Below are 57,671 nucleotides of genomic sequence, written 5' to 3' on the forward strand. Positions count from 1 at the left end.
CCGCGCTGTGGTGCTGAAGAACGTCGGCATTTTAAGGACCAACCCCTAATAATTAGGAAGCAGAAGAAATAGGGAGGCCCCTTAAGGGCCTCCCTATCGCTTGTCATGATTCGCTGCGCACTCCATTTGTATCCGAAAAGAAGGAGAAACTCTGCCACTAACAAAGCTACCGTTTTATTGTTGGTCAGGCAGACGTAATGCGTTTGCTGAAGTTTGCGCTTGATCTAGAAATTCCTCTGCTTGGGTCAATTGCTGCCGGGCTGTCTCCAAAGCTTGTGAATTTGTTGCTGCATGAGATTCACTTATCGAGCTTATCGCCTGATGTAAAGCCGTTTGCGCCTCAGAAACCGCTTTAGATGCATGCTGCTCCAGCTTATTACCGCTCGAATTAAGTGCACCTTCTGCCGGTTTTCTTGCATTTTCGGTGACTAGATCAATTTTGTTTTCATTAGGCAAGGCGAGTCCTCCTCCCTTGAGCAAAGATCATTAATTTAAACAGAATAAGTATGTGGTTGTGATTTTGTTTATATACCTGCGACTGCATGGAATTATCCGGACCCAACATGTCAGGCAAGAAATTTTTAGTATAAGATTCGATGAGTCGGAAAATCTAACGTTATGAAAAAAGGAGGGGATAATGTCTCAATGAATATGCCAACGCTAGCACCGCACGAATCGATGGAACTGCATGAAGCGTTAAACTTTAAAACGCTCTGCCTCGCTAAGTCCAAACTTATGCAAGGCTTGGTCTTTGACCAAGAGCTAAAAGCGTTAATGCAGAAAGACGTCATTCAATCCACACAACAAATCACCGAGCTGCAAGCAATCTACGCAAGAGCTCCTTTCCAAGCGCCTGTTCCGAATAGCCCCACACCTATAACACATTAAAGGGGAACGTAAATGAATACTGATTATTTAGACCCGATTAATGCATTAAATATGCCGGAAATGGCAGATATGACTTTTGCAATGGACTTCCTTCTTCGTGCCAAAGAGGGTGTGCGCAATTTGTCCATCGCCCTGACGGAAACGGCTTCTCCCGATGTAAGAGCACTGCTGCACAATCATCTTAAGCAGGGGATTGCCATGCACCAAGAAATCACGGAGCTCATGATTCGCAAAAAATGGTTCCATCCTTACGAGCTGAATGAACAGTACCAACTCGACCAGCTTTCGGCGAAAAATACGGTGATGATTGGGCAGATGAATTTGTTCCCAGGTGATACGTCGCGTAAAGGGATGTTTGATCGGACCCCAGATGAACATATTGGAGGACATAAAGCATGAAGGCGGTAACGTATCAAGGGATTAAAAATGTCGTGGTCAAAGAGGTGCCAGATCCGAAGATTGAGAAGCCGGACGATATGATTGTAAGAGTCACCAGTTCCGCCATTTGCGGTTCGGACCTTCACCTGATTCACGGGATGATCCCTAACCTTCAGGAAAACTATGTCATCGGGCATGAACCGATGGGGATTGTAGAAGAAGTAGGCCCTGGCGTGACCAAGGTAAAGAAAGGCGACCGGGTGATCATTCCTTTCAACATTGCATGCGGAGACTGCTTTTATTGTAAGAATCAGTTGGAAAGCCAATGCGACAACTCAAACGAACACGGGGATATGGGCGCATATTTCGGATACTCCGGAACGACCGGTGGTTATCCTGGGGGGCAAGCCGAGTATTTACGAGTTCCGTTTGCTAATTTCACCCATTTCAAGATTCCTGAAAACTGCGAACAACCGGATGAAAAGCTAAGCTTGATCGCCGACACCATGACGACGGCGTTCTGGAGCGTAGATAATGCCGGTGTCAAGAATGGAGATACAGTCATCGTGCTCGGCTGCGGTCCGATCGGACTTCTGGCCCAGAAGTTCTGCTGGCTGAAGGGAGCAAAGCGGGTCATCGCCGTTGACTATGTGGATTACCGCTTACAGCATGCGAAGCGAACGAACCATGTCGAAATCGTAAACTTCGAGCAGGATCAGAATATCGGCAACAATCTCAAGGAAATGACCAAAGGCGGCGCCGATGTCGTGATTGATGCGGTAGGCATGGACGGCAAGATGAGCGATCTCGAATTTCTAGCCAGCGGTATGAAACTGCAAGGCGGCACCATGAGCGCATTTATCATTGCGTCTCAGGCTGTCCGCAAAGGCGGGACCATCCAAGTCACTGGGGTATACGGCGGACGCTATAACGGATTCCCGTTCGGAGACATCATGCAGCGAAACGTGAATATCCGTTCCGGACAAGCTCCGGTCATTCATTATATGCCGTATATGTACGAGTTGGTAACGTCGGGCAAAGTGGACCCTGGTGACGTTGTTACGCACGTCATTCCGCTCAGCGAGGCCAAGCGCGGCTATGAAGTGTTCGATACGAAAACGGACGATTGCATCAAAGTCGTCTTAAAACCTTGAATATGGATGAATAAATGGGAGGACAATCCAAATGAATTCCAATTACGCCTTACATGAGATGCTGGAGGTTCATGAAATGGCTGCGTTCAAGACCATTTGCATGACCAAATCCAAAACCATGCAAGCTCTGGTAACCGATCCGGAGCTCATACTAATTTTGCAACAAGACGTGCAATTATCACAGCAGCAGCTTCAGGAGCTCGGTGGAGTGCTGTCTAAAGTAACCCTATAGGAGATAAAATATGAACACAATATTAGAACACATGACTGGGCTTCATACGCTGACCGACGATGTGATCGCAATGGATTTTTTGATGAACGCCAAGAGTGGAGTCAGAAACTGCGCCATGGCCGTAACCGAATGTGTCACCCCCGAAATCAAGCAAATTTTGATGAAACAGCTCGACGAAGCTATAGACTCCCATGAAAAGATAACAAACTACATGATGCAGCGGGGCCTATACCATCCCTACCATGTACCAGAGCAAATTCAGCTCGATTTGAACAATATTCAGACCGCTATGAACATTCCGTCCTGACACCTTATTCGTCCTGCCAAAACGCGCAAAACCACCATGGTTTTGGCGCGTTTTTGATTGTAGCAGATGACTTTAGAGAAAAAAATGGCACAAAATCCCCGCTAAGGTGAAACGAATTTAGTATTTCTTCTGATAGCCCCATTTGTTAACCTCAGTTAGATTAATCTCCCTGGCCTGGATCAGTCAGAAAGTTTCATTTCTTTCATCCTGACGGTATTTACTTTTTAAGAGAACTTAACTACCTTGTTCTTTCCAGTCGTTTTGGCGCGATACATCGCTTCATCAGCTTGTTTGATGAGTTCTTCGGCACTGAGTCCGTTCTTGTACTTGCTATATCCGATACTAGCGGTAACGATCGTTTCCTTTTCAATGCGACTGCGAATGCGTTCAGCAAAGGCTTCCATTTTCACACTGGGATCAGAGACAAGCACAACCATTTCTTCACCGCCGTAGCGACCGGCGATCCCGCATTCTTCCGCTTCATCTTTCATAATTTGCGCAACCTGTTTGAGTACATTGTCGCCCATTTGATGACCTTGTGTATCATTCAGCTTTTTGAAGTTATCAATATCACTGAACAACACATAGACGGGCAAATGACGTTGTACATGTTGGGTAACACGATTGTAGAAAAATTTGCGATTATAGAGTCGAGTTAACCCATCCGTAATGGAAGAATTGTAAATGGCTTGCATGAGCTCAACGACACGTTCAAAGAGAATCATGAATAAGAGAAAGTAATAGATGACCGGGAGGATATTGACAGCCAAAGTAAGAACGTGATGTGCATTATTATACACATACGTATTTAGAAGCTGTGCCGTCTGAAAGAAAAAGTAAATAGTCAAAGCTAATTGATATTTCAATTGCTGACCGATGTAAGGTGGAATCATATAGAAGCAAAGAAAAATAAGCACGAACACGTATAACTCTAGTCCAATATTCTGCAGAAGAAGAACCTGATGCTCTGTCCCGCTATACATATTGGGAACAATGAAATGAAGCGTAGAGACGACAAATCCCATAATAATTAAACCGTAGAAAAATGTATATTGTTTGCGGTTCGTACGATTATATAATTGATAAATCCCCATATTTATAAGTACAAATGAAATGATTTTGAGCATGATCTGCGAGTAATCCGCGATGCTCGTATGAATACTGCTAAACATGAAATACATTTGAAGTAAGCTATGTATACCGACGATGACGAGCGATATGGTCATGGACATATACCCTTTTTTGCGTCGATCTAGAAACAAACGCAGAGAGATCATGAACATGATCGCAACGATGACAACAATCACGGCATGAGATAGAAAATTAGCTAATTCACCGAATAGTAAATCCTTGATGTCCATGAGTTCCTCCAAGTTGGTCTATTTTTCCACAGAAGTAGATTCTATTATAAAGGAAAAAACGGAGTAGGGATAGAACATTTGTGCTGATGAGGTTGTGTTCTCTTTTATATTCGTCCGACACAAGTTACAATAGGTAGTGGTAAGCTCAAGGATTTGGGAAAGGGGCTCATGCAATGAACATATTGCAAGCATTGTTTTTCCCCCCGGAACAGCCGGGTGGGGTATCATCCATGGTTCCCTATATTTTGGAACGATTTAATAAAAAAGGTTGGGAAATGGAGTTATTCTCGCTTCCTAAACGTATTCGCGGCAAGGGGAATGAGGATGTAACTTTCGCAACATTCGATTGGCGGAAGTTTGCCGGAAACCCTATTATCGATAAATACATTCAAACCTATAAAGATTATGTGTGGTGGACAAAGCTCAGAATTTCGAAGAAATTTGATATTATACATGCCCATCATCCGATTGCTGCACTGGTTATGAAACAAATTTATCCGGATACACCTGTTATTTTGACCATTCACTCTAGTTTTGAGCGGGAACTGATTTTAAATGGCCGTATTGCTGAAAATGGGATTGAACATCAATTCCTAACCCAGATTTACGGGGAATTGGAAGCTAGGGTCGATCAGATTATTACGGTTTCTAATTCCTTTAAGCAGTACATTGGAGAATATGTTCAAGATAGCGAACGTATTGGGGTAATACCGAACGGCTTTGATGAGAAGCGTTTCCGTCCGATTTCACACGAGAATGCAGTCACACAATTCATTACCGTCTGTCGTTTAGTTCCCGCCAAGGGCTTGGATACCTTGCTGATTGCTTGCGGCGAGCTGAAGAAACGCGGACATCCATTTGTCCTGCATATTATTGGTGATGGTCCTAGCCGGGAGGAACTGGAGAAATTAGCCATCGAACATAATATTTATGAAGATACGATTTTCTATGGGTATATGCTTCATCCGGAAGAGTTCATGCCCTTCTTCGATGTGTTTGTACTGCCATCTCGCGCAGAGGCCTTCGGGTCGGTATTCGCAGAAGCAGCATTATGCTGGTTAGCTTTGATCGGTACGAATGTTGGTGGGATCGCCGAGCAGATCGAGCATGGTCACAATGGATTGCTTGTACCTGTCGGGGATGCGATGGCTCTGAGCCATGCCTTGGAGAAAGTCGTCATAGACCCTAGTTTCCGCTACAATTTGGCGCGAGCTGCATGGGAGAAGGCGAAGAAAACCTATTCATTGAATCGTGTACTCCGGCAATTGAAAAGCGTGTATGAGCGCTATCAAGTAACGGAGCCAACGAAACAGGAAGAAACGGGTCAACAGGAATAAAGTTGGTAAAGGAAGGCGTTAGAGCCATGAAACGACTGCGGTTTATACATGCTGCCGATTTGCACTTAGATAGCCCATTTAAAGGCATGTCGGCGCTTCCTGAACGGGTTCGAGAGCGAGTTCGAGAATCGACGTTCGAAGCGTTAAAGGAACTTGTGGCGTTTGCGATGCAAGAACATGTGGATTTTGTATTGATTAGCGGGGATGTCTACGACGTATCCGATCGTTCGCTGCGCGCACAAATTCGTTTCCAAAAAGCAGTGGAACAATTGGCGACGGAAGGCATTCCTGTTTATATCATACATGGTAATCATGACCCCGAGGATGGACGTGCCGCCAAGTTGGTTTGGCCAGCAGACGTTCATTTTTTTGCGTCTGATCATGTAGAGACGGTACAAGTTGTGAAACAAGATCGCGGCCTTATTGCCGAAATTCATGGGATTTCCTATGGGAGCCCCGTGGTAACGGATAATCTTGCCCTGAAGTTTAAAAGAGGACAAGCGCAAGTGTGTCAGATTGGACTCTTGCATACGAATGTGGACGGGGACCCACATCATGATAATTATGCCCCATGCAGCAAGCATGATTTAATCGATGCCGGCATGCATTACTGGGCACTTGGACATGTACATACAAGACAGATTATGAACGTAAAGCCAGCGATCGTGTATCCAGGCAATATACAAGGCCGAAGTATCCGGGAAACAGGGCCTCGCGGCTGTTATCTAGTAGATATGGATGATCAGGGACGTGCAGAGCTTATCTTCCATGCTCTAGACACAGTTCGATGGTATCAAGAAACGTTATCAGTAATTTCAATTCCATCGGAGCAAGTGTTGAAAGATCGCTTAGGGGAGTTATTAGATCGGCTTCGACAAGACGCTAATGGCCGAGATGGCATTGTGCGCATCGTATTGGAAGGTCGCAGCAGCATTCATGAACGTCTGCGCAAAGGCCGTACTCTACAGGAATTAATAGATGAATTAAGAGAAGACGAAGTGGAACGAGGCAACTTCGTATGGATCGAATCCATCGAAGATCGAACGGCCAGTGAACTTGATCTGGCAGCTATTATGGAAGAGAAGAGCTTCCTAGGTGATCTGTTAAGATATGCGGCGGTGCTGCAAAGTGACGAATCCGCTTTGGAGAGCTTCGCTGAAGAAGCATTGGCAGCAGCCTTGCAAGGGTTGCCTCAATCTGCTGGAAATCCAGCTGCAGCGACGCACGAACAACTACGTGAATGGCTGCGTTCCGCAGAAGTACTTGTAGCGGATCTCTTAACCACGGATGGAGGGGGAACTGGATGAGAATTATTGCCATCCAAGTCGATGGATTTGGTTCCTTGCGCGATCGTCAGCTGCAGACCGACAATGCGTTGACCGTATTCTACGGCGCCAACGAAGCGGGCAAGAGCACGCTCATGGGCTTCGTCCGTGCGATGCTGTTCGGCTTTCCGACGCGAACGAACCGGTCGGAGCGCTACGAGCCGCTGGGCGGCGGCGCCCACGGGGGCGCACTAACCCTGCTCGATGAGCAGGGTCAGCGCATCCGCGTCGAACGCTACGACGCGCCCGCCACAGGCGGCAAACGAGCCTCTGCGGGGCTCGTTAAGGTCACATTCGCCGATGGTACCATCGGCGGCGAAGAGGAGCTGAACACGCTGCTAGGCGGCCTCTCGGCCGACCTCTATCGCAGCTTGTTCGCTTTTGGTCTAACCGAACTGCAGGAGCTGCGCTCCCTGCAGACGGACGAGCTCAGCGGCTATCTGTATAGCGCTGGGCTCGGTGTAAGCGGCTCGGCCATCATGGAGGCCGAGCGCAAGCTGACGGCGCAGGCCGACGGCCTGTACAGACCCCGCGGACGCAATCAGGAGATGAACCGTCTCCTGAAGGAGCTCGAGGGTCTGGAGCAGTCGCTGCGCCGCAGCCGTGACGGGGCAGCCGATTACGATCGGCTGCAGGAAGAGCACAGCGCCGCGGAGGCGCGCGCAGCTGCCCTGGAGGGGCAGCAGGAGGCGCTGCGCGCGGAGCTGCACAAGCTCGGCCTGGCCGGCAAGGCGCGCAGCGGCTGGCTCCGCTTGCGGCAGATCGGCCGCGAGCTGGAGGGCCTGCCGCCGCGGCCGGGCTTCCCGGCGCAGGCCACGGCAAGGCTGGAGGCGCTCGAGGCCGAGCAGGAGCGCCTTCAAGCGGAGCGCGACAAGCTGGAGCTCCGTGTGCAGAGTATGCACAGGGATAGGGCTGCGCTCCTCTTGGAGCCCCAAATACTCGCGAATGGAATCGAGTTGAACCATTTATTGGAGCAATCCGCTACCTATGAGGAGCACAAGCGACAGTTGGAACAGCTTGAGGTAGAGATTGCACACCAACGGGCTCAAGTGGATAGAGGGCTAGCTAACTTGGATGTGCAATGGGATGAGACCGATGTCACTTCATTCGCTGTAACGATTTCACTTCGTGAACAAGTGCGGTCGTATAAAGAGCAATTCCGCAATCGCTCCGAACTTGAACTGCGCATCAGCGCAGAATTGGACAGTTTACATACACAAGTTAATCGCGGGCAAGAGCAGGTAAGTTATCTTGAGGCGGCGTGCAAAGGCATATCAGCAAGTTCAGAGATAATGGACGCTGATCCTTATCACTTATTACAGAATTTGGCTTCGGATTATGCGCGTTGGCAGCTAGTCACAAGTCAAAAGATGCATCAGCAAGAACGTCAGGCTGAACAACATTTATATTTGCAGAGTCTTGAAGATGCAACGAAAGCGGGTAGAGAGGCAACGCGTGCATTCCGTCAGCGTTTGATGATAGGGGCAGGCCTCCTAACGCTGGTCAGTCCTTTCGTGATCGGATGGCTGGGGAATTGGCCTACAGCGCTATGCGTTTCCCTTATTTTCGCGGTGGTGACGGGCTATATATGGTTGATGGGCCGCCAAGCGGAAGGAAGCAGAGCATCTCGTGCCATGCCTTCTACCATTGCATCTACCAATGAGCAAGATCAACGTTTGGAGCAGGAGCTAGGACAACTAGAACACCGCATTCAGGAGCAGCTGCGTCATTATGAGCAAGCACAGGATCAACAATTTCGAGAAGCAGCTGCTGCTTCCGAATATTCAAAGTCTGGATCCTATAGATATACGAATATATCGATTCAAGACCTTCAGCCGCAGCTGGATGCTTGGTTCCGAGAGGTTGACAAAGGGAAGCATGCACATAGTGAACAGCTCCGCAAGCTGGAGAAATTAAGGGATGCACGGGAAAATTTGCTCCTGCTTCAGGGGCAAGTTGAACAGCGGCTGCGCCATGCGGAAGATGTGAGAAAAGACACGCTCTTGCTGCATACAGCCTGGGAAGAATGGCTGAACCAACTTGGCGTAGGCTCCCACCTATCAACAGATGCGCTGCTAGAGACGATTGGGGTCATCGAGATGGCCCAAGATGGACTGCGTCAACTTCATAAACTGATTGCCAAGAGAGACATGTTAGCCGAGAACGTGCGTATTTTTGAAGAAACCATTCGCAATCTGCTAGATTTGCCTCCAACTAGACAAGACTATTTGTTTGCATTAAAACGTTGGAAAGAAGATGAGCAGCGTCAGCATGTGCTTATTGCGGAGCATAGGCAATTAGAACAGGAGTTGGGTGAGTCAGAGCAAGCGCTTCTGTTAGCTCAGCAGCATATGGACCGGACACAGGCGCGACTTCATCAACTTTTACAGGAAGCCACAGCACAAGATGGTGAGCACCTGCGAATCATGGAACGGGAACAACTCGAACGCAAGAAACTGGAGGATGAAAGTCGCGTACTCCAAGCCTCCATGGAATCTTTAGTAAGCCGTTCATTTATGGAAAGCTTTGCCGAGTTAATGGAATCTCAAGGCGAAGAAGATTTGGCTCTGCAAGCTGTTTCATTGCAACAGAAGCTATCGCAGACGATTGCGCAAACGAATGAGCTCAGAGAGATTATTGGCAAGCTTTCGGGCCATATTGAGAAGCTGGAGCAGGGGGCGGAAGGAGCGAATCTGCGTATGCAAGCAGAAGGGATTCGAACGACGTTATCTCAGGGAGTGAATCAATATGCGGTGGCATCATTTGCAGCGCTTCTATTGAAAAAAGCACGTGATATCTACGAAAAGGATCGTCAACCAGGCGTGCTTCTGCGGGCATCTTCGTATTTTGCTATGATGACGAACGGGGCATTCGAAGCTGTTAAAGCCCCATTTGGCGAACAACGCTTATTAGCGGTCAGGGCAAATGGACAGCAAGTAGAGACGAATGGGCTCAGTCGTGGGACCGCTGAGCAATTATATTTATCCATGCGATTTGCGCTTGTAGAAGAATATGGCGGCAAAGCTGTTTTACCGCTGGTATTGGACGATATTCTTGTCAATTTTGATGAGGAACGGATGGAAAGTTGTTTGCGTGTTCTCGCTGATGTAAGTCAGCGTCATCAGGTGCTGCTCTTTACCTGTCATGGCCATGTACGTGATGCGGCAGCACGTGTAATTCCTAATCATCTCTATATTCAATTATAGAAAGCATGGGATTGGAGGCCTCGAACATGGAAGATAACGATAAGCGGAAAGATCATCGAGAAATTTCCTATCAAGTTGGATGGAAAAAAGGTAAGATTCAGTGGAATGAGGGAGCATCCGACGCTCTCCGAGCTGATAAAGACAAGCAAGAAGATGGAGAGCTGGATAAGAAATACATGCAACTGCTGTGGTTTCCAGCGATGAAGCTTCCACATGTGATGATTCTTCCACTGCTGTATGCGCTCCCTGTCATTAGCTTTGTTTGCACGTTACTGCTTATCTACGGCTTGCGTCGGCACTAGTTCAAGGTTAGATGGAAGGAGGGGGAGGAATGAATTTATTTTTAGCTATGTTAGGTGCTGTGGTCGGTTTATTTGTGACGGGGGCCGGCATCTATACAGCTTGGAGTGTACATCAGTTATGGAGGCAGCAAGCTGCCTCGCCAAGAGCCATCGGCCAAGCCCAGATCGCGGCTACCTATTTCTCCAGATGGACAGTTATGGATTACTCCGTTGTTGGTTTATTTATCATTGGACTTCTACTCATGATTGCTATGCTAATAGCTGTTGGTCGAGATCATGCAGAAATCGCGAATTTTCATTGGGGTTATTTGCTGACAGGCATTATCCTTGCTGGGATGGGGATGCTGCTATTGACCGTTCGGTTGATTCTCGTACTTAGCTTCCCACTGGGCAATTCCCTAAAACGTACTGCGACGGTTACGCCAGATCATCAACACGAGCCAAACGACACTCACCACACCGAATAGCGGGTATAAAGCGGTTAAAAGCGTTTTAAAACCGATGTGGCTGATGGCATAGCTGAGAAGTAAAATCGCGATGAGCAACACTTTGGGAGGTATCTTAATCCGTTGTTGGAGCTGCATGGATAAGCCATAGGCATCCCCAATAAAGGTCGTGAATATTTCGCCATAAATAACGAGCAAATAAGCGACTTGTGGGAAATAACCGAGTTTCGTCATAATATTTCCCATCGGGATTTCGAATTGTGCGATGCCCGGCATTTGTGCGGAAAGGGCGTAATGCGCGGCAAGTAGAAGCAATCCAATGCCAGCACCTCCAAGCAAACCGCCCCAGTAGAGTACGGAGCGATCGCGAATCGCGCCTCCCATTGGAACAAGGACAGCTTGTGCCATGGCTAGATTAAAGGCTGTGTAGAGGAATGGTGCAAACCAAACGCGGATAAGTGAATCATCGCTTGATATACGCAGCCAGTTGCCAGACGTTGGCGAATGCCAGGTGTACACAACAATGACGAAACTGAAGAGCAGCATAATGGGGACTACAATGGAGTTGACGGTCATGATCGCTTTAATCCCGCGTGTTAGAATGACATAAGAAAGTACAAGTGTAATCAGTAGCCCGGTCGTGTAGGAAAGATGGAGTTGTTCTTCAAAAACCGTACCGGCTCCTGCTAGCATGACCGTTGTAATGCCAAAAAGAACGACCATCATAAACAAGGAAATCCATTTCCCGATTTTTTCGCCAAAAAGAACTTTATTCAAATCCTCATAGGATTCTGCTTTCATTTCATGTGCCATAAGCATCAGTTGTATGCCTATCCATACGAACAGGACGGTAGATAAAGCGATTGTTAATGTGGCCAGCGAGCCATAGCGAGTGAAAAATTGAAGGATTTCTTGTCCGGAAGCAAAGCCAGCCCCAACGACAGTTCCGATATAGGTGAAGGCAACACGGACAATCTGTGCATAATTTCGCATATATTGCCTCGCTTTCTTTCGTTTGATATAGTACAAGGTATGTTTGTACATAAGCTTGCATGACTGTAAGATAGGACGAGATTTGCTTAAGCCCTATTCCGCAGCTACGAGGCATGTGAAATTAAACTCAGGAGAGTGTAAGTCGTGAAGGAATTCCTGTTTGATTTTATTAGCCAATATGGCTATGTTGCCTTATATCTCTTGTTGTCCGCTGGGATGCTTGGCGTTCCGATTCCGGATGAGACTTTGATGGTCTTTATTGGATCTTTGACCGCTTGGGGAGGTCCTTTCGACTTCGGCCCCACATTAGCCGTTATTTATGCAGGAACAATGACAGGTATGACGGTTAGTTATTTCATTGGTCATCGTGTAGGGAAACCGTTTCTTAATCGCTATGGCAAATGGGTGAAGCTGACTCCAAGCCGAATCGAGAGAGCGGAAGGTTGGTTTAAGAAATATGGTCTGTGGACGGTCTTCTTCGGTTATTTCGTTCCTGGTGTACGTCACTTTACTTGCTATCTATCAGGTGTAAGCGGTGTGAAGTTTTATAAGTACATTTTGTATGCGGGAACCGGAGCGCTGCTCTGGTGTACAACCTTCGTAACGTTGGGCCGATTTATCGGCAATAACTTTGAAAGTTTTTTACAATTGTTTCATACTTATATGGGAATTTCCTTATTCATTTTGGTCATACTAGCTGCTATTGGCACCTTGATCTACCTCCGGTTTCGCAAACATCACGTTGTTATCTTGAAAAGAAAACCAAAAAAAAGACCATGAATTTCAACCTCTAAGGCTGAATTCATGGTCTTCTGTTTTGATGACGGTAATGGGGATTATGAATTGGCAAAAAGCTTAATGGACTGGATCGTGTTGTCATGCGGATCGAGATCGATTTTGAGCAAAGTACCTTGCGCTTTGTACGACAGCACATAGGTGGATTTGGTATCAGGCTTACCTAGAATGGCAATCGCATCCTGCCCACTTTGTCCTAATCTCAAGCCATGCAAACCGGGGTCAATGTCAATCGAGTGTACATCTACGAATTCAAGTACCCCTTTACTATTGAACCCTACCGAAAAGTCGTTGAAATCGTAAACCTCGATGTTGTCTTCTTCCATGACGAATTGCTTCTTCACTTTACCAAAACGCTCCAACACCGAAGCTTTCGGAGTGCCAAGTTTGAGCCCCATTAAGGTCGGCTTTTCTTGTTGATAAGCATCTTCGGCTTTGACTTTTGGCTTAGAAGTGGGCTTCGGACTTGTGTACACTTGTGATGGCGAAATATCGTCTTGATCTACTTTGGTGATGCCTGCCACTTGAGCCTCATGTTTGATGCTATCGTCTACAGCAGGTGTAGACGTCGGGGTTGCGACGATAATCGGAGCTGTAGTTTCCTGATTTACCTCTGAAGGCACATACGTTGATGTTGCGTTTATGGTAGGCTTTGGAGCAGGGGCAGATGATTCTTGGCATCCAGTTACCAAGAATGATGCAATTGCAACAGGCACACAGCCTACAAGAATGGGTTTTATTAGGTTGTTCATTGCCATCTTTCCTTTCCTCCGAAGAGTAGTTGAAGTAATAATTATTAGTAGTACTAATGATACTGTTTTATCGAAGGTTTTCAATGCATCTTGGTGCCTAAATGTGAGCAATTCTAGAACGTATTACAATTGTGTAAGGCTTATATATATATAGACACCATGGGAGCCCAAAAAGTTTCAGTGTTTTTTGTTATTTTCTAAATGGACTTGAAAGAGGCAGGAGCAATATGGTAACTTACTCATAATAGAAAGCAATAGGGGGCCGATTTCATGGAATTATTAAAAAAGCGGATCTTAGAGGTCGGCGTCGTTGCTTCAGATCAAGTTCTTAAGCTTGATGCCATTTTGAATCACCAGGTAGATCCTGTTCTCATCATGGAGATGGGGAAAGAATTTGCAAGACTGTTCAGAGAAACGAAGCCAGACAAAGTATTGACTGTGGAATCTTCCGGAATTCCTATTGCGTATACGACGGCACTGCAACTTGAAGTTCCTATGGTATTTGCTCGTCGCAAGAAGACGTTGACGATGGATCAAGATACCTATAGCGAGCGAGTTCCTTCTTTTACCAAAGGCATTGTTACGGATATTATGGTGTCTTCGCATTTGCTGGGCAAAGGGGAGCGTATCCTGCTAATTGATGATTTCATCGCCAATGGGGATGCTGCACGCGGCTTAATTCGTATTGTGGAAAAAGCAGAAGCAGAGCTAGTCGGAGTTGGGATTGTTGTTGAGAAATCCTTTCAAAATGGCGGCAAATCGATTCGTGAACGGGGTATCCGCGTAGAGTCACTTGCTCGAATTGCATCACTTGCGAACGGGAAGATTACTTTTGACTGATTTTACATGGCGAGAATGACTTCCCTGAATCCGATTTATCCTTTATAATGGTTACAAGGTAAGAGAGGAGGCTGACATCTATGGGTATCGAAAATGGTTCCATTGACTATTTCATGACAAAGCTAGGGGAAGCAAAGACTCACTTTGAACGTGCGCTTGATTGTAAACATACAGAGTTTGATGATCTGTATCCGTATATGATTGAACACCCGCAATTTTTCTGGTATAAGCGTTATGTAGCCTGGTCCGAGTTGTTAACGATCGTGAAGCTTTGTACGGAGCTAACCATCGAGTGGGAACAGCAGTTCTCTGTTGCGCAAGCGGATTATATTAAGAAACGTGTGATGTCAAGCAAAGTCCTTGATTTCTGGTTTGAAACGAATGATTCGAAAGAGCATGTAAGTTAATAAACCATATATCACAAAAGGCCAATGAATTCCTCAAGGAATCTTGGCCTTTTTATTTTGTGTTCATGGCCCACTCCACTAGATGCCGTTATCCAAAACATTCATAGTTTCGATATGACGTTTGGTTTGTTCAGAACCAAGTCGGTGCAGCGTACGATATACTTCGGTTAGATAGTAATCATATTCCTGATTGGTTTCATTGGAATAATATACTTTCCACGGGAGCCAGGAAGTCGCGTAACTGCCTTGAGACGAATTGTCAGTTTCCTCAAAAAGCTCTTGAAGTTTGGCGATATCATCTTCGGTTGCAGATATTTCAAATTCATAATCAAGTGCTGTGCTATCTTCGAGTATTTCTCCCGTGGCTACATTGATGTAGTACGTTCTCTTCTCCATTGGAATGTCCCCTTTACGGTAAGCATGAGTTAGCCTGTGCCTTATCGCGCGCCTCATCCTCGTTAAGTTAACCGAAGATGTATGGATTTATGTAAAGTTTCAACGAATGGTAAATTGGTGTATGCTAAGGAAGAACGATTGATTAGAAACATGCCTATATGGGAGGTGCTACATAGATGATTACTGAAGAAGAATTGGATCAATTTCGGGTAGATAGCACATTGCTGCGTGTGATTCGAGATGTTAGCCCTACGAACGATGTTCGGGGAATTGTTGTGGCTTGGGATGATGAGACGGTTCTTATTCGCAAAAAAAACCGTAGAGTCGTCAAGCTTGCCCGCGGATACGTGTATCAGCCCTATGAGAATGAAAGGCCGCCAGCGTTCATGTTGCCTCAGGAAACGATAACGCCGGATGATCTGTCCGATGAGACAGAATGATGGCGAGGGGGAGCGCGAGGCTGCTTCCGCTAAAAGTTTAATCGCAGGTGTTGGGATGAAGCAAGTGGTATCGCCATATGGACAGTATATGGCGATTACCAGTAACACTCCGCTGCGGACATTGAATTCCTCACCATGGGGGGGAGGTTTGGGTTACCATCGGGTGTTGATGAATCGGCAAGTGGACAAGACGTATAACGAGACTGATCCGTTATTGGAGATGGAGGCTTTCATAGTTCGAGAAGGATTGGATCCACGGGATACGGCTGGAATGCTCACCGCGGCGTGGGTGAACGATGTCGGATTCAACGAGATGGCTTGGCCGATCGAGAACGAGCGTGCGCTTTCGGGAGATGATGCGGCACATGTAGGTGAAACACTTCGTGTTGGCGCATGGGTGACAGTCGGGTTGGGAAATAAAGCACGAGCAGGTGCCGTGCTGCCTGCAGTCTCACTCTACCCTGGCACGATCAATACGATCGTCGTGATTGAGGGGCAACTGACAGACGCTGCGATGGTGAACGCAGTGATTACCGCCACCGAAGCGAAGGCGGCTGCGCTGCAGTCTATGAACATCACGATCAACGGACAAATCGCAACTGGTACATCGACAGACGCTGTGCTGATCGCAGCAACAGATAGAGGAACGACATACCGCTACGCAGGCACAGCGACGACGCTGGGGTACCTGATTGGCAGGACGGTCCATGAAGCTATTCTAGCTTCGGGTCAGATGTACGAGCTTGCGATGAGCAGGCGTGCTAAGGCGCAGTCGCAGGAGGAAGGTGCGTAGGCACGCTGTGGATAAGAGCGGGCCGATTGGGGGCCGCTGTAACGGTGAAAAACACGCTTACAGCGTGTAAGAAAGAGCACCGCGCGCGTCCCCACACTCTACCAGCGGACCCCAAACGCTCAAAGTTGCAAATGTACACTTATTTCCGACCAAATCAGCTTGGAATGAGTAAATGCGTGCAAAAAGGCAACCTTTTGGAACAAAGTAGCACGAAACGGATGGTTACAGGCAGAAATAGTTGCCTATCTGCACGCATTTTAGATGGATAGGCAAATAGGATGCCAAAAGGTTGCACTTTTGCACTTTTGCGAGCGGGCGCCAGCAGCAAAAAGAGGGCCCCCGCCACCTTACTGGCGTAGGGACCCTCATCTCTAGTTGGCTTAGCTATGTTCTGCGGAACACTCCGAAGCCAAGACCTGCCGCTAGCGCGTCGATATCAGAGAGGTCGTCATCTTCATTTTCGTTTTTGAAATTAGGATCGTGCACGATTCCCTCTGCTTCACCCTCGGTCAAATGACGCTGATTGCCTGTATATTTCGGCTCTAATGCTTTGATTTCTTCTTCATCCATAGGTCATACCTCCTTTGGGATTAGGGTGAGGAAGTAGCCATGGAATTATACCTTTGAGGCAAAAGTTTCATTGACGAGCTTTTGCGTCACATGGTATATTAATTTTGTAAACGCGATCATGGCGGAATTGGCAGACGCGCACGGTTCAGGTCCGTGTGGGCTTACCCCCGTGGAGGTTCGAGTCCTCTTGATCGCATACATGGACACCCTTTTCTGGCCCATCAGAAAAGGGTGTTTCTATGTCCAGCCCCCACACCCAGTAGCGATTTTCATGAATTTCAATTATAATACATAGGATAGATTGTACATTTTTTTATATCTAAAGGAGCTGAATGGCATGGATAGAACAGTTACGATCACCCAATCCGGCAGTTTTGCACATGTGCTTCAAACGTTTGCCATTTCCCTGTTGGTATCATTTCTGGGCACATTAATAGGTGCAATGGTAGTACCGCCATCCATGGTGATGCTCTTCATCATTGCGGAGGTCGCGATGCTGGTAGCCGCTATCGTGATTCGAATTCGCGGCAAAAATATTGGCTATGGCTTTCTCTACGCATTTACAGCCATTTCAGGTGTGACGCTATATCCGGTCATTATGGCGTACGGCGGTCAACTTGGGGCAAGCGTGGTATCGGGTGCTTTTTTTGCAACGGCAGCGATTTTTGGCTCTTTGGCCTTCTACGCGCATCGTTCCCAGCGTGATTTCAGCTTCTTAGGCGGTTTCTTGTTTGCAGGAACGATTGGACTTGTGCTCATGAGTGTGCTGGGTATGTTCTTGCATTTTGGATCCATGATGAATTTGGTATGGTCCATGGTGGGGATTCTGATCTTCAGCGGTTGGGTACTCTATGACGTAGCTCAGTATCGCAATGGTGTGGCGGCAGAAGCTGTACCACTTGCTGCATTGAATATTTATCTCGATTTTATCAACTTGTTCTTGTATATCTTGCGTTTCATTGCGTCAATCGCAGGAATCAACAGAAACTAAACATCGAATCTAAGATGCGATGATAACAAAAGCACGATGGCTCCAAACACCGGGAAGGTGGGGGGCGCATCGTGCTTTTTTAGCGCTGTTTGGCTAGGCTTTGCCGGACAGCTTTTGCGTATGAAAAAAAGGAATATCTCCTCGAAAGCTGCGATTGATTTCCAGCAGGGTATAGATCAACTGGGTCAAATCTGTATGATTCATACGAATTATTAGAGGTGCTGCTACATCCCTTTCTGACTTGATTCGGATCTCCAGTTTGAGATTGACTTCGTCCATATAAATGTCAAGCTGCTCGGTTGCAAGCATTAGTTCCCACATTCCAACCAACACCTCTTTCTCTCTCTAGTTACTCTAGCTTATGTGCGTTGGACGAGATTAGAAGCATATGCAACGATCTGGCCATAGGCTTTTTGGGGAAATAAGCACGATTTCAGCTCTTGCCTCATACAATTTAATGATCCTAATTGAAAGAGGTGAGAAAACCTATGGCAACTTGTAGCACATGGATGTATAAAGGGATTTCGCCTTCCGTATTCCGAGCACTGCAGCAGGTAGGCAGGAGGCAGGGGTTTGCCATTCCGAACACAGCATCAGGCAAATTTACGATTTCCGTCGTCAGCATGAATGTTGGCTTCCAATACGCCTGGGATACGAATGCTCAAACGTTGCTCTTGCAATGCGATAATAAGCCCATGCTGTTAGGCTGCGGTACGATTAAATCTTTTGCTGATAAAATTATTGCGGAGAGCGGCGGAAAACCAGGGTGAATACCAATGTGTAAGCGGCCGGCCACCTGTCTCCGTACAGTTTAAAGCCCTGTTGAGCTGGTTACAATAAGGGTAAAGGCAGGTGGGCGTATGGCAAAAAGCGATGATCTTGTGAAGTACATAACCCAACAAGTCGTTACCTATATCGACACGCCGAAGGAAGTGCGTCAACAAGCCAGAGCGTCGATGAAGGAACAACGTGAGGGTTGGCAAACGCGTTGGTTTGGGATGCTGCCATTAGCAACGCGGATGCTGTTCGATAGGTCAAAGTCGAGAAAATAAACTGGGTTCATGTACGCAAAGTGGCTGGTCACTTGTAGAATCTTCTACTTGTGGCCAGCCACTTTGTATTTAGGGATAAATCTTCCCAAGCGCCAGCGAAGCATCCAATAACACATATCGCGGGCCATCGTGCTCGAGGATTAGATAATTATCCCCAAGTATCCATTGTTGATAACCTGTCACGGTCAATGGCATCGTTACCTGATCCCCATATAGCTTGGTGACGTAAGTTAGATCTCCTTGCTGCTCGAGGGCAACCTGGAGCTCAGGCATTGAAGTCACTTGCAGCGGAGTGCCTGTAATCCAAGGCAATCGGTCATACGGATCAAAAGCGGGACGTATCAGAGTTTGAGAAGTGCCATGCGATAAATCGGAAGGGGAGCTGGCATCCATCGCCATGCGTGGCGTAGGATCCGCGGTGAGCGGAAGCAACTCGCCGGATTTGGCGTCGAGATAATAGGTCTCGCCACTAAGTACTATTTTCCAAACAGAAGTAAGGGTATCCATATATAAGCGGTCTTTCGTAATCGTATCATTTAACACAAAATCGTCGTATAAAGTATCAGAAGGAATGAGTTCCTGTTGTATCAAAGAGCGATACAACGTAGCCAGGCTAAATAGCGGAGCGGGGCCTGTCCCATATTCGGTTAACCGGAAACCGCCAGAGTCGGTAGCATGTACGATCATGTAACCTACCTCATGACCTTGATCGGTGAGTATGACAACCCAGCCATGGGTGCCAGGTCCGAGTGAATAACTGTTCCAGCGGGCATGCAGCCAGCCTGCAAAGCCATCTTCTTGTGCAAGTGTGGCTTGCCAGGAACTTATTGTGGAATCGAAAGATGATGTACTTGTCAAGTTAGGTGTTGGTGTTGGAGCTGCTCTATTAGGTTCCTTCACTTGCGCCTGCGTAAGGCTTGTCCCGCCAATGTTGTCAACCGCTGAAGTGTGTAAGGGCATGAAGCCAATACTGCATAAAATCAGACAAGTGGCTGTCCAAGTGGTCCACGACTTCATCTTCGTTCACCCCCCTCTCGCTAACCTCTTAGTGTATGTGACTATTGTAATGCGTATGCTTTAAAAAGAATGTTAGAACCTGTTACGGATTATTTGCGAGGTTTTAGCGACTTGCGTCAGTTTCTGGTTGGAATTCGACTCGCATTTAAGTGGAAAAGTCCGCCATTAATGATGGATACAGCGATCCGTGGCTTATGCTGCCAATCGATCTCTTCCAAGCGATTCCGACATTGGATTTCGATTTCGTCTCTTTTGTCAGGTTCTGCTGCCAATAGAAGGCCGTTATAGTAACTCTCCACACGATCAATTTCACTGCGATGCCGGGCATTCGCTTCATCGGCCCACCGGTGGTCGTAGGCGCTGACTTTGCGCTCGAGCGTCATCTCCAGAGCATTAATCGCCTTCGGGATCGAAATCGTATCCGGCAAAATGTGACTATTTGCAGGAAGCTTCGGTGATAAGCTTTTCGTAAGCATCCCCTTATGAAAATGTTCGCGAATTTCACCAGTGCCCAGTTGAATGGCAAGGGAGTGAATTTCGGTCCGCTTCCGATCACAGAGAAGCTCAACCTTGTAGTTCACACAGAGCCACGTATTATAGACGAGAGATGCATGAAACGTCGCTCCTGTCGGGAATGGCTCTTCGAATAAGTGAATGAATCGACCGCGCTCGCGCACGATACCGAAGATCTGATCAAGTCGCCGGCTGCCGAAGGTGACATCGTCTTGGGGAACTCGGGCCGTGATGGTCGTCGGAACGAAACCGAAGTAACGGCCGAGAATGCTGTCCGGCGCACTGCCTGCTGGAGCACCGGTACCTGGAGCTCCAGTACCGCCAGTGCCTGTTCCTGGGGGGCCGTAGCCCGTGGATGGAGGACTTTGGACAGCAGTCAAGGTACCCGATTTGGGTTTCGATTCGAGTTTCATTTGCTCGGGATCGATCACAAATTTATAGGTCATCGTTTCTGCTGCAGCACCAGTTCGTTCAACAAAACTCCAGTAGTAAGGACGGCCCGTCATTTCCCGATCTGCCTCGGGAGAGAGCTTAACCGTCACAGAAGCAGGTGTTTTCTCAAGAATCTGGCAGTCATAGGCTTCGAGAAATCGCATCACGAACGAATGGATGTTACGCTTGTTCATGGACCCACCTCCACACCTTGGGATCCGCCAACAGCATCAAGGATGTCCTGAAACTTGGCGCCGTATTGGGGATTTTGTTCAATCTCTTCTCGAACTTCGGAGATGGAATGCCCGAGTTCATCAATTTTACGACGGATTTCCTCCCCAGACCCGGCTTCCATGACCATGCGGAACAGGGATGTTTCCAGCGAGCCGCGTTTTTCGATTTTTTCCAAAATCGTATCCAATTGACCGATAACTAATTCGAACATGTTAATCTTCTCGTGCAAGAGGGAGAGGATATGTTCTTCAATGGTATTCCTTGTGGATAAGTTGTATATGTTCACATCATGCGTTTGTCCAAGGCGATGCACACGACCAATCCGTTGTTCCACGCGCATAGGGTTCCACGGGAGATCGAAGTTGATCATGTTGTGGCAAAATTGGAGATTGATGCCCTCGCCACCCGCCTCGGTCGCTATAAGTACTTGTACCCGATTTCGGAACAAATCCATCATCCAATCTTTTTTGCCGCGATTCATGCCACCGCGATAGGGAACAGCCGTAATCTTATGTTCCTTGAGATAGTTCAATAAATACTCTTGCGATGCCCGATACTCGGTGAAAATAATGACTTTATCATTGATGTCTTGGATGAGTCGCATCGTGGTTTCCGCTTTGCTGTTGGACTTTATGCTGCGAATAAGCTCGACAAGCTCCCAGATTTTGGGGCGAATCGGCGAGTCCTCAGCTGTTTTTTTAAATAAATTCACCAACGTAATGAATACAGCGTCTCGCGAACTGCACACCTCACGCTGAAGTGTAATCATCGAAAGCATAGAGCTGAGATCGCCGCCACTTTCGGAATAACGCGATCGAACGAAATTCGTAACCCCATCATAGAGGGCTTGCTCATCATCCGAGAGCGTCAGCGGGATGTTACGCACAATCCGCTTCGTGTAGTGAACACCCCCGTCTCCACGACGGTTGCGGATCATCACCTTGGAAAGCTCCTGCTGCAGCTGAATCTCATTCTTCGGCGTACGCTTGCCAACAACGAAGTTGCTCTTGAAGTTGTTATGCCCGCCAAGCTGACCTGGCTTCAGCAGCGTAATCAGGTTGTAGAGCTCTTTGAGATCGTTCTGCACAGGCGTTGCTGTGAGGAGCAGGCAGTACTTTTTGCGCAGCTCGTTGACGAACGTGTAGTTGGTCGTTTTCTTATTCTTCAGCTTGTGCGCTTCATCGACGATGAGCATATCGTATTCAAGGCCCATCACAATCTCGCGATGCGGGTCCCTTTTGGCCGTATCCATCGAGGCGACTATGATGTCCGCTTGCTGCCACATATAGGCTTTCTTATGCGCAACCGCAGGAATGCCGAATTTGGTGTTCAATTCCCGAACCCATTGCAGCACAAGGGAAGCGGGTACAAGGATGAGGGTTTTGCGGACGAGTCCACGGATCATGTATTCTTTTAAAATTAAACCAGCTTCAATGGTCTTCCCAAGTCCTACCTCATCGGCCAAAATCGCCCGTCCACGCATCTCGTTGAGCACTCGTTTCGCTGTATCAATCTGATGCGCCATAGGTTCTAGCGTCCCTAGATGCGCAAGGCATTGCATATCATCAAATGTAGAAATAAGCCCCGATTCTTCCGATTCGTAGGCAAGCTGATATAAGGTCCAGTCATCCCAGGGACCTCCTCCACGAACACGATTGTCCAGCTCGGTAAACCAGTCCCTCTCAAAATGCATATCCAGCTGTTTATGAATGGGGCGAATGTTCTCTTGCTGATCATGTTGACGCATGGCAGTGCCCTCCTAAACGTTGTGATTCTACGCGTATCCTCGTAAATGTCGAATACTTGCTAGTATGTCCAGAGAAGAATCTTTCATAACTTTCCCATGTAAGAGTTTTACTGGGGTTGTGCCCAAGGTCGAACGTGGAACATGAATATGATATGATAGAGGTTAGTTTTGGTAAAAGGTGACGTTGTACAAGAAAGGAAGAGGAGTTTAGATGACAGCTTGGCGATTTATACATACAGGAGATCGATCTCCTGCTGAAAATATGGCTTTAGACGAAGCAATACTTACCGCACACAGTGAGGGCAAAGTTCCGCCAACGGTGCGTTTCTATGGATGGAATCCCGCTACGCTATCTATTGGTTATTTTCAAAAGGCGGCAGAAGTGGACCAGGAAGCAGTAGCGAATGAGGGAATTGGCTTTGTGAGACGGCCTACTGGCGGAAGAGCTGTGCTGCACGATAAAGAGCTAACGTATAGCATCATCGTAGCCGAAGATTATCCAGGCATTCCACGCAATGTGACGGAAGCTTATCGGGTGTTGAGCGAGGGGTTATTGCAAGGTTTTCGCGCACTAGGACTTGCAGCAGAAATGGTACAGCTCGCAAGCGATGAGGAAAAAGAGAAATACGCCTCCGCTGGCTCTGCGGCATGTTTCGATTCACCTTCGTGGTACGAGCTCGTTGTAGAAGGCCGCAAAGTCGCAGGCAGCGCACAGGTGCGGCAGAAAAACGTGGTCTTGCAGCACGGCTCCATCTTACTGGATATGGATACGGATCAACTATTTCGGATGCTGCGCTTCTCGAACGAGAAGGTGGCCGATCGCATGAAACAAAGCTTCCTGAAGAAAGCGGTGGCGATCAATGAATTGCTGCGCGCACAGGGGAAGAGGGAAGTGACGATTGGCGAAGTGGAAGAAGCGTTTCGGCGTGAAATCGCGCTAGGGCTCGGCGTTGAACTCGTCGAGTCATCGTTGACGGAATATGAGGTAGAATTGACGGAGCAGCTTGTTGCTGAGAAATATGGTACGGATGAGTGGAATTTACGGCGGTAAAATTTCGTGAAGGGTTGGCGAATTGAATAGATGGATTTTATGCAGGTAATTGACTGGAAAATGATGTTTTAATAAGAATAACTGGATTTTATGTAGGTAAAATTGCGGATTTCCAGCTTAATGATCAGAATTCGTAATTATAGATGTACATTTTCCATTTATTTGAGTCTTAGCTTGAAAATCATTCAAAATAGATGGAGTTTTTCCAGTTAGATGCTTCCATCTACATAAAAGGACAGCCCTCAAGTAGATGAAACTACGCAAAGGGCTGTCCTTTTTCAATTAACCAAGTACAACGCGGTCATCCGCTAACTTATTGCCACTGATGTGTTCAAACTCACCAAGCAGCTGCGCTACGGTGAGGTCTTTCTTCCGTTCCTCGTTCACATCCAGAATGATGCGGCCTTTATCCATCATGATCAGGCGATTGCCGAGGCGTATCGCTTGCTCCATATTGTGCGTGACCATGAGCGTGGTCAGCTTCATCTCCCGCACGATTTCCTCGGTCAATCGTGTGATGAGTTCAGCCCGCGCGGGATCGAGCGCGGCGGTGTGCTCATCCAGCAGCAGAATCTGCGGCTGGGTGAACGTCGCCATGAGCAAGCTGAGGGCTTGGCGCTCGCCGCCGGAGAGCAGCCCCACCTTCGCGCGCAGGCGGTTTTCCAGGCCGATGCCGAGGCGCTGCAGCTGCTCCAGGAACAGCGCGCGTTTCCGCGCGTTGGTGCCGAAGCTCAGCCCGCGCTTCTTGCCGCGGGCGAACGCCATGGCGAGATTCTCCTCGATGGTCATTCGAGGAGCCGTCCCCGCCATGGGGTCTTGAAAGACGCGGCCGACCCAGCGGCTGCGCTGGTATTCCGGCAGATGGTGAATGACTTCACCATCGATCCGCACTTCGCCGGCGTCCGGCGTCATTACGCCGGAGATGATGTTCATCAGCGTCGATTTACCGGCGCCGTTACTGCCGATGACCGTGACGAAGTCACCGGGCTTCAGGGTTAAGTTAATGCCGATGAGCGCGATTTTCTCATCGGCGGAACCAGGATTGAAGAGCTTGGAGACATGCGAGAGTTGCAGCATTATCGCTTACCTCCTTTGTTCATTTGCAACGCGAGCTCGAGGAGCTCTGCGGAGCGTTTCTTGGCATTCGCTTTTTGCTTCAATGCACGCTGCACAGACGGAAGAACGAGCGCGATAATAACGATAATCGCGGTGATTAACTTCAAGTCGGACGCTTTCAGCCACTCGACGCGAAGTGCCAATGCGACTACAATCCGGTACACGATAGAACCGAGTACCGCAGCTAGTGTCGCTTGGAAAACCGAACGAGCGCCAAATATCGCTTCCCCAATAATGACGGAAGCTAGTCCAACTACGATCATCCCGATACCCATCGAGATGTCGGCAAAGCCTGATTGCTGCGCGATGAGCGCACCGGATAGTGCGACTAATCCGTTCGATAAGCTTAAGCCGAGAATCGTTGTACGGTCCGTGTTGGCACCGAAGCTGCGAATCATCCGAGCATTGTCGCCTGTGGCGCGAAGCGCTAGGCCAAGATCGGTGTGGAGGAAAGCATCGAGCAATAATTTGAACACGATGACAATGATCAGTACAACCACGATTGGCGACATGGAGGTAAACAAGGTATCTACCCCAAGAAGCGAAATGTTCGGCTTGCCCATGATGCGCATGTTAATGGAATACAAGGCAATCATCATGAGGATGCCGGAGAGAAGCCCGTTTATTTTACCCTTCGTATGAAGCAGTCCTGTGCAAGCCCCAGCAATAAGTCCACCTGCAAAAGCGGCTAAACAAGCAAGAATCGGCGAATAACCATTAGCGATCAGAATGGCAGCAATGGCACCGCCTGTTGTAAAACTCCCGTCTACCGTGAGATCGGGGAAATCAAGAATACGAAACGTAATATATACGCCAAGCGCCATCAACGCATAGAGTAGTCCTAACTCGACAGCCCCCGTCATGGAATCCAACATAAATGTCCCTCCCTACTTTGAAAAAAAGGGATGAACGAAAGTGACGTTCACCCCTTTAGTGTCTGACTATTACTGAATAATGTTTTTCTCTTTATCTTTTACAGCAGCTTTCATTGCATCCGTTACTTCGATGCCTTGTGCTTTCGCTGCTTTTAGGTTTAGGATTAGATCCATTTTGTCTGGGACGGTTACTTTCATGTCAGCAGGTTTTTTACCGTTTTTCAAAATATCAACAGCCATTTGACCTACTTGGTAGCCATGATCGTAGTATTTGAAACCAACAGTAGCGAAGGCTCCTTTTTCAACGGTGTCACGGTCACTGGAGAAGAAAGGGATTTTCTTGTCGTTGGCAATTTGAATGATACCATCCACACCGCTAACAACTGTGTTATCCAGTGTAATCAAGAAAGCGTCGACGCGACCAACTAGGGATTGCGCAGCTTGTTTGACTTCTGACGTATTCGTTACAGGCGCTTTCACAAGCTTAATTCCGTGTTTGGATAAAGAATCTTCAGCATTTTTAGCCATAATCACCGCGTTAGGTTCTCCTTCATTGAGGACAAGTCCAACCGTTTTAATCTTAGGCATGTTAGCTGCAACGAAATCCATCAATTGGGCAATCGCCATGGGATTCGTATCGGATGCACCGGATACATTGCCGCCTGGCTTATCAACATTGGTCACGATCTTAGCTGCAAGCGGATCTGTAACAGCTGCAAAAAGAACCGGAGCTTTCTTCACTTGCTGAACTACTGCTTGTGCCGATGGCGTTGCAATCCCAAGCACGAGATCGTTGTCAGCGGAAGCTATTTTTTGAGCGATAGATAAGTTATTCGGTTGATCACCTTGTGCGTTGTTGAAGTCAACTTTCAAGTTCGTGCCTTCTACGATGCCCGCATCCTTAAGTGCTGCAAGGAAGCCTTGGCGTGTAGCATCCAAAGATGGATGTTCAACAATTTGCGAGATCGCGATCTTGTACGTTTTGGATGCGGCTGCTGTAGCTGCCGGCGTTGATGATGCTGCGCCGCCTGCAGCAGGTGTTGGCTCAGCCTTTTGACCGCAACCTGCTACGACCATTAATGCTGCTGATAATACGAATGATACGAGTGCTTTCTTTTTCAATTTGATTACCCCTCTCGTAAGTCACACTTGTTGCTTGGACGCATTGCTCGCCCACCACTTTAACGCTTTTGTTAAGCAAAGTATGTAGGGGCGAGTTGTCCAAGTTCTTTTATAATTAACCATAGTTTAATTGGGGTATAGGGCTTCCGTCAATTGTTTTATCCGTATTTGTGATTTTTCTGTAAACATTTGGATTGGGCTGTCTAGATAAAGAAGAGAGCAACCTTGAAGTCCATGGAGATGACTAGGGTTGCTCTTGTATGTGGTGTGGAGGCGTCTGCGCCTGCTAGTAGAGAAAAGTTCTTTCAAATTCGGCTTGAAGCCGCTGAGTCGTTGGACCAGGTGTTCCCGTGCCGATGAATTGTCCGTCTACTTGGAGGATTGGCGTGATTTCTACCGTTGTCCCTGTGATGAAGGCTTCATCCGCTTGCAGAAGCTGTTCGGTCGTGAAAGGTTCTTCTTTCACTGGTATTTGTAAAGCATGAGCTAATCTAAGTACAACTGCCCGCGTAATTCCATGCAAAATCAAATGATTCGCAGGATGCGTATAGAGCACCTGATCCTTCACCATCATCAAATTCGAAGCGCTGCATTCGGTGACTGTGCCTTCTCGATGCAGGACGACTTCTTGCACGCCATGATCAAGCGCAGCTTGTTTGGCAAGTACATTAGGGAGCAGATTTAGGGTCTTGAGGTCACATCTGAGCCAGCGAATATCAGGCTGCGTGATAGCCTTTATGCCATTTTGAATCGAAGCTAGTGGGCGTTTCACTTCAGAGCAGTAAGCCAGCATAATCGGCTCAGCCTTTGTCGGAAAAGGATGTGCGCGAGGCGCTTCCCCACGCGTGATTTGCAAATAAACGGTGCCTTCGGTGAGGGTGTTTTGTTGAATGAGTTTATTCAGTATAGTCAATATTTCATCACTTGAATGTGGAAAAGAGAGGCGAACTTCACTAGCAGTTCGTTCAAGCCGCTGCATATGTGCAGCACCCTCATAAATCTGTCCATTGTATACCCGAAACACTTCGTAAATCCCGTCTCCGAAATAATAACCGCGATCATCAGGTGAGATTTGGATATCTTGTTTATGTATGAATTGGTCTTTATAAAAATACATGAGCATGCACTCCTTAGGAATAAAATGTTATTGGAACATATGTTCTAAATGTTGGCCTTATGTGGTATCCTACTTATAGGTTAACAAAGGATGAGAGACGCGTCAAAGCTAGCAAATCTGCAACTAGAGTGAATTTGGTTCTTTTGCCAATGGTACATCCATATGTTGTGTAGTATAATAATTTGGCACTACCATATATTGAGAATTATTGGCTAATGACTCTTGTAGTGATTATCTTAATTGCAGCAGAATTTGCACTTTAATTGGGAGGCTTATGTTCATGGGGAATGTGTATGAGAGTAAGAAGCTAACAGGATTGAGTGAGAAAATCTTTTTGGATCGCTATGCACTTAAGAATGCGGACACAAGTCATGCGAAAGTGGGAGACACCGTTCTTGTACTGACGAAGGATGATCCGAAATTCCCAGCCAAAGAAGTTGGCGAAATTATTAGTCGTGAAGGAAATACCGTGAAGGTTCGTACACGCAGTGGGGAAACCGTTGAATCTGCAGTTGAGAAACTAACGTTAAATATGGAAAAAACACCAGAAGAAATGTGGGACCGTTTGGCAGGAGCGATGGCTTCTGTGGAGAAAACACCGGAAAAACGTCAGGAATGGACGGATAAATTTCGGTATATTTTAAATGATTGGAAACTTGTCCCTGGTGGTCGTATTGCGGCGGGCGCGGATGCGAGTGACGAGTTGACGTTATTTAACTGCTACGTGATTCCTTCTCCGAAGGATAGCCGTGGCGGCATTATGAATACATTGACTGAAATGACGGAAATCATGTCGCGTGGAGGCGGCGTCGGTATCAATCTATCCTCGCTTCGTCCAAGACGTTCGGTCGTGAAAGGCGTGAATGGATCGTCCAGCGGGGCTGTCTCGTGGGGCGGATTATTTAGCTATACGACGGGATTAATTGAGCAAGGCGGAAGCCGGCGCGGTGCGTTAATGCTAATGATTAACGATTGGCATCCGGATCTGGAGGATTTCATTACGGTGAAGTCCACGATGGGACAAATTACGAATGCGAACTTATCCGTATGTGTCAGCAATGGTTTCATGAAAGCAGTGAAGGAAGATTTGGAGTGGGAATTGGTGTTCCCGGATACAACCGATCCAGAATACAATGAACTGTGGGACGGAAATTTGGATGCGTGGAAGAAATTAGGCAAAGCTGTTAAGCCTTATCGTACCGTTCGCGCGCGTGATGTGTGGCATTCGATCATTGAGTCTGCTTGGAAATCAGCAGAACCAGGCGTCGTGTTCCTGGAGTATTACAACCAAATGTCGAACAGTTGGTATTTTAATCCGATTATTTGTACGAATCCGTGTGGAGAGCAGGGACTTCCTGCATGGGGTGTTTGTAATTTATCAGCGATTAATCTGTCGAAGTTCTATGATGCGGAGAAGCATGATGTAGATTGGGAAGAGCTTGCTACCGTCGTGCGTTACTCAACGCGTTTTCTTGATAATGTGATCGACAAAACACCGTATCATTTCGAAGAAAATCGAGCAAATCAACAAAATGAGCGTCGTGTAGGACTCGGTACGATGGGTCTGGCGGAGCTTATGATTCTTTTGAAAATACGGTATGGCAGCCCTGAATCCCTCGTGTTCTTAGACAAGATTTATGGATTTATGGCCAGAGAAGCGTATCTGGCTTCATCTGAGATTGCAGGCGAGAAGGGATCGTTCCAAGCCTTTATCGAAGATAAATTTATGGAAAGCGGCTTTATGCGCAAAATGACTGAAGTATATCCTGAGGTCAGGGAGGCCATTCATCGGAATGGCATGCGTAACGTTACCGTTATTACACAGGCACCAACCGGAAGCACAGGAACGATGGTTGGCACATCGACAGGGATCGAGCCCTACTTCGCATTTGAGTACTATCGTCAAAGTCGCCTAGGCTTCGATAAACAGTATGTGCCGATTGCTCAGAATTGGAAGGACGCGAATCCAGATCAAGATCTGCCGGACTACTTCGTTACTTCGATGAGCTTGTCTGCTGAAGATCATATTCGTGCACAAGCTGCCATTCAGACTTGGGTAGATAGCTCCATTTCCAAAACGGCGAACTGCCCTGCTGATTTCACGGTTGAAGAGACGAAGCGACTTTATGAATTGGCTTACGATTTGGGTTGTAAAGGCGTGACCATTTATCGCGATGGCAGTCGTGATGTACAGGTGTTGAGTACAAGTTCGGATTCAGATAAAAAAGAAGAAGTGAAGGCTGAGGTACAGCCGGAGGTTGCTCCAGTCGCAGTGGCAGCAGAAGCTGTGGTGGAGAAAGAAAGTTTGGCTTCCATTTCTGGTAAGTTAGCAGTAAACGTGGATGCGAAGACGGAGCAAGTCTTCGATAAGCAATACAAGCGCCGTCCGCAAATTTTGCGTGGCGCTACGTATAAAGTGAATACCCCATTCGGTATGGCGTATATTACCATTAATGATATGAACGGAACGCCAAGCGAGATTTTCCTCAACGTAGGAAAAGCAGGCTCTGACGTGTTCGCGATGTCCGAAGCACTCGGACGCGTGTGCTCCTTGTTCTTGCGTTATGGCGATCACGGCGACAAAGTGAAGCTGCTCGTGAAGCACTTGAAAGGCATTGGCGGCTCCGGCGCCATCGGTTTCGGCAACAACCGTGTCGAGTCGATCGCAGATGCGGTTGCCAAAGCGCTCGAGCAGCACGACGAAGTGATGAGCGAGCCTGACGACGCGCGGAACTACGTGACCGCGACGAGCGAGGTCGTGGAGGCAGCTCCTGTGGCAGCTGCACATAGCGGGCACGCTGCTCCAAGCGCGACGAGTGTCGCGGCGATGGACTTGTGCACGTCGTGTGGTTCCGCTTCGCTAGTGAATAGCGAAGGGTGTAAGAATTGTATCAACTGCGGGTATAGCAGATGTAATTGATGAGAATCCAGGGCGGGAGCCCTGGATTTTTTGTGAAATTCCATAATTCTTTAGAATTGTTCCATAATCCCTTAGACGATTTGTTTCAGAATTCATTGGAATTAGTTTTTTATGCATATAATTGAATAAAAATACACCAAGGTATAAAAAAGGTGTGATTTTAAGATATGAATAGGTGGAGGTTGTCTCGAAGAACAAATATAATAAACGACGAATCGATTGAAGGTTTTTTACTAAGATTATCTCAGATAAATGGATACAATGAGATCGATAGTCATAGAAAGTTGTGTTATCACTATTCCTCAATTTTAAAACAAATTAGTAAAGTTAATGAAAACTTCAAAAACACTAATGATTTATTTTACCGACTAGCAGAGGCATTAACAGGCACTGAAATATCAAATCGAAATAACTATAGAAGAAATTTGTCTAGTAAAGGATTACTTCTAGGTGAAGACTTAATTAATTATCCATTGGTAACTAAATACTGTCCAGATTGTCTCAATGAACGAAAATATCACAGAATCCATTGGTCAATGATCCCAGTAATAATATGTGATACACACAAGTGCTTCCTGAAGCACAAATGCCCTTTATGTCATCACTCTATTGATATACTATTTACAATTACAGGAATTTGTAAGAATTGTGGTAGTAATATATCAAACTTTAAAAATAAATTAGCCAATAATATAGAAAAATTATCGGGAGAGTTCTTAGGAGAGCACCCTTTTCTAGTCATCAGAATTCGTGATGTTGATTTAGATATCATCAATGAGTACTTAGTGCTAGCAGATGGATTATTAAGTAATTGGCCAGATAGCTTGGTTAAATATATTGAAGTAAACATGATACCTGATGAAGGGGAAAAATTTATAAACAAGGTTTTCTACACCAAACACGAGGGGAGAGTGATGTGTAAAATAAACTTTTTGAATGAGATTAAGATCTGAATTATTACTTTGTAAATGAGCTCAACAGACAAAGTTCATGAAGTAACAAATAAAGATTTTGAAGCGATATGAAACGAGATATAGCTGACGAATAATGGTGGCCACTATCAAGGATATGGAAAAGAATACAAGACGTTTATCCAAGTGAGTAATAATAAAACACCATTAGAGGGTTATTGATAAGAGAAAAAAATTAATAACCGAGGGGAATACACGATGTACGCTCTTAAGCAGAATGAAAATATTAAAAGGTGCTACTTGGTCAGATAATATTCATCGTCGTTTTCGATGAGAGTTTCGTTTATATAAGGGTGATATAAAATTATACATCCACATATCCTTGTCCCGCGGCATTTCTGATGTTAAAAACAAAATGTAGGAAAATCGAATCCCAGTAAGTTCCATGAACATAAGTGTAGTAACGGTAAATTATTTGGTATGGACTTCTTTGCTCAGCATCCTTAAAAGGATGGCATGTTAAAAATATAAACTATTAGAATGAAAATTAAATTATTAGACTAGGGAAAGATAGAATGAGGCGAGCCGAACTTATAATGGGAAGCACATTATCTATACGTGACATAAATGATTTGAAAATCAGAAATAATCGGCGCATCGAAACGCGCCGATTTGTATTTGCTTTCCATTTTAAGGTAAGGATACTTGCAACTCATTAATATTACCGCCAGACAGCTTAAACGTATGTTTTAAAAACAATGGACTGGGTAGATTAGTTTTATCAAAATCGCCGTCAAGCGACGCGATAACGGCGTAAACGCCATCATGTTCCGTGGCATCTGTTATTTCAAAGCGAACATGAGCACCAAAGATATCGGTTTTACTCCTTATTTGTGTTGCTCAAGCAGAACGGGTTTGTTTACAGAACCTTAACTTGCTGACAAGACTAAGCACTTATGAGATTGAGATTTTGGAGTTACCGTTGATTTACCATGGAATGTCGAGAAACAGTGAGAGCTGTTTGTCCGCCTATAATGGCTTTGGATTCAAAGACTGGCACGGGGATCATGGATATATTCAGGAGGTTGAATGAGCAGGGGCGGACGATTATTGTGATTACGCATGATCGGCAGGTAGCGGAGCATGCGAAGCGAGTTGTAAGGTTTCGGGATGGGCGATTAGTAGATGACATGGTTTAATAAATTGTGATAAAACATATAAGCAATAGATTAGGGCCTTACGAGAAATCGTAGGGCTATTTAATTTATCTATGTAAATGGTTCTAGATAAAGATGTCTATTAGTCCGATACTGCTGCTAACACCCGAATAAGTAATACAGTTGAAATTAGCCAGTAAATTAGTAGGATATTGCCTATTCAATGTAAGGGAACACTTTTATAGTTAAAAATATATTTTAAGATAAGGGGATACATGTTATGTCCATAGTGCAGAATCCGATTTTACCAGGCTTTCATCCTGATCCGTCTGCGGTTCGAGTAGGCGATACTTTCTATATTGCGAATTCAACATTTGAATACTATCCGGGAGTTAAAATCAGTTCTTCAAAAGATTTAATTCAATGGCAAACCGAGGCATATCCACTAAATGAAGATCGACTGCTTAATATGATGAATCAAGATGCTTCATCGGGTGTTTGGGCGCCATGCTTGTCTTACTCCAATGGCATGTTTTATTTGGTGTACTCTAACATTCGTACTTTTAAATTGGAAGGTAAAGAAGGGATTCCATTCCATGATGATTACAATTTTTTAATTACAAGTACTAGCTTGGATGGTCCATGGAGTAATCCCATCTATTTGACGGGATCTGGTTTTGATGCTTCTATGTTTCATGACGATGACGGAAGAAAGTGGCTGTTATATGCCAAATGGTCTTGGAGGAAAGAACCTGGAAGCGAAGGGCAACATGCCGCTGGATTTTATGGGATTGCCATGCAGGAATATGATCCAAATCAACAAAGACTTATTGGCGAAGAAAATATTATTTTCAAAGGGACAGAAAAGGGGTTAACGGAGGGGCCACATCTATATAAGAAAGATGGCTATTACTACCTGTTAACTGCAGAAGGTGGAACAGAATATGAACATGCCTGTACGATTGCGCGTTCAGAGGATATTTGTGGTCCTTATGAGATCCGACCCGGCAATCCTTACTTATTGACGGCAGCAGGGAATCAGGAAGTAGGACTGCAAAAATCAGGCCATGGTGCACTTTTTACCGGTATTTACGATGAATGGTATCTCGTGCATTTGTGTGCAAGACCGATAAAAAAAGACGATGATTTAGTTTATTCTAGAGAAAATTCTTTTAGTGTACTGGGGCGTGAAACAGGTATTCAACCTATTGAGTGGAGAGATAGTTGGCCATATATTTTAGGTGGAAGCAATGCTCCATTAGAATCGTTTGAAGTACCTTATGAAAGCAATAGTAAGGAAAATCCTTCGAAAGAATTCATATATAATTTTCAAGATGCGCATATATCGAGTGATTTCTTAAATCTAAGAATATCAATGGGGAATGATTACTTTACTACCATTGAGCGTGAGGGGTACTTACGCATATATGGTAGAGATTCTATTGTCTCAAGACATCAGCAAGCGGCCTTGTTTAGAAGACAGCAAAGTTTTTACTGTGAGGTTGAAACTTGTATGGAATTCGAGCCGGATAGCTATCAGCAACTAGCCGGCATTTTATATCGTTATAATGAAGCAAATCAATATTATGCGTATGTGTCGTTTGATGAAAAAAGTCAGAGGAAATACTTAAGTCTGATGTGCTTTGATCAAGGATTTTTCATAAATTCGACTTCCGCGCCATTATTTTTTGATCATCAACAGATTTATTTAAAAGTTAAGGTGGAAAAGTCTATTGCATCGTTTCTATATTCTTTTGATGGAATTCATTGGTCAGGGTTAGGGGAGTCATTAGATGCGCTTAAAATCTCGGATGAGTACTGTTGGCCGGGCTTTACTGGCGCCATGTTTGGTATATCTGCACAAGATTTTACGGGTAGAAGAAAGTCTGCAGATTTTAAATATTTCACTTACCGGAATGCAAGAACTGAATAACAGAGGTCTCTCTCATTAGGAAAGTAGGTTTGGAACTATCTGAATGAAATAGTTCCAAACCTACTTTTGGTTTTCTTGTCTTATGGGTTAAGTATAATCTCAGCAAACTGCATGCGATATTGAGTATTTGCCTGTAGGTAAGGCATATTTGAATGCGTTTTCATAAACTTGCTTTACAGTTGAGCTAAGAGAAAAAGCTGAATTCACAGAGAAGTACGTTGTAAGAGCAAGTGAACAGGGGGAATTAATCATACAGATCAATCTTGCACCTTGGGAATTGGTTTCTTTAACGCAATTTTTAAAATAGTGGTGTGTGATTTATGTGTATGGAAATATTGTAGGGAAGGAAAGCCTCACGAGGATTCGTGGGGCTTTTCAGTCGAATTTCCCTTGGTTTAAATTGGTTTTTGCCTCTACAGCTAATAGGCTTCATGACATAATGAAGGGATAGAAGTAATATTTTAGGTATAGAATGGAGCGACACACGTGATTAAAGTAGAGAAATACTGGGAAAACCTTAAGGTTATGCATGTTAATCGAGAGGAGCCAAGGGCGTACTATATTCCGTATAACAGCAGTGAAAATGCGAACTCCGGAAAACGGGGACAGTCTCCCAACTATCAAACTTTAAATGGAAGTTGGAAATTTAACTATCTTCCCTCGGTGAAAGAGGTAGAAGATGACTTTTATAAAGAAGATAAAGATGTAAAAAGCTGGGATGATTTGATCGTCCCATCGTGCTGGCAAACGAATGGCTATGATCAACTTCAATATGTGAATTACAATTATCCTTTTCCTTGCGATCCGCCTTTTATGCCTATTGAGAATCCAACTGGCTTATACGTGCGAGAATTTATGGTCTCTAATCAATGGGAGAATAAGGAGAAGTACGTAGTTTTCGAGGGAGTAAACTCCTGTTTTTATGTATGGATCAACGGCACATTCGTAGGATATAGCCAGGGCAGTCGGATGCCGGCTGAGTTCCTTGTTTCACCATATCTGAAGAGCGGCAAGAATCGGATGTCCGTTATGGTGTTAAAATGGTGTGACGGCTCGTATTTAGAAGGGCAGGATATGTGGCGATTCTCGGGTATTTTCCGTGATGTGTATATGCTTGCGCGAGACAAGGCTCATGTACGTGATGTATTTAATAAACAACAGCTCTCTGATGATTTTCAAAAAGCAACCCTGTCCTGCGAGATTGAAACTACAGGTCCCATAGAGGTAACAGTTGAGCTGAAGGATGCATCTGGGCGAATTGTTAGTTTGGGTGAGGCCTCGATAGACGGCAAAGGAAGCATTCCGTTGGTAATAAATAATCCTGAGCTGTGGAACGCCGAAAATCCTTATCTGTATAGCTTATATGTATATGCCAGCAACGAGGTACTGACGTTCACTGTCGGGTTTAGGTTCATTGCTGTTCAAGATGGTGTGTTCACAATCAACGGACAGGCTGTTAAGCTCAAAGGGGTCAATCGCCACGATTCTCATCCTGAGCTAGGAGGGACGATTCCGGTCAATCATATGATCAAAGATTTAGTGGTCATGAAGCAGCACAATATTAATACGATTCGTACTTCTCATTATCCGAATGATCCTAGGTTCTTAGAACTTTGTAATAAGTACGGGTTCTATGTCATAGATGAAGCTGATTTGGAGTGTCATGGCGTGTATAGTGCCGGTCCCTTCAATATACTCAGCATCAACCCGGATTGGAAGAAAAGTTTCATGGATCGCATGACTCGAATGGTGGAGCGAGATAAGAATCAGGCTTCTGTAATCATGTGGTCGCTTGGTAATGAGTCTTGGTATGAAGTAAATCATATAGCGATGGCGGAGTGGGCGAGAAATCGGGATACATCTAGGCTGATCCACTATGAAGGTGCGCAGTATCCGCGGGTTGAAACCAATCCTAACGAAGAGAGTCTTGATTTGGTTAGCCGTATGTATGCATCACCAGCAGAGATTGAGAAATATGCGCTAGATGATACGAACTCAAAACCGTTGCTTCTCTGTGAATACAGTCACGCGATGGGCAATGGTCCTGGCGATCTGAAGGATTACTGGGATGTCATTGATGCGTATCCAAAACTGATGGGTGGCTGTGTCTGGGAATGGGTCGATCATGGTATGAAGACACAGACAGCTGAAGGAATACATTACTTCGCTTACGGTGGAGATTTCGGAGAAAAACTACATGACGGAAACTTCTGTATTGACGGTTTAGTCACACCAGATCGTAAACCGCATACAGGATTGTTGGAATATAAAAAAGTGATAGCTCCTATAAAGATTGAAGCGGTACAGTTAGCCGAGGGTAGGATTCGGATCACGAATCGGTATGATTTTACAGATTTAACTCATGTATCTGTGCACTGGAAGGTGGAGGAGGACGGCGTAGTCGTACAACAAGGTTGCTTGGACGATTCAGATGTTGCTCCTCACACAGAATCAATTGTCAGAATTCCATATGAATTGCCAGAAGTGAGTGCGAACCGTTACTTCCTTACCTTAACCTGTAAGATGAAGGTCGATACTTTATGGTGTGAGGCAGGCCATGAGCTAACTTTTGAACAATTCGAGCTGCCTGTTGAAAGAATAGAGGCAGTCGTGGTGCCTTCTTTGGCCCCAATTCATGTCACTCAAAACGGGCACCTTGTAGCAATAGAAGGTTTTGATTTCCAACATGAATTCGATTTGTACGACGGGACTTTAACACGGATATCCAAACATGGATTACAGTTGCTTCAATCTCCGGCTACCTTCAACATTTGGCGAGCTCCGATTGATAATGATGCGCACCTGAAGCCAAAATGGTTACAAGAAGGCTATGATCAAGCCATTATGCGCGTATATCGCTCTGAAATTATTGAACAGACAGAGAATTCAGTATCTATTGGTGTTGATTTTTCACTTGGCGGTTATATAAAATATCCGATTCTACATGGTCAATCCATCTGGCAGTTTGACAGCACTGGTAAGATTAATCTCCAGGTTAATGTAAAAGTCAGAGAAGGCTTGCCATTCTTGCCTCGCTTTGGTTTGAAGCTTACTATGCCGCAAGGAACAGAAGAGGTCGAATATTTTGGATTCGGGCCACAAGAAAGCTATATAGACAAGCAGCATAGCGTTAAGAAAGGAAAGTATCTCCAGACAGTTGATGAGCTGTTTGAGCCTTATATCCGACCTCAGGAAAACGGCTCTCGCTTTGGAACGGAATGGGTGAGTGTTTCTAACTGGCAGGGAATGGGATTGAATTTTACTAGCGATAAGGCATTCTCATTCAATGCGGCTCACTATACACCAGAGGATTTGGCGGCAGCCTCGCATCATCACATGCTGGTGAGGCGGGAGGAGACGATCGTTCATCTTGATTACAAGATGAGTGGAGTAGGCTCACATTCATGTGGACCTGAGCTGGCTCCGCAGTACAGACTGGAAGAGAATGAGTTTGAATTTAAACTCGTAATTAGGCCTGTTTTTAAGGAAGATGAATAGGAATTTGTTTTACAATTCAATAAAATAAGCGGGGCTGCTTCAGGGTCTAATGACCTTTGGGGCAGTCCCGTTTGCATGTTACCAAATGAATAGTAGGAATTAAGTACTATTATAATAGAAATTCGCCTCTTAAATTGTAGGCACATTTCATATAATAAAATCATTACCAACATAAAGAAAGAGGGAAGGGATATATCGCCATAAACAATAAAGTGTGCAGAAGTAGTCATTTTGTGAAAAGTAATAAGGGAGGGTTTTAACTTGAAGAAGCAACTATCATTGTTATTGATTTTAAGCATGCTAATTTCCATATTTGCTACTGCTCCTAAACCGGTAAATGCAGAAGATTTCATACTGACAGAAGATATTACTTTATTTCCGGAAGCGGATACATTTGTGAGAAGTGGGGCTGCAACTACTAATTATGCAAGCGATACCAGTTTGACAGTTGGAAGTGGCCGCATTTCCTATTTACGATTTAATTTGTCAGGGCTTCAGGGAACGATTTCGAATGCCGCACTGAATTTGTATAGAACGGATAGTTTAACCACGAATACGATGTCCGTAACTCATATTGTGTATGACGATTGGTTAACGTCGATGAACTACAATACGAGAGTCGATAGCAGAACAGGTGCTAAAGGGGATGTGTTAGTTGCTTCTTTCCGACCTACTGGCAAAGATACGAGCACAAGAGTTACCTCAACCGAACTGACGAATAAGGTGAGCTCAGAGTTTCAAGGGGATAAAAAAATAACACTCATGATCGATACAACTGGAAGCGTTGCCGATACTTTTAGTTCTTCTAGAGGGAGCGTCAAGCCTACGTTGGTCGTGACAACATCGAGAGTAGCCACACCTGATGAGGTGGCCCAACTAGACTTAAATGATCTTGGATTAAGCGATGGCACAGTGATAACAAGTAATTTATTGTTAGTGGGTAATAGGGGTTCCTCAATTACTTATAAATCCAACGATCAATCTGTCATTTCGAATGATGGTAAAGTAACCAGACCAAACTGGTTTGCGGGTGATAAAACCGTACAACTTCAAGTGACGTCTACTTTTACATCTTCCTCCCCAAAGATAAAAACAGTGAATGTTAAAGTTACCAGGGATCCTGCTTCTGATCCGGGCTTACTGGCAGAGGGGGATTTGGCTGCATTAAATTTATACAATGGCAAATATATCAATAATGACATGTCTACACAAGGGGCTAAAGGATCTCTATTTTCATATGTTAGCAGTAATCCCAACGTGATCAGTTCAGAGGGATATGTAACCAAACCGCTGCCTAATGAAAGTACTGCAACTGTTCAAGTTACGGTGTATGGCAATAACCAAGGCGAATTGAGATGGGGAACTTACAATTTGATTGTGAGTGCACTTCAACCACAGGAACCTGGCATACAAGAGAGTCTGCCAAGTGTACTAGCCGTAGCAGACCAATATGCAGCGGAGGCGAAAGTTGGTAATGGCCCCGGTCAAGTGACACAAGCGGCATATGATGCATTTGTTGCTAAAATTGCGCGGGCACGGACTAAAATTGGTGATCCACATACCGACTATCGCGCAACCATTAACGGAGTGATTGCAGCAGGATCTGCGTTGATTAAAACATCGGGATTATCCTATATTTTTACAGATGCTAGCAAAAATACAGTTGAATATTCCGTCTATCGTCAAACATTAAAAGAGACGGTCTGGCAAGCAGAAACCTTGCTTGTCATTCAACCTGAATATAACACGGAAGAAGCAAAAGCTGCACTGAAATATCAGATTGAATTAGGCAAATCATTGCTAAACAATACGTATGTTTTACCCTTTGCCCACAATCGGCAGTTTAGGAATCCACGTGTCGATGATACGATTCAAACGATGTTGAGCTATTCAACGTTTGTTTCTGGTTATCCGGAGGATAACGGTTTCTATGGTATTCAACCTGTCATTCAGTGGTATAAAAATGCTAGCTATCTCGGTCGGCATTATTCTACAACGAGCCTTTATCCAACAGCCGATACCTTCGTTAGCGGACTTAACGCTGGTACCAATTATGGAACGGCTACTACCCTGCAATTGCAAGGTGATACTTTCCGAATGGCGTACTTGAAGTTTGATTTGGGTTCAGTGGGGAACGATATCCTGAGCGCTAAATTGAAATTAACAAATGCTAAATCGAATAATGAAACGATCACGATAAATGTGAATGCGGATGACACATGGAATGAGAACACGTTTACTCGTAACAATGCGCCGAAAGCAAGCGATAACAGTACGATATTGGTTGGGCCACAAGTGTTAACAGGCAATCTTGGCGGCAATTGGGATGTCACTAACGCAGTTGCTGATGAAAAGGCAAAAGACGGCCTGATCACATTTACAGCACGAGTCAATTCAGGGACTACTCATGAATTTTATTCACGAGAGGCTGCTAACCAAAGTTATTGGCCGGTGATCACCATCACGAGCCGAACGATGGATACAATGAAAGTGAAAGAAACATATGATCAAGCAGTCCAGTATGCGGAAGAACTAGTTGGGAACGCGGTAGTGGGTAGCCAAGCTGGGCAATATCCACAGCAAGCTGCCCTCGATAAAGTGAACTCCGTTCTTGCTGAGGTGAAAACGGCCTATGCTGGCTCCGATTCTTATGTTACAGCTAAATCAATTGTTCGGTTATATAATGCTGCACGCGAGATGAGAAATACGCAAGTGCTTCGTTTGCAGAATGACCCTGGGTCTACCTTATTCTATACATCTGAAGAGCTTCAGCAGTTCAAAGAGGATGTTACGCATTCTCCCTTGAAAGAACAATATGATTACTTGAAGTCATTGTCTGATCAGATGTCGATAAATGATCTTAAAGAAATGAATGAATTAAACATCACAGATCAGCTAGATTATAATGTACTGAACAATAAATTTAAAATTTGGACTGGTATGAAAAACGTTAGTTTCACAGCTCCAGCAGGTGCAAAGTCTGCTACGATGGAAATTACATTACCGTCCTCATCGAATGAGCAAGATGGTTTGGGCCATGTCTGGGTAGACAATTTAAGGATATATCCGACTACCTCTTCGGGTGATTTACAGGTGCCTAATGCAAGTTTTGAAGGGGACAATGTTCCTAGTTGGAGTCCAGTGGTTATAAAAGGAAACCCTGTTCTCACAGTTGAAAAGCGTTCTAATTATGTATTCGCGGGGAATCAGTCTCTGTATATTTCAAATCCAACCGCCAATGATGAGGGCAAATGGAAGTTGACAAGTGACTTTCCACTTACGGCCTTAGATAATAAGTACTCACTTACGTATAATGTGAAAATTGACGGCAGATTCAAAAATGATGTAGGCGTTAATCTCGTATTTACGTTTAAAGATAGTGATGGAAATGTTATAACAACTAACGGTGTTGCTGACACGCGTATCCTTACAGCGAACACACCTTCCGCAATCGGTATTGCAGATAGTAATTTGTATATGCAAGCGGATGCCATCGTCTACGCAGTAACAGGCGATATTCAATATGCGCAGAAAGCGAAATACCGTATGAAATGGCTGTTAAATGACTTCTCTCAAGGCGCCGAGAACTGGTTTGCTGGAGACAAACGGCCTTTTGGGATCGATGCTTATGGTCAAGTACAAGCGGGCAGGAACGCATCGTCACTGGCTTCGACCTATTCATTTATTAAAGATGCCCCTAACCTGTATACGGTTGAAGAGCGAAAAGAATTCTATGGGCAACTGCAATATTTGTTTGATTATTTGACAGATATACGGGATCGACAAGAATTGACTGCGAAACAAAATGCCGATAACACAACCAATTGGAATACCGATATGGCTGTAGGTGCTGGTTTGCTAGCGTTGACAATACCGGATTACCCAAATGCAAGTGCAATTTTGGATAATGCTAAGGCATTGCTCAAAGGACAGATGATATATCACGTAAATAGTGACGGCGGGTGGCCCGAATCGCTACGTTATCACTCAGCTACTTTAGGGAAGATTGCTCCTTTTGTTAGAGCACTTCGTGTTGCGACAGGTGAAGATTGGTTCCCTAAATACATTACTCCGTTGTTCAATTTTCTAATGCTTGTTGAGACACCTGCTTACGAATTTTTTGACAATCAAATTGGAACTCCTGGTTTTGGTGATCATACAACGAGCAATGGCAGTCTTTTTGTTCCGTTCGCAAATTATCTGGACGAAGTGGAGAAAACAGATTCTAAACTGGCTGCTCAACTATACGAAACGTATAAGCGCGCAGGAAGTCCTCTTGGATCTTATGGTGGTGAAGGCATTGCAATTCAAAATTTCTTCTTGCCAACGAATACAGATAACAAGGATAATGTTGGACTTGAATTAGGATCATCTAATTTCACAGGAAGAACTGGTTATCAGATATTCCGCAACAACTATAATAGACCTAACGAGAGCTACTTCGTGCAAATGGCTAGAGAGATTTATATGGGTCATCAGCACGCTGACAATGGATCCTTTCTGTTATATGCCAATAGTACCCCGTTAGTTTTGGATCCGGGTGTCGAAAGTTATTTTGATGGATCAGCAGCTTACTACAGTCAGTCAAACAACCATGCAGTTGCTACTTTCAAGAATGCAAGTGGAGGTTCTATAGATAATCCTGACCTAGTAAAGCAAGAAGATTTCTATACATCTCAAGCTATGGACTATTCTAAGGTTGATCTTAGTTCAACATCAGGTACGTATAAAAGGAACATTGCTTATGTCAAAAATGGAATTGAAGCCTATGTCATTTGGGATCAAATGAAAGGCAACAGCTCGAACGGAAGCCGTTATACATTGCCGCTCGTATCACAGCAAACGAGTGTGAACGGTGTACCTGTGAATTCACAAGGTACGGGTTTTACCGGAACAGGCACCAAAGTGCAAACATCGGGTTTCTATGGAACTGGATTGGAGACGACCATTTTACAACCTTCGAATCCAACTATCAGTATTCAGCAGGGCGGTTCCTCTAAGATGTTCCCTGCGGTCAATGGCCAATATCTGCTCGATATGTTCCGGATTGAAGCGACGGCGGGACAGAATTTCTTAACTGTCCTTTACCCTGTGGCAAATGGCGGGGAGGGTATTACACAAGAGAATCTCTCAGTCAATAACGCAGATGTATCGGCTTATAAGATTCAAACACCTGATGGGAAATGGATGATTGCTGTCGTTAATAACAATAGCGCGGTACAAACTGTAGCTATACCTTCTACAGAGGCACTTGCAGATATGAGATCAGGTTCCATTTATAATTTGGATGGAAATGCAGTGACTCTGCAAATTGCTGGGAACGAGATGATGATTCTGAAATCACAATCTCTCAACACGCCAGTGCCAACAAGCATAGAATACACAGGAAGCACTGAAGTAATGATACCGAATAGCGGCGAAGTGAAGGCAATTCTCACTGGTACTGTGCTTGACCAATACAATAATCTAATTGTGCAATGTAAAAATAAAGCTGTTGATCTATGCGACACCAATTCTCAGGATGTTTCCATTGTGTGGTCTTTAAGTGGAAGTCCATCAGGTGTAAGTTTGGATGCGAATCATGGCATTGTCAAAATAGCAAGCAATGTAACCGATTCGGAAATTGTCGTAATCGCGACAAGTGCTGGAATCAACAAGGAAGTTACGTTGAAACTGGATAAAAGCACAGACCCAGGAACAGATCCAGGAACGGATCCAGGAACAGACCCAGGAACGGATCCAGGAACAGACCCAGGAACAGATCCAGGAACAGATCCAGGAACAGACCCAGGAACAGATCCAGGAACAGTTCCAGGAACAGACCCAGGAACGAATCCAGGAACAGACCCAGGAACGAATCCAGGAACAGACACAGGAACAAACCCAGGAACAAATTCTGGAACGAGCCCAGGAACAAATTCTGGAACTAACAATAATGACAACGTATTTAAGAAAGATATAAAGCTTAATGGACAAACAGCTAGCGTTGCATTAGATGCATCAGAGTGGAAACAGGCAGCGGCACAAATGAAATCTGCAGGATCTGCTCGAATTGAACTATCTGAATCGGCAATAGCTAAAGAATATGAATTAACTATACCAGCAGAAGTAATATCCACACTAACAGAAAGTTCGTATTTGGAAATTGCCACACCATTTGGTGTTGTTCAACTCCCAGCATCAATGATGTCACCAAACACAATATCGCAATCTGAAATCACTTTTAAAATTGCTAAAGTGGATCTTAGTACGATTGGAACTGATTTGCAGCAGCAAATAGGAACACATCCAGTTGTTGAATTAAGTATCCTTGCTGGTGGCAAGTCGATTAACTGGAGTAATTCGGAAGCGCCTGTTACAGTTTCGATACCATACTCGCCAACATCCAAGGAACTGCAAAATCAAGAGCATCTCGTTGTCTGGTACTTGGATGCAGCAGGTCATATCGTTCCAGTAACAAACGGTAAATATGATGCTTCCACAGGTCAAGTGACATTCAAAACAACACACTTCAGTCAATATGCCGTAGCATATGTTACTAAATCTTTTGAGGATATTACTAACATTAATTGGGCGAAGAAGCAAATCGAAGTTCTCGCGTCTAAAGGCATTGTAAATGGTACATCGGATAAGCAGTATAACCCAATGGATCAAGTTACTCGCGCTGACTTCCTTCTATTACTATCTAGAGTGCTGGAACTGAATGCCCCTCTAGGTGAGAGTTTCAAAGATGTTCCAGAAAGTGCGTATTATGCCGATGCAGTTCGAATGGCCAGATCGCTTGGCATTACGGATGGAGATCTGGGGAATAACTTCAACCCACTAGCTCCGATCACAAGAGAGGACATGATGGTCTTAACAGTGAGAGCGCTAAAGGCATCTAAGCAATTGCAATCAAAGGATTCCAGCAAAGCATTAGCCGCATTCACAGATGCCAATATGGTTGCAGATTATGCGAAGGCTAGTGTTGAGGCCCTTATTGCAGCAGGCTTGGTAAGCGGCTATGATCAGGGAATTCACCCTAAAGCAACAACGAACAGAGCACAGGCAGCTGTTCTCATGTACAGCATCTATAACACAATGAACAACTAAAGTTTTATTGGTTTTTGGATGTTTAGATGCGATAAATTCATAAGGATAATCAAAGCAACGGCAGTCTAGGAATCATTTCACATCCTAGACTGCCGTTTTTTCATGGTTACTTCGGTTTAGTTGGATTTCCCCTCTATTTTCATCGGATTTTGCCTATCAAGCCCTATAGGTACTCGATACAATACCAAATGTAAACGCTTTCTAAAGCGATTTATATGCTGGATTTTAATCCAAGAAAAGGAGTGATTTTATGTTCAAAAGGTTTTACAGTGTAAGACTCATTTGTTTCATGTTTGTAATGTTCAGCTTGCTTGCTTCCACACTCGGTGTTGCTCTCCCGAAAGAGGTAGAAGCGGCCACATTCACTCATCCGGGAATTTTGCACAGTGCGGCGGATATTACGAGGATGATTGCGAATCAGAACACAGAACCATGGAAATCAGCGTTAACAAATTTTAAAACAGATGCTAAAGCATCCTCTAGTTATGCAAAGCAGGGACCGTTTAGTAAGGTTTGCCGAAATGATACAACGCTAGCCACATGTACAGATGCCAACTATGGAAATAGTGCCTTGGAGAATGATGCGAGAGCAGCTTATTACAACGCGCTTCTGTGGAATGTGACAGGTACGCAGGCGTATGCCAATAAGGCGATTGAGATTTTGAACGCTTGGTCGAGCACGCTTACCATGATTGCTGGAACAGATGCACAGCTTGCTGCTGGGGATAATGGTATATTCCTAGCTAATGCGGGGGAGTTACTTCGTTATAGCAGTTCTGGCTGGGTTTCTTCCAATATCACGCAGTTGGAAACCATGTTAACCAATGTATTCTACCCACAGATCTCGACTCCTGGAGATGCAAACTGGGGTGGCTCTGCGATGAAATCAATGATTTCTATCGCCATCTTTACGAACAATCAAACTATGTTTAATTCCGCTATTTCCAACTTTAGAACAAACGATTGTGCTGGGATGACACGTAATATTATGTCTACGGGTCAAATCTCGGAGTCAGGTCGTGACCAGGTTCATGCGCTCGGCGGTCTCGGAAACTTGACGGTTATTGCCGAAATCGCTTGGAAGCAAGGTGTTGATTTATATGGAGATGCGGATAATCGCATTCTCGCCGGAACGGAATATTGGTCCAATTATAATCTTGGTAATACGCCAGCTTCGTGGGATGCTAGCTACGGACGTTGTACGATGGGGCCTTGGAGCGGGATTAATGCGACGGGAAGAAGTGCAACCATTGACTGGGCACAGAATGAATTGGTCTATGCGCATTATGTAGCCCGTAAGGGAATGACGGCTCCGTTTACGACAACCTATATGAACGGGATGCCGGCTACAGATCCGGATACTGCTTTATTGACATTTGCCTACAGACTCGGCACAATTACGGATTCAACAAAACCAGTGGCACCGACGGGATTAACTGCTACACCGCTATCTAATAAAGTTGTTAACTTGAGTTGGACGCCTACAACCGATAATATTGCCGTAAGCGGTTACAAAATATACAGAAATGGATCCATTGTAGGATATTCGCAATCTCCCAATTATACAGATGCGGGTTTAACGGCTTCAACTGCCTATAGTTATCAGGTAAGCGCATATGATGCGAAATCAAACACATCATTGCCTAGCAGCACGGTAAGTGCCACGACATTGTCATCTGCGACATCACAAATTCCATTCGCCTCGCAGGATATCGGTGCTGTGGGAGTAGCGGGTAGCTACAGTTATAGCTCTGGTACGTATACAGTTAAAGGATCGGGGAGTGATATTTGGAATAATACGGATCTTTTCCGATTCGCTTATGTGCCATTAAAAGGAGATCGTACAATTACAGCACGAGTTGCCAGCTTGACGAATACGAACTCATCTGCGAAGGCTGGGATTATGGTCAGAGAGTCTTTATTTGGAAATGGTAGCAATGTATTCGCAGCTTTGAAGCCTTCCAACGCCGTTTTTCAATATCGAACAGCACCTGGCGCAGCAACGAACTCCACCACTTCGGCAACGGTCAGCGCACCTTATTGGATTAAAGCTACGCGTTCTGGGAACACTGTGACGACATACATCTCACCAGACGGAATCACATGGACGCAGTCAGGCTCCTCGACTATTTCGGCAGCGAGTACAGCTTATGTCGGTCTTGCTGTGACGTCCCACGTGAATACGACACTCACAACAGCGACTTTTGATAATGTAAGCATTCAGTAAAAATGGAATTAGAGGAGGATCAAGCGAGTAACAAATCGCTTGATCCTTTCATTTTACCTCCAATAATCATAGGAATCCCCCTCTCTTGCAGTTGGAATTTGCCTCTGAATCGACATTTTCATAGCTTATAATAAAAGTATAGAAGCAGTTGCTTACAAAGAAAGAAAGGTGTTAGTTACGATGGAAGTTAAGCAGACACAAGCACTTAAAAGATCCTATACCATTACAAAAAGTACCATTTGGGCTCAAATCAAACGAGATCGATTTTTCTACTTTCTTTTAATTCCGTTTCTGTTGTGGTATGCATTATTCCTATTTAAACCGATGTACGGAATTCAGATTGCTTTTAAAGATTACAGTATTTTTAAAGGCATTGAAGGCAGTCCATGGGTTGGATTCAAACACTTTACGGAGTTCCTAAGCAGTGAGTATTTCATCCGTGTCTTTAAAAACACGCTGATCATCAGCCTGTACAGTCTACTCTTTGTGTTTCCGGCTCCCATCGTGTTGGCGCTGTTACTTAATGAAGTGAAGAATATGTTCTTCAAAAAAGCCGTGCAGACGTTAACTTACATGCCGCATTTTATCTCGGTGGTCATTGTCAGCGGTATTGTGACAAACTTTTTGTCGCCGACGAACGGGTTAGTTAATCAAATTATTGAGATGTTTGGGTTTGACAAAATTTATTTTTTAACAATTCCTGGTTACTTTCGAACTATTTTAATGTCGATGAATGTGTGGCAGGATGCAGGGTTTTCAGCCATTATCTATCTAGCCGCACTTGCTGGCATCAACACCGAATTATATGAAGCCGCCGTCATCGACGGAGCGAATAAATGGAAGCGAATGCTGAACGTTACGTTACCAGGCATTCTCCCAACAATTATGATTTTGCTAATATTAAAAGTAGGTCATCTACTTGATGTTGGATATGAGGCGATCATCCTACTGTATCAGCCTGTTACGTATAGTACAGCTGATGTAATAGGAACCTATGTGTATCGCGAAGGTATCGTTAATGGTAGGTATGATATGGCTACGGCGGTGGGATTATTCAATTCAGTTGTCGGACTAATTCTTATTTTCTTTTCCAATTGGTTAAGCAAGAAATACACAGATAACGGATTATGGTAGGTGATGAGCATGCTTGAAAGTCGAGGAGAAAAAACGTTTTATTTCTTTAATTATATCTTTCTATTCATTTTAGCCCTAATAGCCGTATATCCTTTCATCTATGTGTTATCAGCCTCAATGAGCTCACCACAGGCTGTTATTATGGGAAGAGTAATGCTATGGCCAAAGGAAATTACATGGGATGCCTATCATGCCGTGTTTAAGGAAAAGGGGATATATTCGGGTTATCTCAACACGTTATATTACACGGTCGTGGGGACATTCGTAAGTCTTACTCTGACGATATGTGGCGCTTATGCGCTTTCGAGACGTCGATTAATAGGAAAAACATTCTTCAACTTAGTGATTTCTTTTACTCTTATTTTCGGGCCAGGTACGATTCCCATGTATTTAAATTTTCGTGACCTGCATTTATTAGATAGTCGCTTTGGAATTATTATTGGTTTTGCGATATCCACGTTTAATTTCATCATTCTGAGGACTTTTTTTCAGTCCATTCCGGAAGAATTGGTTGAATCATCTAAGATTGATGGAGCAAGTGATGCGGGTGTATTATTTAAAATTATTTTGCCGCTCTCCAAGGCTTCGCTGTTTACCATTGCACTCTTCTATGCGGTTTCGCGTTGGAATGGTTATTTCTGGGCGATGATCTTATTGCGAAGCGATGAGAAACTGCCGCTGCAAGTCTTACTGAATAAGCTTGTGGTTCAGATGAAGCCATCCGATAGTATGATGAGCGATATGTTTACAACTGGGGAAACAGTGATCTATGCAACCATTATCGTTGCCATACTTCCGATAATTGTCGTGTATCCTTTTATTCAAAAGTATTTTGTCAAAGGTGTAATGATCGGTTCACTTAAGGGTTAGATTGATAGTGTTGTTACTCGCCAGCGGGCATCCGCACGATAACATAAATGCAATGGTATTTACTAAAGGGAGGGTAATTGAAGTGAAAAAAGAGATGAAGGTAATCGTAACATCCATGTTGGCTGTCATCATTCTTGCAGGCTGTGCCAAATCGTCCGAACCGAAAGAAAGTGCAACTGCAAGCGTAATACCTAGTGCCAGTGCAAGTGCAGTAGCAACGCCAATGAATTTAAATATTTTTTATTTCGATGCAGCAGGTTTATTTAAAACGGATTTACCAATTTTTAAGAAGGCTACTGAGAAAACGAAAGTTACGCTCAAAAATGTGGCCCCTTCAAGTGGAGATGCTAAACAAGCGTATAATTTAATGCTCGCTTCTGGAGAGATTCCTGATATTATTTCCTATAACTTATCTGATTTAAACAATCTTGGTTCACAAGGTGCCCTGCAACCGCTTAACGACTTAATTGAAAAGAATGCTCCGAATTTTGCTAAATTTTTGGCTGAGCGTCCCGATGTTAGAAAAGCCATTACGTTAGCGGATGGAAAAATTTACACCATTCCTTTTGTAGCCGATGGAAGCGCAACAACAGGATGGTTTGTCCGGAAAGACTGGCTGGATAAACTGGGACTGCAAGCACCAAAAACCGTTGATGAGTACTATAACGTGTTGAAAGCTTTCAGAGAGAAAGATCCGAATGGAAATGGCAAGAAAGATGAAATTCCATATTTCAACCGCTTGGCTAATGCGAGTGTTCCACTTGCTCAAACAAATGAATTGCTTCCACTTTGGGACTCTTATTATTCTTTCTATATCAAAGATGGCAAGCTAGCTTTCGGTCCAAGCGAACCACAATATAAAACAGCCATGGGTAATATATCCAAATGGTTTAAAGAAGGCTTGATTGACCCGGAAATTTTCACACGCCAAAAAGCAAGAGAAGTGTTGTTGGGTGGAAATACGGGCGGTTCTACACATGACTGGTTTGCAAGTACAGCGGCTTTCAATACATCCCTACAAAAAGAGAATCCAGGATTAAACTTCGTACCTGTAACTCCGCCAGCTAGTCAAGGTGGGAAAGTATTTGAAGTAGGTAAACGTGCCATTCTAGGTGGATCTGGTTGGGCGATGTCTGCCAAAACCAAGGATCCAGTAGCGGTCATGAAATACTTTGACTTCTGGTGGTCCGAAGAAGGTAGAAATTTGTTTAACTTCGGAATTGACGGAGATTCCTATACGGTCGTCGATAATAAACCAAAGTTTACGGAGAAAACATTGAGTCAAACCCCAGTACTAGGCTATCTAGTTACCAATTATGGGGCGCAATCTTCAGGCATGGGAGCATGGCAGAACTTTGCATATGAAGAACAATGGACGAATCCGGTTGCTCTTGCGGGCATTAAAGAGTATCAAGATAAGAAGTACATTTCTTCTGACTACACATTGCCGAGCTTGAACTTCACGGAAGCTGAACAGAAACGTATCAATGAAATTAAACCGAAACTAGATACGATTATTGCTGAAATGGGTCAAAAATGGATTCTAGGTGCAGCGGATATTGAAGGTACTTATCAATCCTATCTGGATAATTTGAAGAAGAATAACTTGGACGAGTTTATTAAAATTAACCAAGATGCTTTTGATCGTTATAACAAAAAATAAGTAGAGCTGTACGGGAGGTGACGTGTATACACGTCTCTCCCGTTTTGCACGATTGTTATATCCAACTTAGCTTGATAAGATAGGAATAACATACGATTGGGGAGGGCTATATGGTGAAGCCATGGCAATATAAGAGATCTTTCAAAACAAGAATATGGCTATCCCTAGTTCTATTCACGGTATCCGCAATCTTTGTTTCCAGCACGGCCTCTTATTATATTGCCTCCGGCGTTGTTGAGAAGAAAGCGTATTCAATTAGCCAAAGCATGGTCAACAAATCCTCCCAAGCCTTAGAGGAAAAGCTGCGTAAGGTCAGATTGGCGGTGCTTACATTTATGTCCAATCAAATGTTCGTAGACGTTCTCTCTGCTGCAGCTGCGAATAAAGAAATATCTAAATACGAGTTATTTCGTTTAAATGAGCAAGTCCAAAATCCTATTTTCCAAATGAAGCTAATAGAGCCTGCCATTACGTCCATTCTCATAAGCACGCCAATTGGAGAGTTCTATGCGAATAATGATGTTAGGAATACGGAGACCCTTTTTAAAGATAGTGAGATATACAAGAATTATAAGAATATGCTTGCGCCAACCTGGGTGGAATCACATGAAGATCCCTTTTTCGAAACTGATCAGAAAGTACTAAGTTTGTTAATTGAGCCAATATGGACGCTGCCGATAAAAGATGTCAAAGTTCTGGTGAATGTAGGAGAAAATTCATTGAAGGATTATCTTCTTGCGAATAAAGGATCAGAAAACGGCGATCTTTTTGTATATAAAGAAAACGGAGTCATGGCGTTTGATATGGAGTCCCCTTATTCAAAAATAGCGAAGGATCGCAATTTAGTTCAAAAGTTGAACCAGGATAGGGGGAATTTTGAATATACGGCGGATGGGGTCGACTATCTAGTCAATTATTCGAGAGTAACGTTCCCAGACCACTGGATTGTCGTGAATATTCAATCGAAAGATGAACTTCTTTCTGATATGAAATATATCAAGTGGATGACGATTGCCACCGTACTTGGGTTCATTATACTCGCTCTTCTTCTTTCTCCGATTATGACGAGAATACTGTTAAAACCGCTTAATAAATTTCAATCTCTGATCAAGAGAGTAGAACAAGACGATCTGACGGTTCGTTTCAAAGATGACTACGATGATGAGTTTAATCAAGTGGGGTTGCGATTTAACAGTATGCTGGAGCGCATTCAAAATCTTATTCATGAAAGCTCCGAAACGGAGAAGCAGAAACGAATGGCGGAGATCAAAGTGCTGCAAGCGCAGATCGATCCCCACTTTTTGTACAATACGTTAAATACGATTCTGTGGAAATCCGCAGGGGAAGAGCACGAGCAAGTGCGTGAAATGATTATGTCACTTTCGTTATTATTCCGACTAGGTCTGAATAATGGAGACGAGCTCACGACAGTAGCGAAAGAGCTGGACCATGTCACCCAATACCTCAAGCTGCAGCAGAAATGCTATGAAAATTTGTTCGATTATGAGCTTAAGTGTGAGGATGAGAAACTTATGAAGTTGCCGATTCTCAAGCTTTTACTGCAGCCACTCGTTGAAAACGCCATCCTTCATGGCTTAAAAGACTCGGATTTTAAAGGTTTAATCCGTATCCAAGTATGCAAAACAGATGAGTATTTGGTTATGACCGTTCAAGATAATGGGAAAGGAATGGTTTCTGACGCTGAATTAGAACGGGCAATCCGATCTTTGCAAACTCAGAATAGCTATGCGCTGCGCAATATTTATAACCGGCTCATTCTCTATTACGGTGAGAATGCCTCTCTTCATATTCGCAGTATCCTAAACGAAGGTACATGTGTAGAACTGAAAATTCCATTAGACACTCTAAGTGATCGCGTAATTGAAAACGGAGGTGTGTGAACAGATGAGTCGCGAAGTTACTATGGTTGTTATTGATGATATTACAACTGTCGTTAATGGCATTGCAGAACGAATCCAATGGCAGAAGCATGGAATTGCTGTTGTTGGCACTGCGTTCAATGGGGATGAAGGTTTAAAACTCATTGAGAGAACGAAGCCTGATATTATCATTACAGATATACGCATGCCTAAGCTAAGTGGTATAGAGATGGTCGAAAATGTAGTAAGCATTCTACCAGATTCGAAAGTTATATTCATCAGCGGCTATTCGGACTTTGATCATGCTCAGCATGCCATTCAATTGGGGGCATTTGATTATGTGCTGAAGCCCTTTATGCCGGATCAGATTATGGACATCGTGTTTAAGGCAAGAGATTTGGTACTTCAACAATCCGAACAACAATCGAATGTGTTGGAAATGGAACGGAAGCTGAGAGAGAGTATGCCCTTACTTAGACAAGAGTATTTAAGTCTTCTAGTGCGCTATCATTCGAATCCGCAAACGTTAAAAAAGAGGTGGGACTTTCTTCAAATCGACATGAAGGAGGAGTCGCTTGCCGTTCATATACTTGAGATAGATCAGTTCAATCATACGAATATGCATGCCTCGATCGCTGAGATTGAGTTAGCTCGCTTTGCGTTACAGAATATTATTGAAGAGACGATTCATGCTTCTACCAAAGGTATTGTATTCCGCGATGGCATTAATCGTATGGTATGTATGTTAAACTGCAGCTCCTCGGAAGAATCGTTAGAGATTGCGGAGAAGTATTGCGACAATATTCGAAGGTACACCAAGAACTCCATCTCTGTGGGGGTAGGCATGACTGTCGATCATATTGTGGATTTGCCTTTGTCGTTTCAACAGGCGTTGACTGCGCTCTCGTATACGTTCTATACAATTGAAAATAGTATCTTTTACTATGGCGATATTGCGCAAATCTTGCCTGTTGAAGGCAGTCATTATTCCGAAGAGAAAGAAAAAGAATTAATCTATGGCATTCGATCGGGAAATATGCAGAAGACAAATGAAGTACTAGAGGGGATCTTTGCGGAGTGGGATTATTTGGAGCAAAAGCCGACGCCAGAAAAGACCAAAACGCTGTATTTACAATTAATCCTTGCTATCGATAAATCCATAACAATCGCATTAGATCAGAATGAAGAGCAGCCAATCGCGCAATTTGTACAGGAGTTAAATAAATTATCACTCAACGTAAGAGATATTCAAAATTTCGTCAGAGACTTATGTGACAAGTATTGTGTGGTGTTTCAAGGAAAACAACAAGTCGAAGCGGAAATTACGATAGCCAAATCCATTCAATATATCAAAGACCATTTGCATATTAATGAGACAGTCAATGATTACGCCAAACAGGTTCATTTAAGTTCAAGTTACTATTCGAATTTATTTAAGAAGGTTACAGGAACGTCAGTACTTCAATTTGTCGTCAACGAGAAAGTGGAAAAGGCCAAGCTCTTGATGGTGCAGGGCCTTTCATTGTCAGAGGTTGCCGAAGCAGTAGGCTACGAAGAACGATCCTATTTTAGTGATGTGTTTAAGAAGAAAACGGGTATTACACCGACTGAGTTCAAGCAGCAATATGTGATGAAAAAATAGCCACGTAAGGAGGGCAAAACTGGCATGAATAAAAACCTGATTTGGTTTGATGAACCAGCCAAGGTGTGGGAAGAAGCGTTGCCAATAGGAAACGGTACGCTTGGTGGAATGATTTACGGCGGTGTTAAACAGGAACGCATACAGTTAAATGAAGACAGCCTCTGGTATGGCGGGGCATCAGATAGGAACAATCCGGACGCGTATATGAACTTAGGGCGAATTCGAGAGTTATTGTTAGATGGGCGTCCACAGGAGGCGGAGAGATTGGCTGCTCTTGCACTTTCTGGTACGCCTGAATCACAAAGGCATTATCTGCCTTTAGGGGATTTACATCTTACGTTTCCTGGGATGAGCGATGATGTAGAATCTTATTGGCGCGGGCTGGAGCTAGACAAGGGATTGGTATCTACTTCCTTCAATCAAGGTGGTATCACCTACCGACGTAAGGTGTTCGCGAGTTATCCTGACAGTGTCATTGCCATTCGTTTAGAGGCAGATCAACCGAAGAGCATAACGGTCGATATTCGATTAGCCGGACCTCGTAAAAGGCACATTGATGGTGTAATCCGGTTTGGTGACGGGAGCCTTGGGATTTTTGGTCAAACAGGTGGCGAAAATGGTGTTCGGTATACAGCTGCCGTAAAGGCGGTTGCTGTAGGCGGGTGTGTCAAGACGATTGGCGAAACGCTAGTTGTTGAGGGAGCGGATAGTGTAGTACTACTAGTTACGGCGGCGACATCATTTCGTTATGAAGAGCCATCGTCGGAGTGCCAAGCTCGCTTGGATCGAGCATTTTGCAATAATTTTGAAGTATTGAGTGAAAGGCATCAGAAGGATTATGCAGCTTTGTTTGATAGAGTGACGCTAAGCCTAGGAGAAGCTGATGAATCGCTTGAACGGTTGCCGACGAATGAAAGGCTGTATCGGGTTCAGCAGGGTGGAGAGGATTACGGACTGATCTCTTTATACTTCCAGTTTGGCAGGTATTTACTGATTGCTAGCAGTCGTCCGGGCGCGTTACCTGCTAATCTACAAGGCATTTGGAACGATCAATTGGTCCCGCCATGGGACAGTAAATATACGATTAATATTAATACTCAAATGAATTATTGGCCGGCAGAGATCTGCAATTTGGCCGAATGTCATGAACCGTTATTCGATTTGATTGAGCGCATGAGAGAGCCAGGACGAAAGACGGCTAGGGAGATGTATGGCTGCGATGGCTTCGTTGCACATCATAATACCGATATCTGGGGAGATACAGCTCCTCAGGATGTCTATTTGCCGGCTACGCATTGGCCGATGGGAGCCGCGTGGCTCTGCCTTCATTTGTATGAACACTACTTATTTAATGGTGATTTAGTATTTCTTGAGAAAGTTTACGAAACCATGAAGGAATCGGCTTCATTCTTCTTGGACTACTTGAGTGAACTGCCAGATGGGCGACTAATTACCAATCCTTCCGTTTCTCCTGAGAATACCTATATCCTACCTAATGGTCAATCAGGGACACTCTGCTATGGACCAACGATGGATAACCAAATTCTGAATCATTTATTTACGGGTTGCATCGAAGCTTCGTTAAAGTTAGATCGGGATTGCCTGTTCAGAGAACGCTTAGTGGTTGCGAGAGATCGTTTGCCTAGAACAGAGATCGGAAAGTATGGACAAATTAAGGAATGGCTTGAAGATTATGATGAAGCTGAGCCAGGTCATCGACACATGTCACATTTATTCAGCCTTTACCCTGGGGATCAAATCTCACCTACAGCAACCCCAGAATTGAGCCGCGCGGCTAGAGTTACTTTAGAACGCCGACTCGCCAATGGCGGAGGTCACACAGGATGGAGTCGTGCGTGGTTAATTAATTTCTGGGCCCGCCTAGGTGATGGCGAAACAACATATCAGAACATCTTGGCAATCTTAGCTCATTCCACACTGCCCAATCTTTTCGATAACCATCCGCCTTTCCAAATCGATGGCAACTTTGGCGCGACAGCGGGTATTGCGGAAGCCTTACTGCAAAGTCATGAGGAAGTGATCCATCTGCTGCCGGCATTGCCGAGCGCTTGGCGTGAGGGTCGCGTGACTGGTTTGCGTGCTCGCGGGGGCTTTGTTGTGGATATCGAATGGTTTAACGATGGTCGATTTGAAGCAGTTCTAAAGTCAAAAGCCATTGGCGTTTGCCAAATCCAAGCATTTGAAATTATAAGCGATGAAAGTATAAATCTGGCTGCGACCCAATTGCAAACCATTCGTAGTGGGAAGTGTAGCGTCAGGGTTGAAACAGGTGGGATTTATAGAATTATTGGAAGATATATGTCCTAGTTCGTCCTTATCGTAGGTTTACAAATGTAGCAGGTAAGAGAGTGAGGAGTTCCCTCACTCTTTTTTGTTCTATTCAGAGGGGGAGAGATGGTTTCTGTACTGTTTTCTATTGAGAAAGTTGAAATTCCCGTTGTTTAAGTAGGAATTCATGTTTTCCAATCCTTGACATTCAGATAAAATTCATAAAAAAAGGAGGCGTATTCATAAATGAAATTCAAGAAACTGCG

General features: G+C 44.7%; 46 protein-coding genes and 1 tRNA gene (1 of these 47 only partly in view). 33 read left to right on the top strand and 14 right to left on the bottom strand.

The features are described 5' to 3' along the window. Window positions 1-174: 174 nt before the first annotated feature. Window positions 175-456, bottom strand: coding sequence for a hypothetical protein (locus tag AC58PV_RS27745; protein ID WP_497435944.1), 282 nt, complete (start codon window positions 454-456; stop codon window positions 175-177). 189 nt (window positions 457-645) lie between these two features. On the opposite strand from AC58PV_RS27745, the gene AC58PV_RS27750 reads away from it, so the two are divergent. From AC58PV_RS27750 to AC58PV_RS27770, 5 genes are read left to right on the top strand one after another with little or no spacing between them, the layout of a single operon-like run. Further along, window positions 646-888: a spore gernimation protein GerQ gene (locus tag AC58PV_RS27750; RefSeq protein ID WP_497435945.1), complete on the top strand. Its 243-nt coding sequence runs from the start codon at window positions 646-648 to the stop codon at window positions 886-888. Window positions 889-900: 12 nt separating this feature from the next. Further along, window positions 901-1,287: a spore coat protein gene (locus AC58PV_RS27755; protein WP_497435946.1), complete on the top strand. Its 387-nt coding sequence runs from the start codon at window positions 901-903 to the stop codon at window positions 1,285-1,287. Beyond that, window positions 1,284-2,420, top strand: coding sequence for a zinc-dependent alcohol dehydrogenase (locus AC58PV_RS27760; RefSeq protein ID WP_497435947.1), 1,137 nt, complete (start codon window positions 1,284-1,286; stop codon window positions 2,418-2,420). The genes AC58PV_RS27755 and AC58PV_RS27760 overlap by 4 nt, the downstream gene beginning before the upstream one ends. A gap of 31 nt (window positions 2,421-2,451) precedes the next feature. Beyond that, window positions 2,452-2,652, top strand: coding sequence for a hypothetical protein (locus AC58PV_RS27765; protein WP_497435949.1), 201 nt, complete (start codon window positions 2,452-2,454; stop codon window positions 2,650-2,652). Between the two features lie 10 nt (window positions 2,653-2,662). Beyond that, window positions 2,663-2,959 (top strand): spore coat protein, encoded by a 297-nt coding sequence (locus AC58PV_RS27770; RefSeq protein WP_497435950.1) that lies wholly within the window; start codon window positions 2,663-2,665, stop codon window positions 2,957-2,959. Between the two features lie 224 nt (window positions 2,960-3,183). Here AC58PV_RS27770 and AC58PV_RS27775 read toward each other — a convergent pair whose 3' ends face one another. Next, entirely contained in the window at window positions 3,184-4,320 is a 1,137-nt protein-coding gene (locus AC58PV_RS27775; protein ID WP_497435952.1) for a GGDEF domain-containing protein, read from the bottom strand. 173 nt (window positions 4,321-4,493) lie between these two features. Between AC58PV_RS27775 and AC58PV_RS27780 the strand changes: the two genes are divergently transcribed. From AC58PV_RS27780 to AC58PV_RS27800, 5 genes are read left to right on the top strand one after another with little or no spacing between them, the layout of a single operon-like run. After that, window positions 4,494-5,657: a glycosyltransferase family 4 protein gene (locus tag AC58PV_RS27780; RefSeq protein ID WP_497435953.1), complete on the top strand. Its 1,164-nt coding sequence runs from the start codon at window positions 4,494-4,496 to the stop codon at window positions 5,655-5,657. A 26-nt stretch (window positions 5,658-5,683) separates the two neighbouring features. Continuing rightward, complete coding sequence (locus tag AC58PV_RS27785) at window positions 5,684-6,964, top strand: metallophosphoesterase family protein (RefSeq protein WP_497435954.1); 1,281 nt, start codon at window positions 5,684-5,686, stop codon at window positions 6,962-6,964. Then, window positions 6,961-10,188: an AAA family ATPase gene (locus AC58PV_RS27790; RefSeq protein WP_497435955.1), complete on the top strand. Its 3,228-nt coding sequence runs from the start codon at window positions 6,961-6,963 to the stop codon at window positions 10,186-10,188. Before AC58PV_RS27785 ends, AC58PV_RS27790 begins: the two co-directional genes overlap by 4 nt. 26 nt (window positions 10,189-10,214) lie before the next feature. Next, window positions 10,215-10,490, top strand: coding sequence for a hypothetical protein (locus tag AC58PV_RS27795; RefSeq protein WP_497435956.1), 276 nt, complete (start codon window positions 10,215-10,217; stop codon window positions 10,488-10,490). Window positions 10,491-10,519: 29 nt separating this feature from the next. Continuing rightward, the gene (locus tag AC58PV_RS27800) at window positions 10,520-10,957 is read left to right on the top strand and encodes a hypothetical protein (RefSeq protein WP_497435957.1); all 438 of its coding nucleotides are present in this window, start codon (window positions 10,520-10,522) and stop codon (window positions 10,955-10,957) included. Here AC58PV_RS27800 and AC58PV_RS27805 read toward each other — a convergent pair. Continuing rightward, a complete protein-coding gene (locus AC58PV_RS27805) occupies window positions 10,889-11,929 on the bottom strand; it encodes a YkvI family membrane protein (RefSeq protein ID WP_497435958.1) in 1,041 nt (346 codons plus the stop codon). The genes AC58PV_RS27800 and AC58PV_RS27805 overlap by 69 nt on opposite strands. A 144-nt stretch (window positions 11,930-12,073) precedes the next feature. Between AC58PV_RS27805 and AC58PV_RS27810 the strand changes: the two genes are divergently transcribed. Continuing rightward, a complete protein-coding gene (locus AC58PV_RS27810; RefSeq protein ID WP_497435960.1) occupies window positions 12,074-12,709 on the top strand; it encodes a DedA family protein in 636 nt (211 codons plus the stop codon). 56 nt (window positions 12,710-12,765) lie between these two features. Here AC58PV_RS27810 and AC58PV_RS27815 read toward each other — a convergent pair whose 3' ends face one another. Further along, window positions 12,766-13,482, bottom strand: coding sequence for a DUF4309 domain-containing protein (locus AC58PV_RS27815; protein ID WP_497435961.1), 717 nt, complete (start codon window positions 13,480-13,482; stop codon window positions 12,766-12,768). A gap of 264 nt (window positions 13,483-13,746) precedes the next feature. Here AC58PV_RS27815 and AC58PV_RS27820 point away from each other — a divergent pair, with 264 nt between their 5' ends. Further along, window positions 13,747-14,316 carry a xanthine phosphoribosyltransferase gene (locus AC58PV_RS27820; protein ID WP_497435963.1) on the top strand — a complete coding sequence of 190 codons (570 nt, stop codon included), beginning with the start codon at window positions 13,747-13,749 and terminating at the stop codon, window positions 14,314-14,316. Window positions 14,317-14,396: 80 nt separating this feature from the next. Then, window positions 14,397-14,723 carry a hypothetical protein gene (locus tag AC58PV_RS27825; RefSeq protein WP_057309824.1) on the top strand — a complete coding sequence of 109 codons (327 nt, stop codon included), beginning with the start codon at window positions 14,397-14,399 and terminating at the stop codon, window positions 14,721-14,723. Between the two features lie 78 nt (window positions 14,724-14,801). Here the strand turns inward: AC58PV_RS27825 and AC58PV_RS27830 are convergent, their stop codons facing one another. Continuing rightward, window positions 14,802-15,119 carry a hypothetical protein gene (locus tag AC58PV_RS27830; RefSeq protein WP_497435964.1) on the bottom strand — a complete coding sequence of 106 codons (318 nt, stop codon included), beginning with the start codon at window positions 15,117-15,119 and terminating at the stop codon, window positions 14,802-14,804. Between the two features lie 176 nt (window positions 15,120-15,295). Between AC58PV_RS27830 and AC58PV_RS27835 the strand changes: the two genes are divergently transcribed. Both AC58PV_RS27835 and AC58PV_RS27840 read left to right on the top strand, forming a co-directional pair. Further along, a complete protein-coding gene (locus AC58PV_RS27835; RefSeq protein WP_497435965.1) occupies window positions 15,296-15,559 on the top strand; it encodes a hypothetical protein in 264 nt (87 codons plus the stop codon). After that, a complete protein-coding gene (locus AC58PV_RS27840) occupies window positions 15,546-16,352 on the top strand; it encodes an adenosylcobinamide amidohydrolase (protein ID WP_497435967.1) in 807 nt (268 codons plus the stop codon). The genes AC58PV_RS27835 and AC58PV_RS27840 overlap by 14 nt, the downstream gene beginning before the upstream one ends. Before the next feature lie 384 nt (window positions 16,353-16,736). Here AC58PV_RS27840 and AC58PV_RS27845 read toward each other — a convergent pair whose 3' ends face one another. Further along, window positions 16,737-16,922 carry a hypothetical protein gene (locus AC58PV_RS27845; protein WP_497435968.1) on the bottom strand — a complete coding sequence of 62 codons (186 nt, stop codon included), beginning with the start codon at window positions 16,920-16,922 and terminating at the stop codon, window positions 16,737-16,739. A 112-nt stretch (window positions 16,923-17,034) separates the two neighbouring features. On the opposite strand from AC58PV_RS27845, the gene AC58PV_RS27850 reads away from it, so the two are divergent. Both AC58PV_RS27850 and AC58PV_RS27855 read left to right on the top strand, forming a co-directional pair. Next, window positions 17,035-17,118: transfer RNA gene (locus AC58PV_RS27850), tRNA-Leu, on the top strand. Window positions 17,119-17,259: 141 nt separating this feature from the next. Then, window positions 17,260-17,913, top strand: a complete 654-nt coding sequence (locus AC58PV_RS27855) for a Bax inhibitor-1/YccA family protein (RefSeq protein WP_068669830.1) — start codon at window positions 17,260-17,262, stop codon at window positions 17,911-17,913. Window positions 17,914-18,006: 93 nt separating this feature from the next. Here the strand turns inward: AC58PV_RS27855 and AC58PV_RS27860 are convergent, their stop codons facing one another. Further along, window positions 18,007-18,234, bottom strand: a complete 228-nt coding sequence (locus AC58PV_RS27860) for a hypothetical protein (RefSeq protein ID WP_497435969.1) — start codon at window positions 18,232-18,234, stop codon at window positions 18,007-18,009. A gap of 167 nt (window positions 18,235-18,401) precedes the next feature. Here AC58PV_RS27860 and AC58PV_RS27865 point away from each other — a divergent pair, with 167 nt between their 5' ends. Both AC58PV_RS27865 and AC58PV_RS27870 read left to right on the top strand, forming a co-directional pair. After that, complete coding sequence (locus AC58PV_RS27865; RefSeq protein ID WP_068669834.1) at window positions 18,402-18,683, top strand: hypothetical protein; 282 nt, start codon at window positions 18,402-18,404, stop codon at window positions 18,681-18,683. A 90-nt stretch (window positions 18,684-18,773) separates the two neighbouring features. Further along, a complete protein-coding gene (locus tag AC58PV_RS27870) occupies window positions 18,774-18,965 on the top strand; it encodes a YqzE family protein (RefSeq protein ID WP_497435971.1) in 192 nt (63 codons plus the stop codon). A gap of 69 nt (window positions 18,966-19,034) precedes the next feature. Here AC58PV_RS27870 and AC58PV_RS27875 read toward each other — a convergent pair whose 3' ends face one another. The 3 genes from AC58PV_RS27875 to AC58PV_RS27885 all read right to left on the bottom strand — a co-directional run bounded on the left by AC58PV_RS27875 (window position 19,035) and on the right by AC58PV_RS27885 (window position 22,908). Beyond that, a complete protein-coding gene (locus tag AC58PV_RS27875) occupies window positions 19,035-19,982 on the bottom strand; it encodes a hypothetical protein (protein ID WP_497435972.1) in 948 nt (315 codons plus the stop codon). Between the two features lie 116 nt (window positions 19,983-20,098). Next, window positions 20,099-21,121: a YqhG family protein gene (locus tag AC58PV_RS27880; protein ID WP_497435974.1), complete on the bottom strand. Its 1,023-nt coding sequence runs from the start codon at window positions 21,119-21,121 to the stop codon at window positions 20,099-20,101. Continuing rightward, a complete protein-coding gene (locus AC58PV_RS27885) occupies window positions 21,118-22,908 on the bottom strand; it encodes a DEAD/DEAH box helicase (RefSeq protein WP_497435975.1) in 1,791 nt (596 codons plus the stop codon). Before AC58PV_RS27885 ends, AC58PV_RS27880 begins: the two co-directional genes overlap by 4 nt. A 211-nt stretch (window positions 22,909-23,119) precedes the next feature. On the opposite strand from AC58PV_RS27885, the gene AC58PV_RS27890 reads away from it, so the two are divergent. After that, the gene (locus tag AC58PV_RS27890; protein ID WP_497435976.1) at window positions 23,120-23,959 is read left to right on the top strand and encodes a lipoate--protein ligase family protein; all 840 of its coding nucleotides are present in this window, start codon (window positions 23,120-23,122) and stop codon (window positions 23,957-23,959) included. A gap of 282 nt (window positions 23,960-24,241) precedes the next feature. Here the strand turns inward: AC58PV_RS27890 and AC58PV_RS27895 are convergent, their stop codons facing one another. The 4 genes from AC58PV_RS27895 to dat form a co-directional block, all read right to left on the bottom strand. Continuing rightward, window positions 24,242-25,036 (bottom strand): ABC transporter ATP-binding protein, encoded by a 795-nt coding sequence (locus AC58PV_RS27895; RefSeq protein ID WP_497435978.1) that lies wholly within the window; start codon window positions 25,034-25,036, stop codon window positions 24,242-24,244. Then, window positions 25,036-25,950, bottom strand: a complete 915-nt coding sequence (locus AC58PV_RS27900) for an ABC transporter permease (RefSeq protein WP_497435979.1) — start codon at window positions 25,948-25,950, stop codon at window positions 25,036-25,038. Before AC58PV_RS27900 ends, AC58PV_RS27895 begins: the two co-directional genes overlap by 1 nt. Before the next feature lie 69 nt (window positions 25,951-26,019). Next, the gene (locus tag AC58PV_RS27905) at window positions 26,020-27,027 is read right to left on the bottom strand and encodes an ABC transporter substrate-binding protein (protein ID WP_497436028.1); all 1,008 of its coding nucleotides are present in this window, start codon (window positions 27,025-27,027) and stop codon (window positions 26,020-26,022) included. Between the two features lie 331 nt (window positions 27,028-27,358). Continuing rightward, window positions 27,359-28,189: a D-amino-acid transaminase gene (gene dat, locus AC58PV_RS27910; RefSeq protein WP_497435980.1), complete on the bottom strand. Its 831-nt coding sequence runs from the start codon at window positions 28,187-28,189 to the stop codon at window positions 27,359-27,361. A 280-nt stretch (window positions 28,190-28,469) separates the two neighbouring features. Between dat and AC58PV_RS27915 the strand changes: the two genes are divergently transcribed. From AC58PV_RS27915 to AC58PV_RS27975, 13 genes are all read left to right on the top strand, one after another. Next, a complete protein-coding gene (locus AC58PV_RS27915; RefSeq protein ID WP_497435981.1) occupies window positions 28,470-31,109 on the top strand; it encodes an adenosylcobalamin-dependent ribonucleoside-diphosphate reductase in 2,640 nt (879 codons plus the stop codon). Between the two features lie 182 nt (window positions 31,110-31,291). After that, window positions 31,292-32,062, top strand: a complete 771-nt coding sequence (locus AC58PV_RS27920; RefSeq protein ID WP_497435982.1) for a TniQ family protein — start codon at window positions 31,292-31,294, stop codon at window positions 32,060-32,062. Window positions 32,063-33,457: 1,395 nt separating this feature from the next. After that, window positions 33,458-35,110, top strand: a complete 1,653-nt coding sequence (locus AC58PV_RS27925; RefSeq protein WP_497435984.1) for a glycoside hydrolase family 43 protein — start codon at window positions 33,458-33,460, stop codon at window positions 35,108-35,110. 486 nt (window positions 35,111-35,596) lie between these two features. Further along, a complete protein-coding gene (locus AC58PV_RS27930) occupies window positions 35,597-38,608 on the top strand; it encodes a glycoside hydrolase family 2 TIM barrel-domain containing protein (RefSeq protein ID WP_497435985.1) in 3,012 nt (1,003 codons plus the stop codon). Between the two features lie 261 nt (window positions 38,609-38,869). Next, window positions 38,870-45,700: a CBM96 family carbohydrate-binding protein gene (locus AC58PV_RS27935; RefSeq protein WP_497435986.1), complete on the top strand. Its 6,831-nt coding sequence runs from the start codon at window positions 38,870-38,872 to the stop codon at window positions 45,698-45,700. A gap of 250 nt (window positions 45,701-45,950) precedes the next feature. After that, the gene (locus tag AC58PV_RS27940; RefSeq protein WP_497435988.1) at window positions 45,951-47,927 is read left to right on the top strand and encodes an alginate lyase family protein; all 1,977 of its coding nucleotides are present in this window, start codon (window positions 45,951-45,953) and stop codon (window positions 47,925-47,927) included. Between the two features lie 180 nt (window positions 47,928-48,107). Then, window positions 48,108-49,061, top strand: a complete 954-nt coding sequence (locus AC58PV_RS27945; RefSeq protein WP_497435989.1) for an ABC transporter permease — start codon at window positions 48,108-48,110, stop codon at window positions 49,059-49,061. Between the two features lie 153 nt (window positions 49,062-49,214). Next, the gene (locus tag AC58PV_RS27950) at window positions 49,215-49,931 is read left to right on the top strand and encodes a carbohydrate ABC transporter permease (RefSeq protein WP_497435991.1); all 717 of its coding nucleotides are present in this window, start codon (window positions 49,215-49,217) and stop codon (window positions 49,929-49,931) included. A gap of 82 nt (window positions 49,932-50,013) precedes the next feature. Next, window positions 50,014-51,594: an extracellular solute-binding protein gene (locus AC58PV_RS27955; RefSeq protein ID WP_497435992.1), complete on the top strand. Its 1,581-nt coding sequence runs from the start codon at window positions 50,014-50,016 to the stop codon at window positions 51,592-51,594. Window positions 51,595-51,704: 110 nt separating this feature from the next. Next, complete coding sequence (locus tag AC58PV_RS27960) at window positions 51,705-53,495, top strand: sensor histidine kinase (protein WP_497435994.1); 1,791 nt, start codon at window positions 51,705-51,707, stop codon at window positions 53,493-53,495. 4 nt (window positions 53,496-53,499) lie between these two features. Continuing rightward, entirely contained in the window at window positions 53,500-55,116 is a 1,617-nt protein-coding gene (locus tag AC58PV_RS27965; protein WP_497435995.1) for a response regulator, read from the top strand. A 24-nt stretch (window positions 55,117-55,140) separates the two neighbouring features. Beyond that, window positions 55,141-57,444 (top strand): glycoside hydrolase family 95 protein, encoded by a 2,304-nt coding sequence (locus tag AC58PV_RS27970; protein ID WP_497435997.1) that lies wholly within the window; start codon window positions 55,141-55,143, stop codon window positions 57,442-57,444. Window positions 57,445-57,651: 207 nt separating this feature from the next. Beyond that, window positions 57,652-57,671 carry the beginning of an S-layer homology domain-containing protein gene (locus AC58PV_RS27975; protein ID WP_497435998.1) on the top strand. The gene runs 1,708 nt beyond the window's last position, so 20 of the gene's 1,728 nt are visible here — the first part of the coding sequence; its start codon is at window positions 57,652-57,654; its stop codon lies beyond the right edge, outside the window.

The organism is Paenibacillus sp. J22FR83 (assembly GCF_059691955.1).

What these genes read in the sequence shown, in the direction of transcription:
- AC58PV_RS27750 (WP_497435945.1), top strand. Translation starts at nt 646, where the DNA reads ATGAATATGCCAACGCTAGCACCGCACGAATCGATGGAACTGCATGAA.
- AC58PV_RS27755 (WP_497435946.1), top strand. Translation starts at nt 901, where the DNA reads ATGAATACTGATTATTTAGACCCGATTAATGCATTAAATATGCCGGAA.
- AC58PV_RS27760 (WP_497435947.1), top strand. Translation starts at nt 1,284, where the DNA reads ATGAAGGCGGTAACGTATCAAGGGATTAAAAATGTCGTGGTCAAAGAG.
- AC58PV_RS27765 (WP_497435949.1), top strand. Translation starts at nt 2,452, where the DNA reads ATGAATTCCAATTACGCCTTACATGAGATGCTGGAGGTTCATGAAATG.
- AC58PV_RS27770 (WP_497435950.1), top strand. Translation starts at nt 2,663, where the DNA reads ATGAACACAATATTAGAACACATGACTGGGCTTCATACGCTGACCGAC.
- AC58PV_RS27775 (WP_497435952.1), bottom strand. Translation starts at nt 4,320, where the DNA reads ATGGACATCAAGGATTTACTATTCGGTGAATTAGCTAATTTTCTATCT.
- AC58PV_RS27780 (WP_497435953.1), top strand. Translation starts at nt 4,494, where the DNA reads ATGAACATATTGCAAGCATTGTTTTTCCCCCCGGAACAGCCGGGTGGG.
- AC58PV_RS27785 (WP_497435954.1), top strand. Translation starts at nt 5,684, where the DNA reads ATGAAACGACTGCGGTTTATACATGCTGCCGATTTGCACTTAGATAGC.
- AC58PV_RS27790 (WP_497435955.1), top strand. Translation starts at nt 6,961, where the DNA reads ATGAGAATTATTGCCATCCAAGTCGATGGATTTGGTTCCTTGCGCGAT.
- AC58PV_RS27795 (WP_497435956.1), top strand. Translation starts at nt 10,215, where the DNA reads ATGGAAGATAACGATAAGCGGAAAGATCATCGAGAAATTTCCTATCAA.
- AC58PV_RS27800 (WP_497435957.1), top strand. Translation starts at nt 10,520, where the DNA reads ATGAATTTATTTTTAGCTATGTTAGGTGCTGTGGTCGGTTTATTTGTG.
- AC58PV_RS27805 (WP_497435958.1), bottom strand. Translation starts at nt 11,929, where the DNA reads ATGCGAAATTATGCACAGATTGTCCGTGTTGCCTTCACCTATATCGGA.
- AC58PV_RS27815 (WP_497435961.1), bottom strand. Translation starts at nt 13,482, where the DNA reads ATGGCAATGAACAACCTAATAAAACCCATTCTTGTAGGCTGTGTGCCT.
- AC58PV_RS27820 (WP_497435963.1), top strand. Translation starts at nt 13,747, where the DNA reads ATGGAATTATTAAAAAAGCGGATCTTAGAGGTCGGCGTCGTTGCTTCA.
- AC58PV_RS27825 (WP_057309824.1), top strand. Translation starts at nt 14,397, where the DNA reads ATGGGTATCGAAAATGGTTCCATTGACTATTTCATGACAAAGCTAGGG.
- AC58PV_RS27830 (WP_497435964.1), bottom strand. Translation starts at nt 15,119, where the DNA reads ATGGAGAAGAGAACGTACTACATCAATGTAGCCACGGGAGAAATACTC.
- AC58PV_RS27835 (WP_497435965.1), top strand. Translation starts at nt 15,296, where the DNA reads ATGATTACTGAAGAAGAATTGGATCAATTTCGGGTAGATAGCACATTG.
- AC58PV_RS27840 (WP_497435967.1), top strand. Translation starts at nt 15,546, where the DNA reads ATGAGACAGAATGATGGCGAGGGGGAGCGCGAGGCTGCTTCCGCTAAA.
- AC58PV_RS27845 (WP_497435968.1), bottom strand. Translation starts at nt 16,922, where the DNA reads ATGGATGAAGAAGAAATCAAAGCATTAGAGCCGAAATATACAGGCAAT.
- AC58PV_RS27855 (WP_068669830.1), top strand. Translation starts at nt 17,260, where the DNA reads ATGGATAGAACAGTTACGATCACCCAATCCGGCAGTTTTGCACATGTG.
- AC58PV_RS27860 (WP_497435969.1), bottom strand. Translation starts at nt 18,234, where the DNA reads ATGTGGGAACTAATGCTTGCAACCGAGCAGCTTGACATTTATATGGAC.
- AC58PV_RS27865 (WP_068669834.1), top strand. Translation starts at nt 18,402, where the DNA reads ATGGCAACTTGTAGCACATGGATGTATAAAGGGATTTCGCCTTCCGTA.
- AC58PV_RS27870 (WP_497435971.1), top strand. Translation starts at nt 18,774, where the DNA reads ATGGCAAAAAGCGATGATCTTGTGAAGTACATAACCCAACAAGTCGTT.
- AC58PV_RS27875 (WP_497435972.1), bottom strand. Translation starts at nt 19,982, where the DNA reads ATGAAGTCGTGGACCACTTGGACAGCCACTTGTCTGATTTTATGCAGT.
- AC58PV_RS27880 (WP_497435974.1), bottom strand. Translation starts at nt 21,121, where the DNA reads ATGAACAAGCGTAACATCCATTCGTTCGTGATGCGATTTCTCGAAGCC.
- AC58PV_RS27885 (WP_497435975.1), bottom strand. Translation starts at nt 22,908, where the DNA reads ATGCGTCAACATGATCAGCAAGAGAACATTCGCCCCATTCATAAACAG.
- AC58PV_RS27890 (WP_497435976.1), top strand. Translation starts at nt 23,120, where the DNA reads ATGACAGCTTGGCGATTTATACATACAGGAGATCGATCTCCTGCTGAA.
- AC58PV_RS27895 (WP_497435978.1), bottom strand. Translation starts at nt 25,036, where the DNA reads ATGCTGCAACTCTCGCATGTCTCCAAGCTCTTCAATCCTGGTTCCGCC.
- AC58PV_RS27900 (WP_497435979.1), bottom strand. Translation starts at nt 25,950, where the DNA reads ATGTTGGATTCCATGACGGGGGCTGTCGAGTTAGGACTACTCTATGCG.
- AC58PV_RS27905 (WP_497436028.1), bottom strand. Translation starts at nt 27,027, where the DNA reads ATGGTCGTAGCAGGTTGCGGTCAAAAGGCTGAGCCAACACCTGCTGCA.
- dat (WP_497435980.1), bottom strand. Translation starts at nt 28,189, where the DNA reads ATGTATTTTTATAAAGACCAATTCATACATAAACAAGATATCCAAATC.
- AC58PV_RS27915 (WP_497435981.1), top strand. Translation starts at nt 28,470, where the DNA reads ATGGGGAATGTGTATGAGAGTAAGAAGCTAACAGGATTGAGTGAGAAA.
- AC58PV_RS27925 (WP_497435984.1), top strand. Translation starts at nt 33,458, where the DNA reads ATGTCCATAGTGCAGAATCCGATTTTACCAGGCTTTCATCCTGATCCG.
- AC58PV_RS27940 (WP_497435988.1), top strand. Translation starts at nt 45,951, where the DNA reads ATGTTCAAAAGGTTTTACAGTGTAAGACTCATTTGTTTCATGTTTGTA.
- AC58PV_RS27945 (WP_497435989.1), top strand. Translation starts at nt 48,108, where the DNA reads ATGGAAGTTAAGCAGACACAAGCACTTAAAAGATCCTATACCATTACA.
- AC58PV_RS27950 (WP_497435991.1), top strand. Translation starts at nt 49,215, where the DNA reads ATGCTATGGCCAAAGGAAATTACATGGGATGCCTATCATGCCGTGTTT.
- AC58PV_RS27960 (WP_497435994.1), top strand. Translation starts at nt 51,705, where the DNA reads ATGGTGAAGCCATGGCAATATAAGAGATCTTTCAAAACAAGAATATGG.
- AC58PV_RS27965 (WP_497435995.1), top strand. Translation starts at nt 53,500, where the DNA reads ATGAGTCGCGAAGTTACTATGGTTGTTATTGATGATATTACAACTGTC.
- AC58PV_RS27970 (WP_497435997.1), top strand. Translation starts at nt 55,141, where the DNA reads ATGAATAAAAACCTGATTTGGTTTGATGAACCAGCCAAGGTGTGGGAA.